Raw genomic sequence first — 57671 nt, forward strand, 5'->3', positions numbered from 1 at the left:
TTAACATACAGCCACTCCTTTTTTGTTTAGTTCGCGCTGATCGCCATCTTTTCGCCTGGAGCCAGCACGCGGCCTTTCATGTGGCGAGCTTCAAGCTCAACGCTGTTTTTCCGCGTTACAGAGGTAGAAAAACCCGCTCCGCCTCCAGCTACTGACTCTATAAGCAAAAAGGAGTGGCTTAACATACAGCCACTCCTTTTTTGTTTAGTTCGCGCTGATCGCCATCTTTTCGCCTGGAGCCAGCACGCGGCCTTTCATGTGGCGAGCTTCAAGCTCACGCACGAATGCTGCTGCATCCTGTTCAATAATAGGGAAGCTATTATAATGCACGGGAACAACAAGCTTAGCACGATACCACTCTGCAGCTTGAAGAGCATCTTCCGGTCCCATCGTATAGTTGTCTCCGATAGGGATAAAAGCAACATCGATCTTGTATCGATCGCCAATAAGCCTCATATCTCCGAATAGCCCTGTATCCCCGGCATGGAGAATCGTTAGTCCTTCTGATTGAATCACATATCCACTCGGCATTCCGCCATAAACAATACGCTGTTCTTCCGCTATAACAATACCCGAGCTATGGAAGGCTTGAACCATTTTCGCTTTGGCGAAACCAAGGTCGACCGTTCCTCCGATGTTCATTTCTAGGGTTTTGACCCCTTTCCAAGACACATAGGCAGAAAGCTCAGGATTTGCTATGACGGGTATATCATTTGCTTTGGCAATTGGTTCTGCATCCAGGATATGATCCATGTGTGCATGAGTCAGGAGAACATAATCTGTCTTTATGTCTTCCGGTTTGGTAACGGCCAGTTGATTTCCCCGCAGGAATGGGTCTATGATGAGTGATTTGTTCCCAACGATAATTTGCAAACAAGAATGTCCATGATAAATAATTTCCATCCGCTGTATGCCTCCTATTTGATCTTCCCTGACCAGGGTTATTTCTTTCCCCTTTATACTACTATGGAATCCGATAATCACCAAGAAATGCATCCAAATGAAAATAAAAGTATCGGCATGTTCATATACATCAATATGGCCTAGCTGGTTTCTGACACGGAAAGGTCATCCGTCTGTTTTGCGGCAAGCGAAAGAGGAGGTTTGAAAATGGGCATATGGATTTTATTTGTAATCGGGTGTATGGCAGGTTTTATCGTATTCAGAAAAAATAAGGTGCCGCTTAATGCGGAGACGTGTTGGGAGGAGGGGAGATTGTCCATCATCATCCCAGCCAGAAATGAACAATATAATTTACCGTATCTTCTGGAATCACTCCAAGCTCAGACGTTTCAAGCTTTTGAAATTATCGTCGTGGATGACGGATCAAGCGATCGAACGAAGCAAATCGCCGAAAGCTATGGGGTTAAAGTCATTGCCAACCCACAGCTTCCGTTAGGCTGGACAGGTAAAAATTGGGCTGTTTGGAATGGCTATTTGCAAGCTGCCGGAGAGCTTATTGCCTTTATGGATGCCGATATCAGACTGGCTCCGCACGCGCTGGAAGCATTGGTAAAGATGAGAGGGAAAAACGGAGGCGTTATTTCTGTCGTACCTTTCCATCATACAGAAAAGTGGTATGAAAGACTCGCACTTGTCTTTAATGTCCTTGGTGTTTTCGCTTTTACGTCACCATTTGAGAAAAACAACCCTATGAAGGGCCTTTATGGCTCGTGTATTTTGACTACAAGGAAGATTACGAGAAAATTATCGGTCACGAAAGCATCAAGTCGGAATTGTTGGATGATTTGAATTTGGGTGCGAAATATAGGGAGGCAGGGATTTCGATAACGAATTTTATTGGGGTTGGTCTCGTTTCTTTTCGCATGTACCCATCCGGCATCCAAAGTGCGATTCAAGGCTTCGGCAAAGGTGCTGTTTTAAGCACATCGACTTTAAGCCCTGGAACCATTACCCTTATTGCCATTTGGGTCGTGGGACTGATTGCTTCGGAAACGGCGCTATTGTTTACGAATACGTCATGGGCGATGCCGCTATTCATCGGCTATTTGTTATATATGCTGCAATTTTTTTATTTCGTAAGATATATCGGTAGATTTGGCTTCTTTATGCCTATTCTTCACTTTTTTTCTGCCTTATTTTTTATTATCGTCATGTTGTATTCGATCTATCAGGTGGTTTTCTTAAGGAAAGTGTCATGGAAAGGAAGACATATACATGTAGGGGGCAAGCGGAATCTATGATGATCTTGTGGACGGCTTGCGCATTTCTGTCTGGTTCTCTTATGTTTTCCTATTGGCTAGGTTTATTTTCCAAAAGAAATCTGAAAACCATAGGTGATGGTAATCCAGGCGCTCTCAATCTATGGCGAGCTGCAGGTTATCAATGGGGGCTGGCTGGGATCGTTCTCGACTTCATTAAAGGGTACCTTCCGGTAATGCTTTTGATGCAAAACGCAAACATTCATGGTTACAAACTTATTCCAATCGCTTTAGCTCCTGTCATTGGGCACGCCTTCTCCCCTTTTCTTCGAGGGAAAGGAGGCAAAGCAATCGCCATTACTTTCGGTGTTTGGAGTGCTTTAACAAGCTTTGAGGTTTCGCTTGTGCTGGCCGTAATTTTGGCCATTTTTTTAGTTGCAGCCAAGTGGATTACGAATAACAAACCGATCTCCTCTGAGACAGACGGATTTCAGGTTGTTGCAGCAGATCTTTTGGTCGTTATCTATATATTTGCAAGAGGGTTTCCGAGTGCTATTATATGGACATGGCTTGGGAATTTTCTTTTATTGGTTTACACTCATAAGTACGAGCTAGCTCGCTTTTATAAAAAAGTTGGAAAAGGTAGCAAAGGAGGAAATGATGCGCATTCATCTTGAGACAAAGCTTTGTCAACAATTTAACATTCGTTATCCGCTCTTTCTCGCTGGCATGGCAGGTGGGCCATCCACGGCTGAATTGACCGCAGCTGTGTCGAATGCGGGTGGTCTTGGCACACTGGGGGCTGCATACATGGAGCCTAAGGCAATTCGCGAAGCCATTCGGAGAATTCGTCAATTAACGGATAATCCCTTTGCCGTTAATCTTTTTTCAATAAAGATGGTGGATGACGATACAAGAATCGCAGAAGTTCAATGCGAGCTAGATCGATTTCGTGATTCACTGGAAATTTCACACGCCGGCGAGAGGGTCGTAACCTCTGCGAACTATTTTGAGGAGCAATTCGCGGTCTTAGTTGAAGAGAAGGTGCCTGTTATTAGTACGGCCTTCGGCGTTCTTCCTGAACGATGTATGCGGCAAGCCAAATCTATAGGATTACAAGTGATCACGATGGTGACAACTGTCCATGAAGCGGTTCAAGCTGAACAAGCAGGTTGCGATGCCATTGTTGTTCAAGGAACGGAAGCAGGAGGACATCGAGGAACGTTTGATATTTCCACGCAGCCTTTAGGCTCCAATATAGGCACCCTTGCGTTGGTGCCGCAGGTTGTTGATCGTGTTCGGATTCCTGTTATTGCTGCCGGTGGCATCATGGATGGACGGGGGCTTGTCGCTGCTCTTGCTCTTGGTGCTCAAGGGGTACAGATGGGAACGCGATTTCTGACGGCAATCGAAGCGGGAACACATGCTGCTTATAAACGGGCACTCCTTCAAAGTACAGAAGAGAGTACCGTTATTACCAAAGCATTCTCTGGTCGTCCGGCTCGAGGAATCAGCAATTTATTTATAAAAAAATGGGATGCGAGCGGTATGGAGCCTCTTCCATTTCCGACTCAGAATAACGCGACACGGGATATTCGGAATGCCGCCGCTGCGCAAAATAATGCCGAGTACATGTCCTTATGGGCAGGACAAGGCACAAGAATGCTAACCTCCGAACAAGATGCGCAAACGATCGTGACGGAGACGATCCAGCAGGCGCTTTCTCTATTAACCTAAAACTTTCCTCCGTATCTTCCATAACCTGAGCCATGTATGTAAATGGGCTCAGGTTTTTCATTTCTGTGGATAAACGGAAGTGAATATTGGCATTATAAGCAATAAATGCCTATGGAGGTATATCATGCTCTCCTTCTCTTGGTATAAAAGAAAGCGAAAAGTTTTACTGAGCGGGGGGCCTTCTAAAGAATCTGCGGTAGCTGAGCCAGAGATTGAATGTCAGTTTTCAGACCGAATTGAATGGTTTCGCGGACAATTATCCAACTGCTCAGATATGAAATTCGATGAGTTTGTTCTTCCTGGGGATATTCCTGTCGCCTGTTTGTATATTGAAGGTATGATCGATAAAAAGCAGCTGCAAGAGCAGATTTTATCTCCACTTATGTATGAGTTGAATGGCACTTCCGGAAATGAACTCATGCATAAAATTGTAGATTTGAGGCAGCTTCCTGTGCCAATGATGGAGACTAGTTTAGGCTTGCGTAAAGCATTGTTTGGTTTGTTTGAAGGAACCATTGTTATGATTATACATAACGAACCCCAGCTTCTCTTGTTTCCGATGAAATCGGTAGCCAAAAGAGATATTCAACAAACCGAGAATGAGAATGTTATTCGTGGTCCTAAAGAAGCCTTTGTTGAAGATATTTCAACGAATATTACGATGATCCGCAGAAAAATTAAGCACCCTGCTTTAAAATTAGTGAATTTTGAGTTTGGTACGTACACGAATACGAAAGTGGTTCTTTGTTATATAGAAGGAATTTGTGAAAAAAAACTGGTAGATGAAGTTAAAACACGTATATCTCGTGTCGATATGGACGGAGTATTAGGCAGCAATTATATCGAAGAATTCATTGAGGATAACCCGTTTTCCCCCTTTCCGCAGGTTCAATATACGGAGCGGCCGGATACGGTAAGCGCAGCTCTGTTGGAAGGCAGGGTTGCCATCCTTGTGGACGGGTCACCTATACCGATTATGGTCCCCGTGACGTTATACATGCTGCTTCAATCGGCGGAGGATTATTACCAAAGATTCGTTGCTGCGACTTGGATACGCTGGATTCGCTATATGTTCCTATTGATATCCTTTCTTTTGCCCTCTTTTTATATTGCTATCACCACCTTTCATCCTGAGATGCTGCCGCCAAATTTATTGGTCACCGTAGCGGCAGCCAGGGAAAATGTGCCTTTTCCTGCAATCGTGGAAGCCGTCATCATGGAAATTACGTTCGAAGCGCTCAGAGAAGCCGGTCTGCGGATTCCAAAGCCTATTGGGCAAACGGTATCCATCATTGGGGCATTAGTTATCGGGCAAGCTACTGTTCAAGCCGGCATTGTTTCCGCTCCGATGGTTATCGTGGTTTCCATTACTGGCGTAGCTTCATTTATTATTCCACATTTTGATTTGGGGCTTACGTTTCGGTTATTGCGGTTTCCGGTCATGCTGCTTTCAGCAAGCTTTGGCCTATACGGCATTATTATCAGCATTATCCTGATCTATCTTCATTTAGTAACACTTCGGTCATTCGGAACACCCTATCTATCGGCAACTGCGCCTGTGCAGTTCAGTGATTGGAAGGATGTACTGGTTCGGGCTCCCTGGTGGTTGATGAAGAAGAGACCCATTCTTTATGGGTCCAAAAGTGATGAGCGAATGAAAGTTCAAAAAAGACCACAAATACCTGATGATGACGGTGACTAGCCATGTTGTATATGTTCGTTCAGTCCATTCGGATATTTCTGCTTATTAGTATTTTACTGTCTTTAACCGGATGCTGGTCCAGGATCGAGATTAACGACCGAACCTTCGTAACAGGCGTATATGTGGACCGTCTAGACAATGGTAACGTGGAAGTTTCTTTAGGGTTTCCTTTGCCCAACCGTTATACCTCGGCAGGAGGACCGAATACGGGAGCGGAAGGCAATGGAAATCCATATACGATCATCTCGAAAAGCGCTGAAAGCATTCCGGTGGCTATTCGTAAAATTCGTTCCGACCTTACCCGCGAAATTTCATGGGGACATTGCCGGGTCATCGTGGTTGGCAGAAAGATGGCGGAATCAGGAATTGACTCGATATTAGAATTTGTGGCACGCGAACCGAATTTTCATACGAAAACCTATTTCATGGTAGCTCCCGGAAAAGGAAGTGATATCGGCAAGCTAACACCTGTGTTTGAGCGGTTGCCGTCGGAGATTTTACGTGAATTCGGTAAACGAAGAGTAACGTTGGATACGAGTATCAAAGACATCCTAGAAGCTGAGGTAACCGGAGGAGATACAATAGCAGCGATGTTAAGTCTAGGTGAAAAGGAAATGATTAGCGAAAAAGGAAATGTTGGCGCTTGGGTAGGGACAAACGGAGCAGCACTTTTTCAAGATTCGAAAATGGTTGCTACTTTTAATATGGAAGAGATGCGGGCCGGCTTGTGGATTCAGGGTAAAATGAAAAGCTCACTGAACTCTTTGAAATCACCGACGGATGGAAAAATGATAAGTTTTATCATCTTGCAATCAAAGTCGAAGATCATGCCTAGAATCCAAAACAATAAGATTAATTTTGATATTCACATTCAAGCAGAAGATGATATTCAATCATCGGAATCTAATATTGATTTAAATGATCCGAAGCAAATCATCGTTCTCCAGGATATGCTATCTGTGCAATTGAAGGAACGAATTATGAATGCAATAACAAAGACGCAAACCTTAGGGATTGATGTTTTTAACTTTGGCCGCTATGTGGACTGGTGGTACCCGAAGGTGTGGAACAAACATAAAAAAAATTGGCGAAGCACCTATAAAAACTGTGAGATTAACGTATCGACCCATGTCGTAGTGAAAAGAATGGGAAGTGAAAAAAATCCCATTATTCGTGAAGAAGGGGAATAAAGATGATTGTCATCACGCTCATGTTTTTGGGATTTTCCGTGTACGAGTGGAACTTCTTGCGTCAGCGTAATCGAAAATTAAAAACCAAATGGATTATCGCAGGTGCCTATTTGTTCGCGTATGTGTATGTCATGATCGTATTTGCCTACAAAGCTTTGCCAAGTCCTAACAAGTTGATTGAATTCGTATTTATGCACTGAGCAATCTGATATGGAGAGGAGATGAAGTTGTTTGCAGCGAGTTACTCAACTACAGCTTGTGCTTTTGCTCATATTGTTTCATTTTTCCACAGCTACAGGCTTTCTGATGTCTCCTCTTGCTTCCATTGCTTCCTTTCAAGGATGGCTAGTCATTATTGTCGCCAATGCGGGCGGGCTGCTCGTTTCTTATTTGTCTTTTGTTCTTGGCAAACAAAGAGCCTCGGAGTTTCTCGTGCATTATGGAAAGGAATTAGTAGGAAAATGGTTTCACATCATATGGATGGTTGCATTCTGTTTTTTCTTCCTGCACTTGGCCAGCATGGTCCTCCGTGAATTTACAGATTTCGTTATCCAAATTTATTTGCAAAGCACACCATCCTGGGTCATTGCGGCATTTTTTGCTTTTGTTGTCGCGATAGCTGTTCGATCGGGATTAGAAGCTATATTCCGCTGCGCGGCAGGTTTTTTTTTCATCACCATCGGAGCAGCATTGATAGCGCCAACACTATTGGGAAAAGAAATGAATTACAATCGGACGATCGCTTTCTTAACCCATTTAGATATGGGAACACTATTTAGTTCTTCGTATCCATTCATTCCGTGGTTTGGTGAAAGCTTTCTTATTCTTTTTATATTCCCTTTTCTTGCAAAATCGGAGAAAACGTTTCGCTCTTTAATCGTCTCCTCCCTCGTTAACATTTTCTTAATCGATTTATACTTTGTTTTGTGTCTGCTATTATTTGGTGCCCACTTATCCGGACAATTGACTTACCCCGTACTCGAAATGATTCGTTTTATCCGAATAGGAGATTTTTTGGAAAATTTGGATCCCATTGTTGTGGCTATTTGGATGTCCAGTATTTTTATTAAAATAAGTACTCTCCTCTATATGGCCGTTCTTATTACTTCACAACTTTTTGGGCTAAAAGACACAAGGCCGTTCTCGTTTGCATTCGCTGCTATTCTTCTCGGATTATCTATACATTTGGTGCAAAATACGGTTGAACTTAATCATTTTTTGTTCCATACTTGGCCAAGCTTCGGTTTGGTCATGGAATGCTCACCACTTATTTACTTGATCATGTCTTACATAAAAAAGCGTCAGCCTACTCTTCGATGAATCTAATATTAAAAGGATGGAAGAAATCGAAGCTAGGAATGAGCGGAAAAGCCCCAGCACCTCTCAATAGGTGACTGGGGCTCCTTGTTTAATGGTCTCAAAGCTGATATGCAGATTCGATCCGATGTACGCCTTTTGGGCGATAGCCTAATGAATGGCTGACCCCACAAACGTCAGCAAGCAAGAATAGGATACTCAGCCACATTTCTGTGCCTTGCAGTCCGGTTTCAGCTTGTTGTTTGATTTGAAAGCTAAAGCCGCGGTTATCCACCCATAAGGAAATTAATTTATCGATGTGCGTCTTAGCCCATTCTACAATTTCTTCTTTACGATAATCCGTTTGCTTCATACACAGCCAGAGAGGATGAATAACGTCGAGTACATTGCACGCATTCAATTGATCATCGCGAAAAAATTGGGGGTTTCTACTGTGAGCTAATACCGTATCAATGGTGATATCAGGGTAGGGCAGAGGCTGATCGAATTGTGCATAAGTGGCTCTCGTCAGTCGGTAAAACCCGTTAACCGGCTGCAGCCAGCCTTCTTCCTTTGTAGGCGAGCCCCATAATCCGGATGTCCGGACGATATGTGTTTGCAGCCAGCCGAATAAATCATCCGGTCGTTTCTCCGATCCGAAATGTTTCAGATTCAGATACAGACCGGTTGCGTAGCAATCGATCCAATCGCCGCATCCCCATGCGCCATTTTCCCACGGCAGAGCTTCCAATTGTTTATATAATTGTTCCGTCGTAAACTGCTCTACGGCATGTACGGGGTGAAGGAGACTTGCCCCTAGAACCTCTAAAGCATAGCCCACCGCCAGTAAATGGTAGCGGGAGAGGTGATCGGAAAGCAGATGTGGCTCATCCCGATCAGCATCCGGAGGAGACCAAGGATCAGGGAGCAGTCCTGTCTGCGCATTCTGAAAGCTTTGTAATGTCGCAATAAGTTCCTCTTTGGTCATATGGGGAGGCAGTGAATCAAACATAGCTGCAATTTCTACAGCATCGCAATAGGCTCTCACAGTTCTTTTAAAGCCTAGTCTATCTTGAAAATAGCGTTCTTCGGAAGTCGAAACTGCATAATGCCGAAGCAGCGGCTCTAGCTGCTCTTTGACTTTGCTGCCGAATGCTTGCAGCTGCTGTTCCAGCTTTGGCTTTTCTTGAGGCGTGCGCAGGTCGTTCGTCAGCCTGCTGCGGATGACTTTCGCAGGATTTCCCCCCACAATGCTATATGAAGGAACATCCTTTGTAACGATCGCGCCGGCGGCAATAATCGAATGAGACCCGATCTGGACACCGTCCAAAATTACCGCATTCGCCCCGATCCATACATCATCGCCGATCCGGATGCCTTTTGTAGTCAGCGGCTGCTTGAAAATGGGCTGCTCAGTCGATGCGTAGCCATGATTAAAGCCATAAATATTTGCATGTGTAGCTATCCTTACGCCGTCACCCATGGTTACCTTACCTGTGACAATTGCATACGCATTAATGGAGCAATCTGCTCCCATTACAAGCGAGGTGTTGCGGATAATCGCTCCGGCGGCTATATAACTGCGGTCACCCATTTGGATGTCATCCGGGAAAAATAGCGCTCTCGGAGAGACGAAGCAATCCGTGCCAAAGCTGCAAGTATAAGCTTCTGACATACGCGCCTGAAACTGCAGTTGTTCCTTCTTCTGTTCGTCTGTTTTTGCCAACCAAGGCATATAATCGATCTCATGTTGATTAGATTGCTTTTGTTCCATAGATGATCCTCCATCGTTTTGTCCAATTCACTTTCAGTGTAACACTGAATTTCCTGCTTAAACATGGAATTAAAGCAAAAGAAACTTGTCAAAAACGCTTTTATTTCTTATGCTGAAGATCGTTGATACCAGACGCATCGTGGAGGAAACATGGAAAATAAGTTTAATCATATGGCCATTCGTATTCATTGGATTAACGAGAAAATGACCTACCCTGGGTGGTCGGACATTCGGCAGAATACGAAGCTGCACAGTTTTTATTGGATACGTGCAGGTAAAGGGACCTTTCGAACAACAGAGGAGATTTCAGTTGAAACGGGCATGCTCTTTTATTTAAAGCCTGGCTTGAACATGGAGATGGCCTCAGATCCCGAGGACCCGCTGTGCATTACGATGGTCTTGTTGTCACTTTGTAAGTTATCTATGGATGAGCAAGAGGCGTATGAGACGTCCAAGCTAACGGAGCTGAATCTGCCCTTTATGCTGCATGTGAAGGATCAGATGGCAGCTGCGTATGATCGCATATTTATGGAAATATCCGAAGGCTGGGTTCCTGGACAAGCGGAAAGCGAGCTTCTGACCCAATCACTGCTCTATAAGCTTTTGTATTTGACCCATATGCAAAAAGGAGCCGGATCCACCAAAACTACAGCCATGGATATCTACATGAAAGTCAAGGACGAACTTGAGAAAAATTACAGAGAAGAGATCCGGTTGACTGAACTGGCGCGCAAATATCAAATATCCGCCTCTTATCTTCGTCATGTCTTTCAACATCACTTGGGACAGAGTCCCAAAAGCTATCTACAAACCGTTAGAAATGAACATGCCAAGAAGCAACTGCTGTACACAGAACTCAACATGAAGGACATTGCTGAAAATTGCGGGTTTGCCGATGAGTTTCATTTTAGTAAAAGCTTTAAGAAAATGAATGGTATGGCCCCCAAGCAATTTAGAAACAAAACGGAATACCCAAATCCCCGTTCGTGAAGGAAGCCTTCAAGCGATCTGGGATTTTTTGTATTCACATGCGCACTAATGTAAAAATTCTATTTCCTAAAAACATTACAAATATTCCTAAAAATCACTCTATACTTTCAATGAACCAGGTGAGATAAAATAAAAGGAAAGCGTTTACAAATAAGAGGTGATTCAGTGATTAAATAACTTGGACAGTACCGATAGGAGCAACTGGCATCATTATTAAGCATGTAGCGAATGATACAAAATGGATCATTAAAATTCTCGGTCATCCAATTACAGCGTCTAACATCTTGATTGAGGCGAAAAAACAAAAAAGGGAAGCCAAGTAGATGAACAAAGTTTGAGAATGATTGTAAGTTTGCTGTTGGTATTTGCGATCGTGTTTTCATTTGCGCCACATATTTTTGCTCTGGAAAATAGTGCGAGCGATGAGTTTGACGTACTTAGGGAGAAGTGGTTTTATCAAATCACCGGTGGAAGAGACTTTGACGTAAATGATGTCGATATTAAAACGTATATAAGAGATAATGTAGACGCCAAAGCTGATGATACGTATATCGGTTTTGTCAAAGCTGATATTCAGAATGGTATCGATAAGAGGGCTTATATTTGGCCTGATTTGCCGATGGTCGCTCAGATTGCCAATGATCGTACAGCTTCAAGCCAGATCACATTGACTTACGACCGTCTGAAAACCTTGGCACTAGCCTACAATACCAGAGGCAGCAAGTATTATCATCAAGAAGAACTTAAAACAGATATCATAAAGGCACTTGACTGGATGTATTATGAAGGCCGCAGATATAATGAAAGTCCTTATATCGGTAAACTCAGTAAACCGCAAAATGCTACTACACCTTATGGCAACTGGTATGACTGGGAAATCGGAACGCCTCTCAGGTATTTGGATACGATCATACTCATGTATGATGAATTGACACCAAAGCAAATTTTAGACTTTATGAAACCACTAGATAGATTCTCACCTAACGTAGGCAATAATACAGGTGCGAATAGAGTTTGGAAGGCAGGCATCGTAGCAGAATCAGGAATTATACAAAAAATGGCTTCAAAGTTGGTTCATGCAAAAGGTGCTATGGTTGAAGCTTTTACATTAGTAAAAAGCGGCGACGGGTTCTATAGTGACGGATCATTTATTCAGCATTCCTACTACCCCTACACTGGAGGCTATGGTAAAGCGCTGCTAGTTACTGTTGCGCCCCTGATGGCAGTTCTGCACGGTTCAACATGGGAATTGAGCTACCCAGATCATTTAGAGCAAAAATTTTATGATATGGTTTTTGAAGCGTACGAACCGTTTATTTATAACGGTGTTATGATGGATATGGTGAGAAACAGAGAAATTTCAAGAGCAGGCGGTCAGGATCATATCACTGGAAGACAAATTATCCGTGCGCTTATCACCATGTCGGGCGTACTCCCTGCGGGGCAAAAAGAACGTTCTCTAAGTATGCTTAAGTATTTTATTGAGCATGACACAGAAAAACAGATTTATAATGACCCAATAGGATGGTTCCTGGAGTATTATGTGGCGTTGCCGCATATTTTGGAAGCAAAAAAAATATTGGCTGACAACTCTATTTCATCTAGAGGCGAGCTTATCAAGCAAAAAAGATTTCCTTCCATGGATAGAGTGGTACATCTTCGTCCGGGCTTTGCGTTTGGACTTGCCATGTATTCTGATCGAGTAAGAACGTATGAGGTTGTAAACGAAGAAGGATTTAATATGTGGCATACTGCAGACGGTATGACATATCTTTATAACGCTGATGTAAAACGATACAGCGATGATTTTTGGGGGACAGTTGACCATTCAAGATTAGCAGGTACAACCATTGGACAAATAGCCAATCCGGCGAATAATTACAGGTCCGGAACAGCCAATCCCAATACATGGGTTGGAGGAACGGATATTTCAGGTCTTTACGGCGTATCGGGCATGCAGCTGAAGAACGAAGCGGATAGTAAAAAATCATGGTTTATGTTTGATGATGAAATTGTCGCTTTAGGCTCGGGAATTACATCAACAGCAGGGGTTCCAATTGAAACGATTGTTGAGAATGTTAAAATTAAAGATGATGCATCCAATCCTATAGTAATTAATGGAGTGAATATTCCTACGGACTTGGGTGCAACTAAAGTGAATGAGAATGTTAAATGGATGCACATTGCGGGAAATGTTGCCGGTTCAGATGTTGGATACTATTTCCCTACACCGACTTCACTTACAGGTAAGAAAGAAACCAGAACACAATCATGGCTGTTAATGAATACTTATGAAAAATTTAAAGATCCGAATCCAAGAACCAAGAGCTTTGCAACGTTCTGGTTTGATCATGGTAATAATCCTGTAAACGCTGCTTATGATTATGTATTGCTCCCAGGAAAAAGTGTTGAGGAAACAAAGGCTTATAGTCAACATCCTGATATTTCTATCGTTGAAAACAGCCAGAATGCCCATGCTGTGAAAAAAAGCAAGCTTGGCCTATTTGCCGCAAATTTTTGGAATGACATTGAGTATCAGGTAGGGAATGTAAAAGTGGATAAAAAAGCTTCTGTAATGGTAAAAGAAAGCGGCGGCAAGGTAGATATTTCGGTTTCTGATCCCACACAGAAGAACACAGGAAGCATTATTGTTGAAGTGGATGCCGCAACTGGGGATGTTATATCCAAGGATGATGAAATCACTGTCCTGCAAAGCGCCCCAACCCTAAAAATTCAGGTGGATGTTAAAGGCAAAGCAGGACAAACGCTGCATATTCAGCTCAGAAAAGCAGCATCGACGGATAAAATGAGTGCTTCGCTCCATGGAGATACTAACGTCATTGCCGGTAATTCGTTTTCACTGACCTACGGTTTGGAACATGTGAATGACAGCCTCTATGCGCAAGATCTGACCTTCACTTTTGATCCTGACAAGGTGAAGTTCGTATCTGCGAAATCTGCGAAGCAGGGATTCGAGATCGTGGGTACAAAGGAATCGCAAGGCCAAGTCCGGATTCTTGGAGCAAGCTTCGGAGAAGGCAAAGAAGTGAAAGCTGACGGGGATTTGGTGAAGCTGAATTTTGTAGCCAAACCGCTCCATGCCCAGACGGAGGCAGCAATCAGCTTATCCAATGCGGTTGTCTCTAATGGCAAGGGAGAAGAAACACTGCTGGACGGAGTTTCCCACAACGTATCGATCACTTATACAGTAAGCGTTGACAAAACAACATTGAACGCATTAATTGTCAATGCGCAAAGTACACACGACGGAGCGGTAGAAGGCAGTCATGTCGGCCAATATCCGGTAGGATCAAAAACATTGCTTCAGGCGGCGATTCAAAGAGCCAAAGCAGTAGCTGACAATACTGCGGCGACGCAGCAACAAGTAGATCAAGCAACAGCTGACTTGGAAAGTGCTCTGCAAACATTCAAATCTTCGATCATTACCAGCATTCCTGGAGATGTGAATAAAGATGGTAAAGTCACCATCGGAGATTTGGCGATCGTAGCGAAGTATTATGGCAAATCGAAACACGATTCGGATTGGGATCTCTGCAAGTTTGCAGATGTCAATAACGATGGTGTAATTGATATTGAAGACCTCGTATTTATAGCAAGATTGATTATTGTTGACTAATCTGAGGCAAAGCCGAGGGTACTGAAAAAAGACGACCCAAATTCATTTCTTGAATTTGGAGTCGTCTTTTTATGATCCAGTTGACATTAAAGCGAGTTGCGTTATAGTTACGAATTAGAGGGATGTATAATTACGAAACAACGAAGGGTGGTAGTTAGTTTGTCAGTATCGTTAAATCCGGAGCAGACGAAAATAGGTTTCATCGGAACAGGGGTTATGGGCAAAAGTATGGCAGGCCATCTTCTCAAAGCAGGTTATGAGGTACATGTATATACGCGAACGAAGTTGAAGGCGCAGGAGCTTCTGGAGCAAGGTGCGCACTGGCAGGATTCGCCAAGCTCATTAGCTAAGCTGTGCGACGTGCTGTTTACAATGGTTGGCTTTCCAAGTGACGTAGAAGCCATTTATCTGGGAGATGAAGGCATTCTCCGCCATGCAAAACCAGGCAGCTATGTGATAGATATGACGACTTCAAGTCCTGCGCTTGCCAAAAGGATATATGAAGAAGCGTTGGCTCGTCAGCTATACTCCCTAGACGCACCGGTCTCTGGCGGCGATGTGGGGGCGAAAGAAGCTAAGCTGTCTATTATGGTTGGCGGCAGCCGCGATGTGTATCATACCCTTTTACCGCTATTCGAGCTAATAGGATCCAATATTGTGTACCAAGGTGAAGCGGGTGCTGGTCAGCATACGAAGATGTGTAATCAAATCGCTATTGCCAGTAATATGATGGGGGTTGTTGAGGCCCTTGTGTACGCCCAAAAATCCGGACTAGATCCTATAACGGTGCTCAAAAGCATCGAAACGGGCGCAGCCGGAAGCTGGTCACTGAGCAATTTAGCGCCGCGTATCATCGCTGGCAATTTTGCTCCAGGCTTTTATGTGAAGCATTTTATTAAAGACATGGGCATCGCCCTGCAGTCGGCGGAAGAGATGAGTCTTGAGCTCCCAGGCCTTTCTTTGGCCAAAACGCTTTATGATCGTTTAGCTGCATCTGGTGAAGAAAATAGCGGAACGCAGGCTTTATTCAAGCTCATTGATCAATAAGCGTTGAATCTCAAGAGTGAATGTTTGGTTTAAATTGTATAATAATTCCAGAAAAACCATCGGAATCTATAATTTCGATGGTTTTTTCCTGTTTTTCTATTTTTTTGAAAAAAATGCATGGTACAAAAGAATGAATTTTGAAATGGTTAATCGTGTCCTATTCACTCAATTCCGATGACCAAGCTTAGGTCTATGTGTTCAAAATGCATAGACCAAATTTCCTGAAATTCGGTGATTTATCCATTTAGAGACTAAAAAATAGATTTTTCACGAAGGGTATAGGCATGTATCGCAGTTTCAATTGTAAATATTTAACTGTTTTATTTACTATGAAGTTGGGTACAGTTGAGAAGAAAATGAATGGAAGGCACATTTTGGATGTGACCAAATCGGTTAAGGGATGGGTATATGAATGAGAAGAGCGTTCTCGGGTGAGGATAAGGTCTTTTACGTGTACCGGTATATTTCACTGGCCGTAACGTCTTTAGTCTATTTAATGGAGGACAGGGCTCCTCCCTTTATGTTGAAACTATGTATTGTGCTTGCCCTCTTTATTTTTGCCAAATGGGTTACGGACATGTATGCCCAAAACGGTAAAAGTTCTCGCACCACGAAAATCACAGTAAGCCTGGAAATGGCAGGCATGATGGTTCTGCATCTCTTAAGCGGCGGTATGGAAAGTCCATTCCTCTGGTGTGTTTTTAATCCGGCTTGGATGGCTGCAAGTTATCTCTCCTCTGTCTATTGCTGGATGCTCATGCTCAGTTATTTCTTGTTCGTTACCGCTTTCTCCTACTTTTTCGTCAATCCGGGTCATGATTCCTTAGGCAGCATTTTGTTGAACGATAATCATTTTAATCTGGTTCTATTGTTCATGACGCTGTCCATCCAACTGCTGGTAGGTGTGAAAAGCAGGCTGGAGGTGGCGAATGCCCGTACGACGGAAACGATGGAGCATATGAAATCACTCTATCAAATTGTTGAAGCGGCGACACATAGTGAATCGGAGAATTTGAAAATTATTTTCGCTGAATTTGCGCTAAAGCTGACGAAGCTGAAAATGTCTTTCTTTTGGGATGTGAATGGGAGTGAGCGAGAGGATCGCCTCCTGACGCAAGGCGTAACGCCGTTCGATTTGGAAGTGCCGTTATGTGAGGCCATAGAAAAACATATCGCAGAGCTGAGACAGCTGGATAGCTGTATGGTGATGAATATTCCTGAGCATGGTGAATTTCTTGTCATACCGATCAAATCGTCAACGCGGTTCTGGGGTGTAATGGGTGTCAAGATTGAGCGAATAAGTTATGAAGAGGGGAGACATTGGTTCGTTAAGCAGTTGTATTTCCTGTCAGAACTATGTGCTGTTATCTTGGAGCGGCATCAACTTGAGCGAATTGAGAACCAGTTATTAATTATTGAAGAACAGAACAGGATTGCCGACGAAATGCACGACAGTGTCTCGCAGTACATTTTTGGAATCGTGTATGCGGTGCATTCCTTGAACCGCAAGTGGAGGGATATTTCCCCCGAACAGATCATGGAGCAATTAGAATTAATTCAAGAATCTTCTGTTGCAGCGTCCCAAGAGCTTCGTTCAACCATCTATAGCCTAAGTTCAAGAAAAAATGGCGGCGATTTTTGGATTACTACGGTCAAATCGCATCTGGATAGCTTATCGAAGTTACATGCCGTGAAAGTATGCTTAAATGTGACAGGCGATGATCATGGCTTGCCGGTGAATTATCAGAAGGCGCTGTTTCGGATTATTTCTGAAGCAACGGGCAATGCCATTCGTCACGGAAGCAGCAGTCATATTGGCGTTGAGTTAAGTATGAAGTTGGATGCAGTTAAACTGTCTGTATTGGATAATGGGCGTGGATTTTGTGTCAAGGATCGTTTATCCGATCCGTCAGGCACCGGACTAGGGGTTACGAACATGAGAATGCTTGTGCATGCTTTAGGGGGAACCATTCAAATCCACAGCAACGAAGGAGCAGGCACACAGATTCAGGTAAGTTTACCGATTCAACATCAGGATAGAAAATTACGGAATGAGCTTCACACAACGAGTTAACAAGGCAAGATCCATTTTAACGAAAGCAGGTGCTACTGTGAAAGTTATTATCGTAGATGATCATCCCTTGGTGCGTAAAGGACTGTCGGCTGTATTAAAGCTTGAAGACAATATCGAAGTATCTGGTGAATCAGAAACGGTGGAGCAAGCGGTAGAGATGATTCATAAAACCAAACCTGATTTGGCCATTGTGGACCTTAAACTGGGTAATCGCTCGGGATTTGAAGTTGTTGAAATGATTAAGGATTCAGCATGCCGCAGCATCATACTGACTTCTTCAACGATGGAACAAGATGTTAGAAGGGCAGAGGCAGCCGGTGTGGACGGTTATGTACTCAAAGAGGCGCTGCCTGAAGAGCTGCTGCTTGCCATTAAATTAATATTCAAAGGAAAGAAGTATTACGATCCAGGGTTAATGGAGATGTTGTTTAAGAAAGAGGATGAGGACAGCTTCAGCAAGCTTACACCCAAGGAACGCGAGGTATTAATTGGGTTGGGAGAAGGTCTCTCCAACCAAGGGATGGCTAGGAAGTTAATGGTGACGGAATTTACAGTTAAAAAGCATGTGAGTCAAATACTAAACAAATTAAGTGTAAATGACCGTACACAAGCGGCTTTATTAGCACAGTCCAAGGGACTGGTCAGTAGTTTTCAGTAAGCATGTTTCGTGTTTATGGTACGAAAGTATACCGTGTCTTCGTTACATATAGCCAGAAGGTTATATACAAAATAGACCCTAAAAATCATAACATTGGGTAATATCATAATTCTGGTAATTCATATAAAATTTTATGTATAAACAAATGTTTGACATAAATCAGCATGCTATCCATTTTGACGCGAAGTGCTTCAAGGGATTGCGGACTAGCTGCATATTGTCAAAAGAATAGACGTGTGCAACAGGAAAAAGGAGTGATGCAGCGTCCATATAATTCGTAGTGTACAGAAAAATAAAACACTTTCATAAAAGTGTACCAGCTTAGAAGCAACTAATTATTTCGGGAGGGTACCGTGGAGAAATCAATACTGGATTATTTTGTACTTATTCGCAAAAAGCTGTGGATGATTGCTCTGTTCGTTCTTCTCTCTTGTCTGACTACGTTTTATGTAAGCAAGACATTCGTTGTTCCCGTATATAAAGCCAATACGCAAATATTAGTTAACAGTATGGTCAAGAGTGAAGAAGCGATCGATCTGAATGAAGTATCGAAAAATATTAACCTTATCGAAAGCTACAAGGAGATTATCAAGTCGGATCATATGATTAATCTGCTGTTGCAGAGTCATCCGGAATTCAAATTAATCCCTAAAGAGCTGTTGAAAAATTTGAAGGTAAGCTCGACGGACAAAACGCAACTGATTAAGATCGAGTTCGAAGATAAGAGTTATGAGAAAGCAATCATGGTCACCAAGGCATTAGCGGATACGTTTATCGGTGAGGTGCCTGGTTTGATGAATTTGAACAACGTCAAAATTTTGTCGGTATCAGATGCGACTGTCAAACCTCTACCTGTGAATTCAAGCATCATTATCAATTTGGCAGTCAGTTTCGTGCTATCAGCCATGGCGGCAATCGGCGTTTTCTTTTTCTTAGAAAATATCAATGATACGATCCGATCGGAAAAAGAAGCCGCACATGTGGTGGGATTGCCTGTCCTCGTTTCGATTGGAGCGATCCAAAAGAACAGCAATGAGAAACTTGCGAAGGCTAAGCGCAGAGAGGTAGGTGAACAACCCTATGTCACGGTTAAGTAAGATACTCGTTACCGAATTAGAGCCAGTCTCCTCAGTAGCGGAGTCGTATCGGTCTTTGCGAACGGCAATCCGGTACAAAAAAATTGTAACGACTGAGGACAAAGGGATTGTACTTATGGTTGCCTCTGCTAAGGGACAAGAAGGCAAAACAACGACAGCAGCCAATCTGGGGATAACGTATGCTCAAGAGAACAAGTCCGTTGTCCTTATAGATGCAAATTTGCGTCATCCTGATCTGCAAGAAATATTTGCAGCAAAGAACGGCAAAGGACTTGTCCACTATTTGAACCGAGGCGCTGCGCTCACAGACATTGTTTCACCTACGGAGGTTAAAGGTCTTGATCTCATTAGAGCCGGAGGTCAACCGCCAAATCCTTCGGAGTTGCTAGGCTCATCTGAGATGGAGGAATTATTGAATCAACTTAAGCAGCAGTATGATGTGATACTCATGGATTCCCCGCCAGCCTTGGATTACACGGATGCAAGCTTGCTTACCGAGTATAGCGATGGTGTGCTGCTTATTGTTAAGAACGGCCGCACGAAGCGAGAATGGGCGAAGCAAGCGAGAACCCAACTTGAACAGTCGGGGGCCAGAATGCTTGGCATTGTGTTCACATCTTAGATAAAAGCACGAATTTCCATAATCGATAGGAGGATCATAGAGATGAAAACGGTGAAAAAAGCAATTATTCCGGCTGCGGGACTAGGAACGAGGTTCCTGCCTGCCACGAAAGCCATGCCCAAAGAGATGCTGCCCATCATCAACAAACCAACTATCCAATACATCGTGGAAGAAGCTATTGAATCCGGTATCGAAGATATTATTATCGTAACGGGCAAAGGGAAAAGAGCGATTGAAGATCATTTCGATAACGCTTTTGAGTTGGAAAATAAACTGCTGGAAACCGGTAAGCTGGAGCTTCTGAAGGAAGTACAGCGTTCGGCGAAAGTAGAAATTCATTATATCCGTCAGAAAGAACCCAAAGGTCTGGGACATGCCGTATGGTGTGCCAGAAGGTTCATCGGCAACGAGCCGTTTGCCGTCCTGCTGGGGGATGATATTGTGACAGCTAAGGTGCCATGCCTTAAACAGCTCATTCAACAATATGAATTATCAGAAAATTCAGTAATTGGTGTTCAGACGGTTCCTCCTGAATTGACCAATCGTTACGGTGTTATTGATCCCGGCGAGCAAAATAACCGCCTATATCAAGTGAATAACTTTGTTGAGAAACCCAGGTTAGGGACAGCTCCCTCGAATCTTGCGATTATGGGTAGATACGTATTTACACCCAAAATCTTTGATTTTCTTGAGCTTCACGAGAAAGGCTCCGGCGGAGAAATTCAACTGACGGATGCCATCCAAAAGCTGAATCAGATTGAAAACGTACTTGCCTATCATTTTGACGGTATCCGTTATGATGTAGGTGAACGTCTAGGCTACATTTTAACTACCATGGCTTTTGCTCTTGAAAGCAAAGATCTTCGCTTCGATTTGCTGGACGCTATGGCTACCATCCTGATCAAAGAACAATATGAGCCTATATTGGAGCATTTAGGAGGTGGCGAGAATGGGTTTGCGCGAACTGCAGGAGGAATTTGAGTATGTAAGACCGCAAAAAGGTTTTTATGCCACATCATCTGCTTCAAAGCAAGCGGCACGAAGCGGCAAAAGCCTAACTTCCTATTTGTTCATCAAGCGCATGCTCGATATTGTGTTATCGCTTATTGGAATTTTGTTCTTAATGCCTTTATTTATGATCGTTGCGCTCTGGATCAAAATAGAGGACTCCAAAGGCTCCGTGTTTTTCAAGCAAGATCGTGTCGGCAAAGACGAAACGCTGTTCGCGATGTACAAGTTTCGCTCGATGGTATCGAACGCGGAAGAGTTGAAGCAGCAATTAATGCATCAGAATGAGGTCGAGGGCGCGATGTTCAAGATGAAAAACGATCCTCGTGTCACGCGTGTAGGCCGATTTCTTCGCAAAACCAGCATAGATGAGCTGCCACAGTTGTGGAATGTGCTTATTGGAAACATGAGTTTAGTCGGACCAAGACCTGCATTACCAAGTGAAGTCAAAGAATATACAGCTTATGATAAAAAACGCTTAGCGGTTACGCCTGGCTGTACAGGCTTATGGCAAGTCAGCGGAAGAAGTAATGTTAGCTTTCAAGAAATGGTGGAGCTCGATTTAACGTATATCAAAAATCGTCGTCTCTTCTTGGATTTCCAAATTATCGCCAAAACATTTGCTGTACTTCTTGGTTCTAAAGACGCCTTCTAAAGCGAGAGGAGTGCTTACCTGGTGTTGATTCCGTCAAAACCAAGAATATCGATCGTCATTTGCACCTATAATCGTGCAGAGCTGCTGCGGACAACCCTTGACTCCATACCCGCACTTAAGGCTATAGAATACGCGGAGGTTTTAATTGTCGATAACAATTCCACGGATCTAACACGAAGGGTTTCGCAATCGTTTATCGGAAGCCAACCTAGTCCCATTTCGGCCCGCTATCTTTTTGAACAAACACAAGGATTGTCAGCTGCCCGAAATCGGGGAATTACGGAAGCTCAAGGTGATATAATCGCTTTTCTCGATGACGATGCGATTCCATGCAGCGAATGGATAACGACCATTTTGACAACGCTCGATAGCCGACAAGATGTAGATGCCATCGGTGGAAAGATTCATCCGAGGTTCCAAAGTTCACGCCCGGATTGGTTAATCACAGCGTTCGAGCTGCCATATACCATCGTTGATATGGGAGACCTCGTCAAGGAATATCCAGGGAACAGACATCCTTTTGGCGCTAACATGGCGATTCGCAAATCCTTTCTTGAAAACCATTTGTTTCCTACCAATCTGGGGCGTATCGGAGATCTCCTGTTATCGGGGGAGGAATCTTGGTTATTTCAACAGATGAAAAAACAGCAAAAAACGATTCTCTACCATCCTGCCATGGCTGTTGTTCATTTCATTCCGGATAGCCGATTGACACAGGATTGGATTAAGAAACGTTATTATTTTCAAGGTGTGACGAACGGCTATATGTCAAAGGGCTTGAAAAGCAGATTTGTTCTCCTTGGCCTAGTTGCAGCGAAGCTGCTCTATATCGGAGTGGCTTCCCTATTTGCTCGAACAAAGGGAAGAAAGCTGTTGGTCACGTGCCGAAAGGAAAGTATAAGAGGAACGGTTCACACGCTGCATAGACGTAGAAATAGGCGATTAACCAGATGAGGGCTTATATGGCGGATCATACAGGTCAACAGGGTAAAAGACAGACATATTACGGTATCATTTTTGCGGGAATGGCAATGATGATGGGCGTTGCAGCCGTTTATCAACCTCTGGTGAGTGTTATGGGGGTAGCTGTTTTTCTCTTATTGCTTCTATCCATTCATCATCCGGAAAGGGTAAGCTATGTGGTCCTGGGATCAACGGCCATCTCCATTAACTACATTATTAATCAAAGTGTAGGCGGAATGGAGATCCTTTCTCTTTATAAGCTGGGTATCCTGATTCTGCTTATACCCTGTATGCTGCAAAACGGATTGCGTGTCAAGCTGATTTACCCGATAGCAGCGTTTGCGGTCATGTTGTTCCTTACCTTTTCTTGGCGGAATGGCACCCTAGGCTGACGACATCGATCACTTTAAAAGCATTCATTGGACTGACGCTGCCGTTCTTCTTTTTGATGATTAAATGGAAAAGGGAAACGGCTCAGCGGCATATTCGCATCATTTGTTTACTACCGTTAATCAGCGTCGGGACAGGCATCATTTTGCAATTGGTTCATGTGTACGCATTCCTTAATGTTGAATTTACAGGAGCCGTTCGAGTACAAGGTGCGAATATAGCACCGCATTTGGCCATGTTGGCATTCCTTGGCATCACGATCGCTTTAATCGAAACCAAACGCAATCCTGCTTCTGTCAAATTTTATTATGCCACACTAGCAGCAAATTTTGCCGTCCTGATAGCCACAGGCACGAGAGGGCCGATTTTGGCTATGCTCGCGATGGCTGCTTATTATTTCTACGATATGGTCAAACAGTATATGCAGGGGAAATTAATGCTCATAATTCCCTTGGTCTGTTCCTTGACCTTAATCGGCGCAGCGGTATATGTGCAGTGGGACAATATGACGAAACGTTCCTTTGAACGAGAAACGGGTACGGGAATTGATTTGTCTGGAAGAACGGAGGCCTGGAGCTATTTTCTGAACGATGTGAAGGATTCTCCTTTAGCCGGCAGAGGACTGGGAGCCGTTACGGTAGCCAATGACGGCAGCTTATATGCTGGGTTTGTAGTTCCTCATAATGAATATATTCGCTTCTATTACGATGCTGGATATATCGGCTGCATGCTGTTGTTTCTATCCTTACTTATTGTGTTTGTCTCCATCTATAAGGTTGTTCCAAGGCGAATTAAAGTGTATTATGCGGCGTTTATCTTGGCTTTTTTTATGTATTCCTTTTCGGATAACACTTTATCTACGGTACAATTCATCATTCCTTTCTGCTGGTATTTGAACTGTTTGTATGTCCTATCAACGACAAATTCGAAAAAAGAAGAAGTGATCTGATGAATAGAGTAAATATGTTCGATGTTAATTTCGATAATTATGATTTTCAGGATCTTTTGGCATTCATGGAGGATGTCATTAGCCAGAAAAGTCATTCTTACATCTTGACTTGCAATGTCGACCATTTGATTAAGCTCAGAAAGGATGTTGAGTTTCAGCAGGTATATGCCGATGCAGGGGCGATTGTCGCAGATGGTATGCCGATCATATGGGCTTCCAAGATGCTGAGAAAACCTCTGAAGCAAAAAGTATCCGGTTCCGACCTGTTTGCAAAGTTAGGCGAGGCTTTCGCCAATCGGCAGTATAAGCTGTTTTTTCTAGGCTCTGCCTCGGGCATACCTGAGCAAGCCATAAAAAACTTAAAGGTACGTTTTCCAAATCTTAATATCGTGGGTTGCTATTCGCCTTCTTATGGATTTGAAAACAAGGAAGAAGAGAATGCCCAGATAATACAAATGCTGATTGATACTCAGCCAGATATTGTCTTTGTGGGTGTAGGTGCGCCCAAGCAAGAGAAGTGGATTTATAACCATTACATGCATTATAAAGTGCCTATCTCCATTGGGGTTGGTGCTACATTTGATTTTCTTTCAGGCTCTGTGAAGAGAGCGCCTCATCTGATGCAAAAAACAGGCTTTGAATGGTTTTGGCGTTTAGCACAAGAACCTAGAAGACTGTGGAAGCGATATTTGGTTCATGATTCCATGTTTTTTGTCATGCTGGGATTGGAGGTCGTGAAACAATTCAAAAATGAAGCGGGAAGGAGCGGGAATCAATAATGGTTTTTCTAAGCAGAATGACTAAGCGGAAAACGGGCAGCCCGGAATGGCTATGAAATCCCTAATAGGACGTTATACGAACGTATTCACTTATGCAGGCAAAACAACAACCTTGCTGCTAGGCTCAACATTGTTCATTTCGATCGTCATCGGTTATTGCAGTGCGACCATGAGTCCTGACGTAAGTGCCCAAATTGCAATTCTCTCTGTTCTGCTCTTTCCAGCCTTTATTTTGGCTATGTTGGATTCACGTCGCCTGATCCCTTATATTCTTCTGGTTTGGGTGATATGTCCTGAGGTCAGAAGATTCGAGGATTGGATGGAAGGCACCTACCACTCGGTTTCCTTGCTAAGTATTGCACCTCTTCTTACAAGTGCTGTTATCATTATTCCGGTTTTATCCAAATTGCATCAATTAGAGTCGCCGATTTATAGATTGCTGCTTTACCTTTCTATGGCATTAATGTACGGAAGCTTGATCGGTCTTGCTAAGAATGGTACAGGAACATTTTATGATTTGGCTAACTACCTGATTCCGATGCTGATTATCCCTTATGCTGCGCTATCGAAGTTCGATCATAAAGCTTTAGATCGATTAATTGTTGCTTTTTCGAATACGGCTATCTTAGTCGCGCTTTACGGTATTATGCAGTATATCGTTGTTCCGCCTTGGGATGCCTTTTGGATGAACCATGTGGAAATGAGCTCCATTGGCAAGCCCTATCCACTGGAGATAAGAGTGTTCTCGACACTGAACTCACCCGGACCTGCCGGGATGTATATGGGAACCGCGCTGGCACCGATGATTTTGGAGAAAAAGTGGCGCGGGCCATTAGGGTGGATAGGTATTCTAATCGTTACGGTAGGACTGCTTATCACACTCGTTCGTTCAGCTTGGGTCATGTTGTTTATCGATATCGTCATCTATACCGCTGTTTCAGCGGGAAAACAAAAGTGGAAATTGCTAGCCCAGTTATCCGCTGTCATCGCAGCCATGTATGTGATTATTCCTAAGCTTCCGGGAGCACAAGGGCTCCTAGCTCGTTTGGATACGATGACCGCTATTCAAGATGATCATTCGTATAACGAAAGATTGGACTTTTTTCATACGGTTTTTCCTATGTTATTTAGTAAACCGCAAGGATTAGGATTAGGCAGCATTGGTGTGGGCACGAAGCTAAGTAATGATGGGGCGCTTGGCGAATACGGCATTTTTGACAATGGATTCGTTGCGATCTTTCTTACGTTCGGTATTATCGGCGGCATCCTGTTTTTCTGGGCACTTTGGCTGGTCATTAAATATCTCATTTCCCGAAGGAAAGAAACTGGTGGACTGACTTCTTATACCAGACTGGCGCTATCAGCCTTGGAAGGCAGCATCGTTTGTCTCGTTTTTGAAAATGGCTACACAGGTTTAAAAGGCTTTCTCCTATGGATGGTTGTAGGAATTGGGATTATGGCTCACAAAACGATCGCTCAAGGGAGGAGGCAAAGGATAGATGGAACAGCCGGTAGACTTGAAGACTATCCGAATTAAACCGTTATTGAGCTTCATTAAATCTTTTTTCTCCAGCAAGAGCCATATGGCGGATTCAGTTAAAACGATGTTTTTCAGTGTATTGATCTTAATGATTAACATGCTTACTGGTATTTTGACTGCGCGTTTTCTGGGCCCTTTGGGCAGGGGGGAACAAACGGCGATGGTATTATGGTCGCAGTTTCTTGCTTTTAGCTTCACATTCGGAATTCCCTCCGCCATCATTTACAACGTAAAAAAGAATATGAAGGATTCCGCCAAGCTTTATACGACAGCCGTTGGGATGGGTTTGACAGCAGGCGTGCTAGCCATGGCCATTGGGATATTCATTTTACCCTATTGGCTGGCAACGTATTCCAGCAGTGTGGTGCTATTCTCGCAATGGTCCATGCTGCTTGTTCCCTTGATTGTGTTGTCTCAAATTAATAATGCGATGATGCAGGTCAGAGGCGAATATAAGCGGTTCAACCGTCTGCGCTTTCTGGTTCCACTAAGTACGCTCGTCTGTTTGGGAATTCTCATTGTCACGAAAACGATGAGCCCATACACTTCGGCAGTTGCCTATTTAGCTCCGGCGATTCCATTTTATATATGGACAACCGTACGATTGCTCAAGCAATACAAATTCGTATTTCAGGATGTCTTTTCATCCTTTAAGACCTTGATCAAATATGGGATTGGCTCCTACGGCAATGATTTGATGGGTAATATTTCGTACTATATTGACCAAATTGTCATTGTTGGATTGCTTAATCCTACAGAGTTAGGGCTTTATGCCGTAGCCGTAAGTCTTTCTCGAGTGGTCAATATTTTCTCCACCTCAATTATTGTGGTCTTATTTCCGAAAGCATCGGGACTGCCTAAGGATCAGGTGGTGGATATGACCTTTCGGGTGTACAGGATCAGCACTTGCATCGCTTTCTTTTGTTCCCTTGTCATCATGCTGGTAGCACCTTTCGTGATGCCACTTCTGTATGGTCCTGATTTTAAAGAAGCCATTAGCGTATTTCGCATGCTGCTCTTCGAAGTCTCTTTATCCGGAGGAACCATGGTTCTGGCACAAGCATTTATGGCGCTTGGTAAACCCAAGATTGTCACGATTTTGCAAGGAACAGGGCTATTGATTGTGATTCCACTCCTAATCGTATTCATTCCGAAGTTCGGATTAGTAGGGGCAGGAATAGCCATCTTGTTATCGGGTGTGCTGCGGTTCATTTTTATTCTGATCAATGTGAAGTTCACTCTGAAGACGAAGCTTCCTAAATTGTTCATTAATAAAGAGGACGTTCGTTGGTTAATGTCGGCTGTATCTGCCTATAGATCCAAATAATCGATGAAAAGTTAGGAGAGAGGGGCGAGTTCGATGAGTCACCGTAGTGAAACAGTAAGGGATAATCGGATTTCTGTTGTCATCATTGCACAGGACGATGAAACAAGAATCGGAAATGCGATCATCTCTTGCAAGTCTTTTGCAGACGAAATCATTGTCATAGATGGGGGAAGCAAAGACGCAACTGTAAGTGTATCTGAGCAATTGGGCTGTCGTGTATACAGCAATCCTTGGCCGGGTTATGCCAAACAGCGTATTTATGGAAGTGATCGCGCAGCCTATGATTGGATTTTCGTCATCGATACCGATGAAGTTGTGAATGCATCCTTGGCAGTAGCTATTCAGGAGCTGAAAGGGCACTTATCGGATAAGAGCAAAGCTTATGCAGTTCTACGTATCGGTGACTTTTTGGGAAGCTGGATGGGAAAAGGGGAACGGCTTGTTCGTCTCTATAATCGTACAGAGATTCAGTATAGAGATAGTCTTGTGCACGAAACACCGGATGTTGCGAATGACCAGGTGCTAGAGCTGCCAGGTGTGCTGTGGCATTACGGTTTTCGGAGTATTCACGATCATATTCAGCGATTTAACAAATACACCGACTTGGAAGCGCAAGGCGCAGCAGCTATGGGCAAACGATTCAACATGCTGCGTATGATTGTACGCCCTCCCTTGCGATTTGTGCAAAAGTATATGTTTCATGGCTTGTATAAAAAGGGGATTCCGGGTCTTGCCGTCTCTGTATTTTGGGCGATTTATGAGTTTCTTGTCTGTTTAAAACAGTATGAACTGCTGCTTGTAAAGAAAAAGCTTATTCACTCAAAAGAAGAGTCCATCAAGGAGGGAAATGCCTATGCGATTCAACAATAGTTTGCGCATCCTGTCTACGGGAATGGGATGGCCTTCGGCGCAGCCCGGCGGATTAAACACATATTTCAAACACATTTGCGAACAATTGTCAGAAATCCATGATGTGCAGGCTTTGGTCTGTAGCGCAGACGATCCAGTCATTCGGGATGGGATGAGCGTTACGAATGTAGCCAAGACTCAGTTGAAGCTGAGCAAAAGACGAGAGGCCTTCAGGCACCATGCAGCGTGGTTGATGGATAACAAGGAAATGGATATTGTTTACTCGCACTTTGCTCCTTACAGCTTAGGTGTAGCTATGGAAGCTAAAAAGCGTAATATCCCGGTTGTCATGACATTTCATGGTCCTTGGAGCGAAGAGATGAAAGTCGAAGCAAGGGATTAAAGGGGCGCATCAAAGCACTCATCGCAAAAAATATGGAAATGAAAGCTTATCGGCTGGCGGATGCTTTCATTGTATTAAGTGAAACCTTTCGTGATATTTTGCACCACGATTACGGAGTGCCGCTTTCAAAGATTCACATCGTATCAGGCGGGGCAGATATTTGGCGCTTCAAGCCTGCGACGAATCGCATAGGGATCAAGGATAAATTAGGTCTATCTGAAGGAACTAACGTGATATTGACGTTAAGAAGACTTGTGAATCGAATGGGCCTTCTTCAACTCCTTGATGCTTGGAAGGAAGCAGCGCCGCTTATTCCAGATACTGTGCTGCTCATTGGCGGCAAGGGGCCGCTCAAAGATGAGTTAGAACGCCGAATTGCTGAATATGGTCTGCAGTCTCGTGTTCAACTGCTTGGCTATATACCAGACAGTGAGCTTACAGACTATTATCAGGCAGCCGACCTATTCGTTGTTCCATCCCAAGCGTTAGAGGGATTTGGACTCATTACAGTGGAAGCCATGGCGGCAGGAATTCCGGTTATGGCGACACCGGTTGGCGGCAATCGAGAAATTTTGCAGAAATTCCGTCCCGAGATGCTGTTCGCCAGCAAAAACAGCCGTGATATGGCAGCAGGTCTTCTGCGGATGTTTAATCAGCGCGAGCATTGGCCGACGTCGGAACAATGCAGAGATCATGTGATGGCCCATTACACGTGGGAGCATGTTTCCGAGCAGGTGGAACTAATTTTTAAATCTGTCATTGATCATCATTCGATCGTTTATGGTCGCAATGGCCATACTCGGCTTCAAACCAATCGGAAAGGAGGAAACGAGAAGGATGTTGAGAGTAGCGTATTTGGATCATACCGCTAGATGGAGCGGGGGGGAAGTCGCGCTTTATAACTTGATTACACATTTGGGAAGCGAAGTGGACCCGCTGGTCATTGTAGCTGAGGAAGGTTCTTTGGTCGACCGCTTAAGGGCTAAAGGCATTGATGTCCGTGTTGTACCCTTAAGCGATAAAGTGCGCAACCGCAATCGCAATGCGGTGAATCTGCAGGCTGTAACCGCAGGCGCTGAGCTTTTCACCTATGGCAAAAGGCTCTCGAAATTGTTGAAGAAAGAAGGAGTAGCTTGCGTTCATACGAATTCGTTAAAATCGGCATTTTATGGCGCTGTTGCCGCCAAAATGGCTGGAATTCCACTTATCTGGCATATCAGGGACCATATTGGCGTGCCTTACTTGAAACCGATCGTTGCTCAAGCTATACGCTGGTTGTCGCGTTTACTGCCTAATGGCGTAATCGCAAATTCCAAATCTACCCTGAACGCCCTTCAACTGCCTAAATCGAAGAAAACATTAGTGCTCTACTCGGCTTTCGCTGAAGCCTTTAATCCGATTCTTCCTGTAAGAAGAACCAATAAACCATATATTGTGCTTTTAGTCGGGCGATTAGCGGAATGGAAAGGACAACATGTCTTGCTTGAAGCGGCAAAGTCATTTCCACGTGATCAACAGGTCGAGTTCTGGTTAGCCGGCGATGCCCTATTCGGTGAAGATGCTTATAAACAGAGGCTGCTGAAGCAAATGGAAGCTGATCAATTGCACCATGTTAAAGTATTGGGCCATGTCGATCATATACAGACGCTGATGCAGCAAGCTGATCTTCTGGTTCATACCTCCATAACGCCTGAGCCATTCGGTCAGGTAATCGTAGAGGGTATGGCGGCAGGTTTGCCTGTCATCGCTTCTAATGAAGGAGGTCCGACAGAAACCGTGGTACATGGTGAAACAGGGCTCCTCATTCCGCCGGGTGACCCAGGTCTCCTTGCTGAATCGATACGGTTTTTACTGGACCGGCCCGAAGAGAGACGCAGAATGAGTGAGAATGGCATCAAACGCGTTGAGCAGCATTTTGTTATTGAACGAACAGTTACCCAAATCACTCATTACTATGCAGGTCTCATTGCGAGCTCGTGATAAGATCTCAAGTAAACAAAAGGATGGATCAAATGAAAATAGCTATAGCGCATGATTATTTGGTTCAAATGGGCGGGGCGGAAAGAGTCGTCGAGGTGTTTCACCAAATGTTTCCGAACGCCCCCATCTACACGACGATGTTTAAAAGTAATGGGCTGCTTGACGAACTGCGAGATGCGGATATTCGTGCCTCTTGGATGCAAAAAATGCCCGGAGGGCAAAATCACTTTAAAGAGATGCTTCCTCTGTATCCTTTTGCTATTAAGGATTTTGATTTCAGCGAATTCGATATCGTTCTCAGCTCCAGCAGTGCTTTTATGAAAAGTATTCAAGTGCCGAAAGAAACGTTTCATCTCTGTTACTGCCATACGCCAATGCGCTTCGCTTGGGATTACGATACGTACATGGAGCGGCAATCCAAATCCAGCGTCATGAAGCGGCTTTTGAAAATATATATCGACAGACTGAAGCATTGGGATCAAAAAACATCCGTCAATGTGAATCAATTTATTGCCAATTCCTCTGTCGTCAAGAAAAGGATACGGAATTATTACCAACGTGACGCCGATATTATTTTTCCACCCATAAATACTTCTCGTTTTCATAGCACAACGTCGATCGAAAATTATTATTTAGTTGTATCCCGACTCGTCTCCTATAAACGGATCGATCTGGCCGTTGAAGCCTTTAATCGCAATGGTCTTCCGCTGTATATCGTCGGCGAGGGACCTGATATGGTGCGACTGAAGCAGATGGCTAAAGGGAATGTTCGATTTCTGGGGAGACTGGATGATAAAGCGGTAACGAAAATGATGGCGGAGTGCAGAGCGTTGATTTTCCCCGGCGAGGAAGACTTCGGCATTACGCCGTTGGAGGCGAATGCTGCTGGCAGACCTGTTGTCGCTTATCAGGCAGGAGGAGCATTGGATACCATTGTGCCCCTTGTGAATGGCGTGTTCTTCAAACGGCAGGAAGTTGACGATCTTCTGGGGGCGATTGATGAAGTGGAGAGCCATGCATGGGATGTTGGGAAAATTATGAATCACGCGAATAAATTCGATGAGAAAGCTTTTATGGATACCTTCAAAGTTTATATGGGTACAGCATATCAACAATTCAGAGAGGGGCAGTGATCTTATGAAAATTGCAGTAATCGGGACGGGCTATGTAGGGTTAGTTTCCGGTGTTTGTTTTGCTGAAGTTGGCAATCAGGTTATCTGTGTCGATCATGATAAACAAAAGATAGAAAAGCTGCAAAACCACATGTCACCGATCTATGAACCTGGTATTGAGGCGTTAATGGAACGAAACCTGAAAGAGGGACGGTTGGCATTTACCTCAGACCTGTCTCAGGCAATCAAGCAATCGGACCTTGTCATTATTGCCGTTGGTACCCCTTCCTTACCGAGTGGTGAAGCTGATCTGCAATACATCGAGCAGGCGGCTATCGAAATTGGGAAAGCTATGAATGGCCATAAAATTATAGCTACTAAAAGTACGGTGCCTGTAGGCACCAATGAGCATATTCACATGATTCTATCGATGAATACCATGGAGCCTTTCGATGTGGTCTCGATTCCTGAATTTCTGCGGGAAGGCTCGGCCATTGATGACACCCTTCATCCAGACCGAATTGTCATCGGATTGGATAATCCGCATTTAGCGGAGCGGCTTATCGCACTCCATCGGTCATTTACCGATCAAATTTTCATTACAAGCATTCGCAGCGCGGAGATGATCAAATACGCATCAAACGCATTTTTGGCTACAAAAATATCGTTCATTAATGAAATTTCCAATATATGCGAAAAGGTTGGCGCTGATGTGATGGAGGTAGCAAAAGGAATGGGCAAGGATCCAAGAATCGGCGCTTCCTTCCTAAATGCCGGAATCGGCTATGGCGGCTCCTGCTTTCCCAAGGATACAGATGCGCTCATTCAAATTGCCGGCAATGTCGATTATGAATTTCAATTGCTGAAATCCGTCGTCGAAGTCAATAAAGCGCAGCGTTATAAAATAATTACAAAGCTGGAGGCAACCTTGAAAAAGCTCAAGGGAAAGGTCATTGGCATTTGGGGGTTATCCTTCAAGCCGAATACGGATGATATTCGTTACGCGCCCTCCATTGAAATTGTTGAAACGCTGCTGCATGCGGGAGCAAGATTGAAATTGTATGATCCTATCGCGATGGATCGATTTAGGGAACGCATTGACCACCCTGCCATCCAGTGGTGTGAGAATGCTTTGGAAGCAGCATCAGGGGCTGACGCGATTTGTTTGTTGACCGATTGGAATGAATTCAAGGAAGTTCCGTTATCTCAGCTCATTTTCATTATGGAACAACCTAATTTGATAGATGGTCGCAATGTTTACACGCAAGAACAGATTGAAGGTACGGGTCTTAGTTACTATTCTGTGGGCAGACCCGATATGAAGCATTCCACCCGTAACAAGGCACTTGCTTAACTAAAAAGAAGTATTCACAATAAATGGAATGGAGCGTGTTCATGATGAAAATAGTTCTTCTTTCCGGCGGTTCGGGTAAACGGTTGTGGCCTTTGTCCAATGATTCAAGATCCAAGCAATTTCTCAAAGTTCTTGAAGATTCAGAGGGAAAAAGTGAATCCATGGTACAGCGCGTGTGGAGGCAGCTCCAACAAGCAGGGCTCGGTGATTCCGCGTATCTGGCGACGAATCGCTCTCAGGTTGAGATGATTATGAGTCAATTAGGCAGCGAATCCCCTTTGATTGTAGAACCAGAAAGAAGAGACACATTTCCAGCCATCGCGCTTGCTGCAACGTACATGTATGATGTCGAAAGCCTGCCCTTGGATACGGTCATCACGGTGATGCCTGTAGACCCTTTTGTAGACGCAGCTTTTTTCCGTAAAATAAAAGAATTAGAGAATGTATTGGCTGAAACGGATGCAAACCTAGCCTTAATGGGCGTAGTGCCTAGTGTTCCTTCTGAAAAATACGGCTATATCGTTCCTTCAGACAAACGCCTCGCAGGGACTGAAGCGCTAAGGGTGAATCACTTTGTTGAAAAGCCTGATCGTGCACAGGCTGCTGCTTTAATCGAGCAAAAAGCACTTTGGAATTGTGGTGTTTTTGCTTTCCGTTTGGGTTACCTCATAGAGGTGATGGTTCAAAAAGGGATTCCTATTCAGTATGAGGCGATGCTCAAACATTATAACAAGTTATCTAAGATCAGCTTTGACTATGAAGTTGTGGAAAAAGAAGCTAGCGTTGTTGTCGTCCCTTATGACGGGTATTGGAAAGATCTCGGGACTTGGAATACATTGACGGAAGAAATGAGCCGCTCTCAGATTGGTACGGGGATTGTTACTAGTGATTCAGTGAATACACATTTGATTAATGAACTTGATATCCCGGTTACCGTGATTGGAGTGTCAGATGCGGTTATTGCTGTCAGTCCGGACGGGATTTTGGTGACTGCCAAATCGGAGAGTCCAAGAATCAAGGAAGTCATGAATAAAATTGAAAAACGTCCGATGTATGAAGAGCGCAGGTGGGGACGCTATCGTGTCATCGACTATGTGAAATATACGGAGGAAAATGAAGTTTTGACCAAGCGCATTCTCGTGCGCAGCGGCAAAAACATAAGCTACCAGCTCCATTACAAGCGAAGTGAGGTATGGACGATAATTAGCGGCGTGGCAGATATCGTCATCAATGACAAGCTGTATCAAGTAAAGCCAGGGGATGTTGTTCGTATTCCGGAAGGGACAAGGCATAGCATTCGTGCGATTACGGATGTAGAGTTTATTGAAGTCCAAAGCGGAACGGAATTAATTGAAGAAGATACAGTCCGTATCTGTATGGAATGGAAGGATATTCCACTTCATTAGTTTATTTAAATGTCGCTATTAGAACATAAGCAATGCCTTCTATTCGAATTTAAGAATGGAAGGCTATCTTTCATTTGAAAACGAAATAGAAATGGAAAAAATTGAAAAATGCCTGGTGTGATTGATCTAACAGTAGGATACGTGTTCTGATCAGCCATCATTGGGTAAGCCTATTGTTAACACGATCAAACTGGAGGTTAGATGATGTTGAATATCGGAAAGGCGGGTGTGTTCAGAAAGGTGGTTTCCTTATTATTTCTATTAAGTCTCCTATCACCGAGTTTGCTCACACACCCAACAATTTCACAAGCGTCAGGTTTACCCATCAATTCGAAAGCAACGGTTGAAGCCAGATCAGTGCTGCAGTATTTGTACAATATATCGGGTGTGATGACCATTAGCGGACAGCATGATTACTTGGAAAGTCCAGATGAATGGAGCAAGAAAGTGAAGGGGGTGACTGGCAAATATCCGGCTCTCCACGGATATGAGTTTGGAGCGATTATGAACCAAACGGCTAGTCAATTGGATTCGCAAAGACAAAATGTGGTGAACAGTGCCATTGAATGGAGTCAAGCAGGCGGTCTGGTGAGCATTACGTACCACGAAAGCATTCCGGGAACCTGTCTGTGCTGGTCGAATGTCAAAAAAGGAATGAGCCAAGCTGATTTTGATCTGTATGTAACCCCGGGCACCTCGCAATATAAGCAATTGATCGCGGATCTGGATAAAGCGGCATTGTATTTAGGCCAATTACGGGATGCAGGTGTGCCGGTTCTATGGCGTCCCTATCATGAAATGAATGGCGATTGGTTCTGGTGGGGGAAGAAGTCGAACTTCACCGCGTTGTGGAATATTATGTATGATCGCTTCGTCCGCGTTCATCAATTGAACAACTTATTGTGGGTATGGAGCCCCAATGCGCCTAACGCCTCATCGGACGCTTACAATGCCACTTATCCGGGTGATGGCAAGGTTGATGTACTTGCTGTTGATATTTATGACAATGACTATAAATCGGACTACTACGATAAAATTGTTGAATTAGCCAAAGGTAAGCCTGTCGCTATCGGCGAAAATGGCGAATTGCCAAGTAGCACGATTCTGAGTAAACAACCCAAATGGGCCTATGTTATGACTTGGGGAAAGATGCTAGCTGATAATAATGCCGCGGAAGAGATCAAATCGTTCTATTCGCATCCAAAATTGTTGACAAGAGAATCGTTTTTGCTTCCTTTAAAAATGTCTTCCATAGCCATTCGCAATGGGCTTCATGCAGAATATTACGATAATATGGATTTCACAGCATTAAAAGAAGTGAAAGAAGACGCCAAGATTGATTTTAATTGGTTCAACACAGCGCCCTATCCATCGATGCAGGCCGATACCTTTTCTGTGAGATGGACAGGTAAACTAAAGCCTCTATATACAGAAACGTACAAAATATCGACATTGAGCGATGATGGCATTCGCGTTTGGGTGAACGGTTTGCTTGTGATTGACAGTTGGTTTAATCAGAGCTGGGTAGAACGGACTGGGACGATTGCGTTGACGGCTGGAACACCTGTCGATTTTAAAGTGGAATATTATAATAATACGAATGGAGCTGCAGCTAAAGTGATGTGGGCAAGTCCCTCCCAAACGAAAGAAATAATTCCAGAGCATGCCTTTTTTCTTCCCTAGCGAAGGAACGGTATCCCTATGGAAAGGAAAAGAGCAGGATGAAAACTACTTCCATGAGATATATCGTTTTACCGGCTGTTTGGATGCTGTTTCTTATCATGATCTCAGCCTCTCGTAATGATGGCGCTGCAGCCAAAGAAGCTCTTGTAAGTAAAGATGTGATTCCATTGTCATACACCGCGGGTGATACATTATGGATGCTGGGCAAGCAGGATGATTCCTTTGAGGAGTTTGCCAAAGCAAGTACGCGGCTTCAAAGCATTACAATCTCTCAGGATGACAATCCAGAGACGGATTGGTTAGCCGTGCCCCAGGGGCTTAATAAATCGATTAATAGCACGTTTACGATTCGTTACGCTCTTGACAAACTGCCGGAACATGGGGTCCTCTTTCAGGTTAAGATTCTGGATGCTCATAAGGCTACTCCACAGATGGCAGTATTTTCTAACCGGATGCTGGCTGGTTTGATACAGATTGCAGGCGTCGGAGGGACTTCGAGTACCTATCCTTATAAGAAGACTTATGAGCTGTATATCCCCAAAGAGCAGTTGCAAGTAGGAACTAACGAATTGAAGCTTTCGGTTGAAGGATGCTTATACTGCTCGACAGCTGAGGATAAATTTTTGTGGTGGAAATGGGATTATTTATCCCTCGAGTCTTTGGAGTCGCCTGCGCAGGAGCCGATACACGGTAAATATGTCGAATCGGGCACGAAAGTTAGCAATCTCTCATTTTATTACGATGAAGGAGCTGTTCGACATCTTCCTTACGTGCTGAAATGGCTGGGCATCGCTTACAGCGGCAACGTCATGAGGGTGGATTGCGCTACCGATGTGGCGCAGGGCTGTTCATCGATCCAATCGTATTATGAGACTTTACGCGATTATCATACCCAAGCAGTAGCGCTCCATTTGCATACGGGGAACATTAAGCTGCAAGCGGACGGCACTTTGCCAGCGGATGCAGAGAACAAGCTGCGTGATTATCTTACGCAGTATGGGAACTATTTTCAATATTATGAGATCGATAATGAACCTGGTTTATTTAATCGTTCCAAAGCTGTTAATTTAGCAATAGCGACTTGGTTAAAAGCGCATATTCCAGCCTTAGCTCCACATTTGAAAACAGTAGCGCCGGGTTGGGCTTATGCGCCGAAGTATGCAGTTAGAGCCTGTCGCAATCAAACGGGTTCCGGGAGCCCTGCCTGTGGAAATCCTGATGGATGGGAAGGAGACCCTGAGCAAAGACTTGAGCTGGAAAAAGTGACTGATCTGAGCAATGGGCATGCTTATGGTACTTCCTATGCAGATAATAAAGGTGGGAGCTTCTTAGAAAATTTACAAATGTTTAAGGGGTCCGAAGATGGGCTGCCCAAATGGATGCTGAACACCGAGTACGGAACGTCGGACTCCCATGTAGATCCGCAAGTTTACGGAGCTTCACAGCCCAAATCTGCCGTCTTTGATCGCATCATGAGGGCTCATATTGGGTACGCGGATATATTCATGCAGCACGCGGCTTTCTATCCTAACTATGCATTGTTCGATTCAGGCATTGATTTGAATACTCATAATCCTGCATTAACACGTATTCATACAAACTTGCCGGATCAAGACTCAAGGGTTGGCATCACACGTCGGCTGAACGTGGCATATGCCACGCATGGCAGTCCTCTGACTTATGAAGTGATGAATAAGGATGCTTTGCAAGACAAGCTTGTCTACTTCCGCGGCGTGGATACCTCTGCCTTGCCGCCACTGCCAGGTTCGGAGGAAACGTCCAACAAAGTGTTAGTCAATTTCGTCAATTTTGGAACCACCAGGCTGACCATGGAAGTAAAAGTGACAATGCCAGAGGCTGCGGTGTATGAAGGGGAAAGATTCGGCGCTGGGGACACCTATGAGTCGGCGCGCTCAGTGGTTGGGGGACTGCAAGCATCTCCTACCCTCATATTTAAGGAGACACTAGGTCCGGGTGAAGCGGTCCAATACATATTAACAAGAACGAAGGATGTCATAATCAAAGCGCCCAGCTGGGTCGAAGCGAAGCCGATACAAGATCACGCCATTGAACTGAGTTGGATGGAGCCGGAGGGCGCGAAAAGCTATGAGATATGGCGCAAAATGAATGCGAGCGATAACTATCAACTCATTGCGCAGCAAGTGAATCAAAACCATTATGTCGATAAGGAGACGAAAGCAGGCAGCGCTTATTCTTATCGAATCAGAGTATCCGGCACCTCGCTGCTTTCCGAAGAAACAACGGCAACAGCAACGGATTATGTCTCATTAAGTCGAACGCAATGGGAGGTAAGCAGTAGTACCGGTAAGCCCCAAAATGCGATAGACGACAACCCCTACACAAGATGGGATACAGGAAAGGCACAACTCCCTGGGCAATATTTCACCATTGATATGCATGATTTCTATTCAATAAACCGAATTGTGCTCAAGAGCAATGGGTCACCGAACGACTATCCAAGAAAATATGAGGTATACGTATCGAATGACGGCGTGAATTGGGCAGCGTCAGTGGCTGCAGGTACAGGCGCTTTATTAACTGATATTCGATTTAATGAACAGAGAGTTAGATACGTGAAGATTGTTCAAACCGCCAAAGCAGGTAACTTTTGGTCGATCTACGATTTGCAGATTTATGGCATAAAATAAAAAACAGATTCTGTCCCTTTAGGGCGGGCAGAATTTGTTTTTTTGTTCTGAAATGAAGCTGTATACTAAGCAGGGGCCTCAGTTCCCTCTGTTTGTTCCGTTGACGGCTCAAGCGCCTCGTCCAGCTTCTGAACGCCAAGAATGTCACTAGTCAAACTTTATTTTTATTTTGGGCTTCTTTATATCGAAGTTTCGGAGTAAAATAAAGGACAAGGAGGAGGATTGATAATCATGAGTGCATTGAAAAGTTTCACTGATGCTGATCAACATATTTCTTTGGAATTAAGAGATGATCATTTAACTGTGCTGCGTTTCTATGGTGAAACCACGATTTACCCTTTTAAAAGTATTTCACTTGCCTCTGCTCCAATCCCTGAGTATCCTTTGAATCATGTGGCTATTTCTGTAATCGATTACAATACGGGTGTAACCGATTTCAAATTTTCATCCGACAAAAAAGATTTTGAAGAATTTGTTCATACCGCCATTCAACAACATAGTCGGTTCGTTCCAAACCACTAGCCATCGGCTAGTGGTTTTTCTAACATGCGCCGAATGAAGCGCTTTTCAGCAAAAGAAAAGCCTTGTCCTTAAGCTTTTGGCTTCAGAGGACAAGGCTATTTCTAATGTTTCATAGAATTAAACGGTTTTGATTTCAAGCAATTCGTAGGAGATGACGCCCATAGGGGCATTTACACTAATTTTATCGCCTACGGATTTATTCATAAGGGAATTTCCCAATGGACTTTCGTATGAAATTTTATTTAAGGAAACATCCGCTTCAGAGGAACCTACGATTTTATACGTGATGGTTTCCTTGAATTCGATATCGTTCAGGATCACCGTGGAACCAACTTGAACTTTTGAATTGTCCAGGGTTTTAACGACCTTTGCTTTTTTCAACATGCGTTCAATCGTCAAGATTCTTGTTTCCATGAAGGATTGATCATTTTTGGCAGAATGGTACTCACTATTTTCTTTTAAATCGCCGTAGCTAATGGCCAATTTGATCCGTTCGGATAATTCTTTACGCTTTACAGTTTTCAGATCCTCCAGCTCGGACTCTAACTTCGCTAATCCCTCTGGGGTCAAAATGATTTCATCATTGGACATTTGTGCATCTCCTAATTCAAAAACGGTTTATTTATAGTTCTTTATAGCATTCTACACTAAAATCGTTCATCATGCGAAATTGAATTAGAAATAGTTCTTCAGAAGGAAAATTAAGGGATTTACACGAATATCTTTTAGCGGAGTTTCAGCTAATACGTTAATGGAGGCCATTCGATGAGCGTACCTTTCAAGCAAATATTGAAATCGGAAGAAGAGATTAGAGACATAGTCGGATTTTCAAGCGAAGTTGTTAAGCAAAAAGCCATCCATCACTTAGATAAACATTGTCGAGATTTCATTGCCATGTCACCCTTATTATTCCTCTCAACTTCAGATGAATACGGGCATTGTGATGTTTCGCCCAGAGGTGATGCTTCAGGATCGGTCCTTATTCTGAATGATCATTATTTGGTTATTCCAGAAAGGCCTGGGAATCGCAGGATAGATTCTATTCGAAATTTGCTAACGAATCCTCATGTAGGTCTTCTTTTTATTATTCCCGGGCTTAAAGAAACGCTGAGGGTGAATGGGCGTGCCTATGTGATCAAAGATGATGAAATTTTGGAGCAGATGACTGCGCATGATAAAAAACCTTTACTTTGCATTGCCGTAGAGGTGGAAGAATGCTTCATTCATTGTGCCAAAGCTTTTATGCGATCAGGCGTATGGGATAGCACAACCTGGCAAGCTGAGGAACATCTGCCGTCCGTTCCAACTATTTTAGCAGCTCATGTCAACTCTAATGAGTTTACCGCGGAAGTCATCGCTGAGGGGCTCCAGATAAGCTATGAGAAGAGACTGTATTAATGATGGGAGCCGCGCCGCTGGATAGCTTTGATAAGTTTGTTCAGGATTGGAAAAAGTAAGGTTTGGACAGCCCCTTTCTATAATGGGAAATTATTCGGTTTGCGTCAAACGGGCTGTCTTTCCTTTATTTTTTACATATTTTTCAATCAATTCATGGATAGATTTGCTCTTAACGGGCTTACTCATATAATCGTCCATTCCAGCAGCCAGACAGTTTTCACGATCTTCTTTCAAGGCATTCGCGGTCACTGCGACTATCAATGGGCATTTGTCAGGCGGAAGCGATTGCTTAATGATTCTGCTTGCTTCAATTCCGTTCATCATGGGCATATGGAGATCCATAAAAATGATATCGAAAGGGGTATTCAGTGCGCTGCGAACGACTTCATCACCATTAGCAACTATGGTGGTGAAATGCCCCAGTTTCTCCAGCATCTTGTTCAATACAATTTGGTTAATGACATTATCTTCGGCGATAAGGATTTGAAGCGGGCTTGAGTTCACAGCTTCATGATCGTTGATTTGCGAATGAATGGAAGACAGATCTTCTTGGAGACAAATCGTGAAGATGATGGTTGTCCCAGGTTCGTCGGTAGGCTCTACCCAGATATCTCCCCCCATTAATCGAACAAGCTTCTTGCTGATCGCGAGACCTAATCCGGTTCCTTCATACTTGCGGGTCATTAAATGATCGACTTGGGAGAAGGGCTCGAATACAAAGTTTCTTTTATCCGTCGTAATCCCAATACCACTATCTTTGACAATAAATTCAAGCTGCACAAGTTGGTCTTCTTGTACACGTTTATTGACATGAATGGAGATACCGCCTGAAGTTGTAAACTTAATTGAATTACTCACCAGATTTAGAAGTACTTGTTTCAAACGCTCCGAATCTCCAATTAAGGTAAGAGGCACATTCCGATCCAAGGAGTAACTTGTTGTTAACTGTTTCTCTTCAGCTTTCGTTGATAATATGCTAAAGGTCTCTAAAATGGTGTCTCGGACGCTAAATGGGAAGTCGTTCAATTCTGTTTTGCCGGATTCAATTTTGGAAAAATCTAAAATATCATTAATGATCGTTAGCAGCGTTTCTCCGCTTTTATGAATAATTTCCACAAATTCTTTTTGTTCATCATCCAAGGTTGTTGATTCCAAAAGTAAATCGGTCATACCGATCACACCATTCATCGGTGTCCTAATTTCATGGCTCATCATGGCCAGAAACTCACTCTTTGCTCGGTTTGTTTTTTCTGCGATTTCCTTCTCAAGGATGAGTTGTTTCTGTTCGGTCATATCTTTGGCGATAACATAGAAGCCTACATTAATACCTTGAATAATGATGGGAGCAATCGTCGTCAAAACTTCCACGGTATGCCCATCTGTATGGCGGATACGATCAATCTTCTTATCAAACGATGGATCGTACTGAGGGCTGGAAAGAATATGGTTGAGATTATCTTTTCCGATGAAGTTGGAAAAAGTTTTTCCCGACAATTTCGCTCATGCAGCAGCCAAAGAGTTCTTGCGCTTTCATGTTGCCGTTAATAATGGTGCCATCCAAATCAAGTGAAATAATAGCATCATGATTATATTTTTTCAGAGAAGTATGTCGTTCAATAGACTCCTGGAGTTTTTTTTCAGCTGTTTTGTGTTGGGAGATATCGGTAATATGCGCAAGGTAATAAAGAGGTGTTCCATCCGTATCGTCTTTTATTAAAATGACATGTACCGATGCCCATATGATCGTTCCATCTTTGTGCAAAAAACGTTTCTCCATAGAAAAGGAGGTCGATAAACCATTTGTTATATGTTGGATTTGGAAGGCACACTTGGGCCAATCGTCTTGATGGGAGAATGTTTGAATGCTCAGCCTTAATAGTTCATCTTCTCTGTATCCGAGAATGGAACATAAAGCCGGATTTATTTTAACCAAAAGCCCATCTAAAGAAATGAAAGCAACCCCAAAAGGAGAATAGCGATGGACATGTTCAAAAAAAGAGTGTTCATCCACTTGTGCGCTGCTCATTATTAGCCCCCATTCAATTATTTGATATGTATCCATCATAAGCGTTTATTGTAAATAAAACCATTAGAAATCAGTATCCCTTTCCATAGGAAATGAAACATATGTCAACGCTTACTTGAATAAGTGTGCATGATTTTTTTGATTATATTGATTTCTAAACATTTCTGGCGTCAAGCCTTCAGATTTGCGAAAGGTGGAAATGAAATGGGAGGCATCGAGAAATCCGGTCGCCTCAGCCACATGCTTCACCGTTTGATCAGGCATAGCGATCAGCATTTCTTTGGACTTTTGCAGACGAAGCTGCAATACATATTGATAGGGAGAAATGCCAAAAGCTTTGCGAAACAAGGTGTTGACGTGTTGAGGACTAAGTCCAAGCCGATGTGACATCCAACCGAGTCCAACCTCTGAAGATCCATAGACCTCCTCCAGTTGAAGCAAGAGAGGCAGCAAACGCTCATGGCTTTGAGAGAAAGAAGCGCTCCGATTCACATTACCGTGTTTTTTTAAAAGCGTGAGGAATTGATAAATTTCCAGTGAACCATTCGTACCGGTAAAGTCATGGCTGTATTGATACTTGTCGTAAAAATAAGTGTGAATGTCCGCAAGTGGTGTATCTTCTCCCCAACTCACTACCGTTAGCACGGGCAGCTCTAGTGCATGAACAATGGAAGCGGCCAATGAGCCATCAAAGGTTAAATACCAAGTAGACCACTTGTTTCCAGATGCTTTGTAGGCGTGAGGAATACTTGCCGGTAAGAGCAAACCTTGATGCTCGTTTAGTTTTAGGTTTCCGTTTTCCAATTGAATGTCTCCGCTGCCTTCGATAGTTTGCAGCCAATGGAAGCAGGGGTATCCCTGCTCTCTTTTTAAGTAGTCCTGTTCCTGCTCATACCCAACAGTTTCCAGAATGAGAGGAAGCTTCCGATCTGATTCTGTAATGACGAAAAATTTCCTGTAATCAGTAAGCATGCTTAATCGTACACTTCTCTTTCATTTTTTAATATGCTAGGCGAGTTATCTTATATTTTAAAACAATTTAGACTCATGTACAATAAACATATTGTTGCTAATCATAATACGAAGATGAAGTGAGGTACATCACATGTCTGCTAAATTTATATATACACCACCGACGAATGGCTACCCGGAATGGAACAATAATCCGGAGATATTTCAGCTGAACCGACAGGAAGCTTACGCTACTCTAATGCCTTATCGGACAGAAGCAGAAGCATTGGCAGGTGTCCGTGAAAGTTCTGATTTCTATCAATCCTTGAATGGAACTTGGAAATTTCATTTTGCCGAAAATGCTCAGGGAAGACCGCAAAACTTCCATCATGTCGATTATGATACAAGTAACTGGTCTGACATTACGGTTCCTGCCCATTGGCAGCTGCAGGGCTTCGACTTTCCACAATATACGAATTTGATTTATCCATGGGTAGGGCACGAGGATTTAATGCCTCCCTTTGCTCCGGTGAAGTATAACCCGGTTGGTTCCTATTCGCGCAGCTTTACGGTTCCTCCCGCGTGGACAGGTCAGCCTGTTTATCTAAACTTCCAAGGTGTGGAATCCGCGTTTTATGTCTGGGTGAACGGCGACTTGGTTGGTTTCAGTCAAGATTCGTTTACACCTGCGGAATTTGATATTACCCCTTACCTCGTAGAAGGGGATAATAAGCTTGACGTTGAGGTGTACCGCTGGAGCGATGCAAGCTGGTTGGAGGATCAAGATTTCTGGCGCCTCAGTGGTATTTTCCGCGATGTATATATCTACAGCACACCTACAACTCATATCGCGGATTTCAAGGTCCTGACGGAATTAGACGATGCGTTTGAGAATGCCGAACTGCGTATTCAAGTCAAAGTGAATAACTATGATGGACTTGACCAAGGGGTACGCCGCATTGAGGCTGTTCTCTATGATCATGAACAAAGGCCGGTTTGGAATGGGCCTTTAAGCGCTCAATTGAACGAAAGCGGCATGGAGAAGCAGGATGTGGAGCTCTCTGTTCAAGTTGAACGTCCGAGGTTATGGAGTGCAGAGAAGCCTCATCTCTACACGCTCGTTTTGAGCTTGAAAAATGAGCATGATGAACTTCTCGAAACGGAAAGCTGTAAAGTCGGTTTCCGTAAGTTCGAAATTAAAGATGGTTTAATGCAAATTAACGGTCAGAGAATTGTTTTAAAAGGTGTTAACCGTCATGAATTTGATACGGATCGCGGTCGTGTTGTTGACGCGGCAAGCATGTTGGCTGATATTTTGCTCATGAAAACACACAACATTAATGCGGTCAGAACCTCACACTACCCGAACAATCCGCTTTGGTACGAGCTTTGCGACGAATACGGCTTGTACGTTATCGATGAGACGAACTTGGAGACGCATGGGTCTTGGACGAATAAAAAAGAAGAAGATCAAGGCGTCGTGCCGGGCAGCAAGCCGGAATGGACGGGGGCAGTGCTGGACCGCGCAAATTCGATGCTACAAAGAGATAAGAATCATCCTTCGATTATTATCTGGTCGCTGGGGAATGAGGCTTTTGGCGGCGACAATTTCATTAAAATGCATGATTTTCTAGTTGAAGCAGACCCATCACGCGTGATTCATTACGAAGGTGTTTTCAATTATAGAGCATCGGACGCGGCATCGGATATCGAAAGCCAGATGTACACGTATATCAACAAAATTGAAGAATATGCGAAAAGCAAACCGAAAAAGCCTTTTATTTTATGTGAGTACAGTCACGCCATGGGCAATTCCTGCGGTAATTTATTCAAGTATTGGGAGCTGTTCGACAAGTATCCCGTTCTGCAAGGCGGCTTTATATGGGATTGGATCGATCAATCGATTCGCACGACAACATCTGAAGGCATCACTTATCAAGCTTACGGCGGTGACTTCGGAGATACTCCGAATGATGGCAACTTCTGCGGGAATGGTCTTATCTTTGCTGATCGGAAACCTTCACCCAAAATTTATGAAGTCAAGAAGTGCTATCAGAATGTTAGGATAGAAGCTGTCGATCTTGCGCAAGGGCAGATTTGTGTGAAAAATCAATTCTTATTCACAAATCTGAATGAATTTGATTGGATTTGGTCGATTGAACGCCAGGGCGTTCAGGTAGGCGAAGTGAATCGTGGACAGTTCGCCGTGCAACCAGGCGAAACCGAGATCATTCAATTGGCGCTTCCTCGTGAAGCGGCTGGGTTCTCTTCGGATGAACTCGTGCTGACGATTAGTCTACAGCTGCAAGCTGATGAAAGTTGGGCGAGCAAAGGTCATGAAATTGCTTGGGAGCAGTTCTTGCTGCCTGTGAGCACCGATTTGGTCATCCAAACGGATGCTGCGGTCGAGCTGACCTCGATCAGTGCCGTTCAAATTATTGCGAACAAGGATGCCATTCAGTTGAAGGGCAGCCACTTCTCGCTTCAGTTCGATACGGCAACAGGAGATCTGATTTCCTACTTATATGATGGTATCGAGCTGTTCCAGTCGGGTCCCGTACCCAATTTCTGGAGAGCCTATACGGATAATGACCGCGGCAATCAGCACCATATTCGCTGTGCGACTTGGCGTGAGGCAGGCAGCGGAAGAACGCTTTGTTCTTTGCAAGCGAAACCGGCAGCCGATGGCGGAGCTGAGGTTCGCATAGGTTATAAAGTGCCAACACAGTCCGTATCCGATGTGCAGGTTGTCTACACCGTGCTGACGACTGGGGAAGTAGAAGTACGTATGGAGCTTGCGCCAGGATTAAACTTGCCGGAAATTCCGGAGATCGGTGTGCTGTTTCAATTAGATGGTTCTTTTCAGCAGTTGACTTGGTATGGCCGTGGACCTCATGAGAATCATTGGGATCGAGCGGTTGGAGCCAAGCTAGGCTTATACCAAGGGACTGTTGCGGAGCAATTCGTACCTTATCTTCGTCCGCAAGAATGCGGTAATAAGACAGATGTTCGCTGGGCAACGTTAACGAATGAGAATGGCAGAGGTTTGCGTATTACCGGTCTTCCAACCGTTGAACTTAACGCTTTGCCTTACTCGCCTTCTGAGCTGGAGACTCATGATCATCCTTACAAGCTGCCTGTTAGCGATAAAGTGGTTGTTCGCGTCAATTACAAGCAAATGGGTGTCGGTGGTGACGATAGTTGGGGTGCAAGAACACATCCCGAATTTACGTTATATGCTAATCGTACCTACGCATACAGCTTTACGTTTAAAGGTATTTAAGTTTAAAAAGAATGCCAATCTATGTGCCCTTGGGTCAAAGATTGGCGTTCTTTTTTTTTGTAGGTAAGTATATGTCTATACATTTGCTTCGCATCTACCTTGACAAATTCGCTCGTCCCTGAAGGACAGTGATTTATCCTTGGTTTGGGATCATACAATGGTACACATGTGGTATGATGAAGTATGCCGCTTATTTTGTTAGTAAAGGAGCATAAACCTTCATGTTAAAACGTTCCCCGTATGTTCTGCTGGTCATTGCCACTTGTATTTGGGGAGGCAACTTTGTTGCAGGCAAAGCGCTCGTTCTTCATATATCACCTATAACACTGGCTGCTATGCGTTGGAGTATTGCCTTTCTCTGCCTGCTCCCATTTGTGGGTAAGGAGGCTTGGAGGCGAAGGTTAGATTTCCTTCAAGGCTGGAAAATGATTCTGTTCCTATCCGTCACAGGCGTTGCCGGATTTAATACGCTAACGTATGCAGCCGTCCAATATACAGGCTCGATAAACGCCTCACTAATGAATTCAGCAACACCAATCATGGTTGTGATTTTAACCTGGTTGGTAATGAAAGAGCGCTTCGCATGGTCAGCCTTGCCCGGTATCCTCGTCTCTATGGTCGGCGTGAGTTGGATTATTAGCCGGGGCAGTCTCGGGGCTCTGTTTAATCTCTCTTTTAATAAGGGGGACCTCCTCATGCTGCTGGCCGTTTTTTTCTGGGCTTTATATTCGGTGGGTATGAAAAAGGCAGCAGGTCGATTTCCGGCAAGTCCGCTGCTGCTTGTTCAGGTTGCCGTCGCTTTAGTGCTATTGATTCCGTTATCTGCCATCGAATGGGCAATCAAGTCGCCACAGATAGTGTGGAGTCCTACTCTGGTCACCGGTGTTATCTATATTGGATTGTTTGCCTCTTTGCTCGCTTTTCTATCATGGAATCGGGCCATTGAGCTCGCAGGTCCGCAACGATGTGCGGGATTTCTCAATCTAATTCCGCTCTTCAGCGCTATATTTGCGACGACTTTCACCGGCGAGTCCTTGCGTTTATATCATTTTCTGGGGGCATTGTGGATTGTAGTCGGTGTTTATATCACGAATTATGCCATAAAGAAGCGGCAAGCCATCAGCAAAACTGCTCATTGATTCAGAAATTCGCGCTTAAACAGCCAACTGGAAGTTGAATTCCAGTTGGCTGTTTATTTTAATTAAAGCAAAATTAGCGTCTTGTGAGTTTTTTGAGAGTAGGAAATGGTAATATCAAATAGTATGGAAATTTGGGAGGAAGGAGGCTTGAGTGTGAATCGTTTTTACAGACCCATAGGCATCATATTCATCCTATCCCTCCTTATTATGTTGTTTACAGACATCTATTCGTCGGTGGCGCCGAGTAGGGGCATACAGCTTGCTAAACAGGGAGTACTGGATTTAACGAGCCGGGATTTTCGGAAACAAGGATTGGTCACATTGGATGGAGAGTGGGAGTTCTACGAAGGAAAGTTGTTGGAACCCACCGATTTTCGTGCAGGTTGGCGGACAGATGTTTCTTATTTATCTGTGCCTGGTACGTGGAATGGCAAAAATGAGGAACAAGGCATGAGCAGGAAAGGCTTTGGCACTTATCGGCTCAAAGTGCTTGTGAACGCTGGAGATGACATTTATGGCGTGAAATTAAGAAGTATTCGTATGTCTAATAAGTTGTATATTAATGGAAAGCTAGAGGGCGAGAGCGGGCGTCCGGGCGTTAACCAGAAGGTGCATATTCCCGGAAATACACCGTACAGCACTTTTTTTTACCGGATGGCAAAGAGATTGAGATCATTATACAAGTGTCAAACTTTGTATATCCGAGTGGTGGAATTGTGAATTCAATCGAGTTTGGCTCGCACGGGGACATCACAAAGCTAAACGGCCTACTGATAGGCAGTGATCTGGCTGGCATCTTGATTCTCGTCATGTTTGGCGCCTATCATTTGAACCTCTATCTTCTGAGAAGGCGTGAGAAAACCTACCTACTCAGTGGCCTTTATTTCATTTCTCTCGCAGTTATTCAATTCCTCTATGGCGAAAAGCTCTTTCAAAGGCTGTTCCCGGGCATCTCTTTTGATTTGGCTTACAAGGCGTTGGATCTAAGCGAATTTCTGAGTTCTGTATTAAGTGTCATGTTTTTCTGCTCTATTAACAATCGCCTCATGTCGCAGAGAAAAATGGTATGGTTAATATCCCCAATTTTAATTTATATGGTGGCTATTATTGTTCTGCCGTATTCGCTTTATAATGAGATAAGGTCACTGTTCTTTTTATACGTCGGAATAGCTCCCCTATTTATTCTCGGCAGAATGATATATTTATTTCGTACAAGCCCGAGGGGAACGTCCGAACGCAAAGAATTACTGCTGTTCATCGCTGCGATTGTTTCATTGCTGGGTTTCTTGGTGGATGGATCTTTATATTCAGAGAATCTGGTCACTTCGGATCTGCTGGGCAAAGTTGCCATTATATCTTTCATTACGTTAATGAATATTTTGCTTGCGGTACGATTTACTATTGCATATGAGAAGACCGAAACTTTAACCAATCAGCTAACCATTTCCAATCAATTGAAGGATGAATTCTTGATGCATACGTCACATGAGATCAAGACTCCCCTGCACGGGATTATGAACATAACCTCTTATTTGCTGGATGACGATGAACACAATTTGTCTGCTAAGCAGAAGCAAAATCTTTGGCTGATCAAGGATACATCCAACAAGCTTTCTATGCTTATGTACGATTTGATCGATGTTACACACTTGAAGCACGGTGAGTTGCGCTTACACATAACGGTTGTAGATATCAGGGCTGTGACGCAAATCATCTTTGATGTACTGCATTTTGAGCTCGCAGGCAAAGTAGTAAGATTGAATAATCAAGTCCTCCCCAATGTTTGGGTTCAAGCGGATGAGAACCGATTGCGGCAAATTCTTTATAATTTGGTGCATAATGCGATAAAACATACAGAAAAAGGGGAAATAAGCGTAACGTCGCGTGTTTCTTCGGGAATGGTGTATGTCACAGTAACAGACACAGGAATTGGGATACCGATAGATAAGCATACGAGTATTTTTGAGTATTTCGAGCAGCTTGACCAAGTTATGCCTGGTGATGGGTATACGGGAATGGGCGTTGGTTTGTATATAAGCCGCAAGCTTGTAGAACGAATGGGCGGAGAGATTCACGTTGTTTGGTCAGAAATCGGACAAGGGACGAGCATGGCTTTTACACTTCCGAGCGCTGCAGAGCCCTTACCTGTTCGTGATCATATTTATAGTATCGACATGTATCGGCAAAGAGCAGTTGAGGAGCTCGATTCATTTGACATTTTGGAACAGCACACCTATACAATACTCATCGTGGATGATGAAGCCTCCAATATCCATACCCTGCTAAACATTTTGAAAAGACATCCATATAATGTGATTACCGCATTCTCGGCCAAAGAAGCCATGATCAAAATAAAAGAGTATCCTCAAGTTGATCTCGTTATTTTGGACGTTATGATGCCGGGCATTTCTGGTTTTGAGCTTTGCCGACTGCTTCGCACGCAGTATTCCATACTCGACTTGCCCATTTTATTCGCAACAGCTAAGGATAATTCCCAAGACATCGCAATGGGATTTGGAGCAGGAGCCAATGATTATTTGACGAAGCCGTTTGAAGCGGAAACGTTAATAGCTAGGATTCATACGTTGATTGCGATGAAAACGTCCATTCAAGAGGCTATTCGTAATGAGCTTGCCTTTCATCAAGCTCAGATCAAGCCTCACTTTTTGTATAATGCGCTTAGCAGTGTGATTTCGTTTTGTTACACGGATGGCGAAAAAGCGGCTTATTTATTATCGAAGCTAAGCCAATATTTGCGCTACATCCTAGACATGGACCGTAATGAATTATTTGTTCCCCTGAACCGAGAGTTGGAATTAATTGAAGCCTATGTGGAGATCGAGAAGGCTCGCTTTGGGGAGCGATTTGATTTTGCGAGTTACGTTGATGAAGGACTTAAGCATGTTGCCATCCCATCATTATGTATTCAACCGTTTGTGGAGAATGCGATACGTCATGGTTTATTTGAAAAGGAAGGACACGGCACGGTCACGTTAACGATTCAGGAGGGAGATCGTTATCTGCAAGTTACCGTGCAAGATGATGGTGTTGGGATGCCCGACGATCTTCTGTACCAAATTGCCAATGGCAGTCGGGATAGCGGTGGTATAGGCATCTCCAATATTCGCAGCCGTCTGGATTCGATTCCGGGTGCAACCCTGATCGTAAGTTCGGAAATGGGACGCGGAACAAAGATAACTATGTATTTGCCTTTGAACGGCAGTAAACAGGATTTTTTAGAAGAAAGGAGGGGAAAGGTTGTTTAATGTTGTCATTGTGGAAGACGAGAAACCGATTCTTGAATTAATGAAAGTGCTTATCGGCCGGAATCCCCATTATACGATTACCGGCGCTTTCAGCAATCCGCTTGAGGCGCTCGATAGGTTGCCATCACTGCGACCGGATGTTGTCTTCCTGGATGTGGAAATGCCCAAGATCAATGGCCTGGAGCTCGCACACAGATTGAATGAAATTTCTGATCAGACGCGCATTGTTTTCACGACAGCATATAAGGAATATGCGCTGGATGCTTTTCAAGTTTATGCCTTCGATTATATATTAAAGCCTGTTACACCGACAGCGATTGAGCGGGTAACGAACCGCCTGATTAAGCAGAATCGCACTTCTGTCCAGCCAGGGGAGCAGGCAAGGGTCATGCATGCTTCAAATCGGTGTTTTGGAGGATTCGAGGTCAGGAATCCGCAAGGCACGCTTGTTCGCTGGCCGACACGCAAGACGGAGGAACTGTATGCTTTCTTTCTCTGTCATCCAGGTCAGGATATAAGCAAGTGGCACTTGGCTGATATTTTATGGCCGGATATGCTGGAAGAAAGGGCTTCGCACAATTTACATAACACCATCTATCGATTAAAGAAAATTTTGAAAGAGCAAGAACTGGGCATGGATATTCAGAAAACGAATGAAGGTTACATGTTGGATACATTACATGCTACCTATGATTTATTGGAGTTTCAAAATAGTGGCTTGGCGCCCACGGAGGGTGTGCAGGATGAGGCACAGGCTGAGCGATTGTGTACCCTTTACCAAGGTCCTCTTTTGGATCGGAAGGATTACTTATGGAAGGTACAGCTTGAGGTTGGCTATGGGAAACAGTATACAGGGCTTGTACGGAGTTTGATTGGCAAAGATATGAAGCGACAAGATTGGGGCAGGGCTGAACAAAGGTTGGACACCTACTTGTCCCTATACCCCTTGAATGAGGATATGCAGCAATTGTTGATGGATGTATACGTAATCAGTGGGAAGAGGGAACAAATCGCCAAGCACTACGTTAGCTTTGAAGCTCATTATCGGAGGGAGCTGGGAATCGAGCCGCCAAAGGAAATGAGAAAGAAGATTGAGAATTACTTGAAATAAGAGCCTGTTTACAGTCAAAAAGGATTAAGGGATGAATCGCAGAGACAGCAGAGATGCTGTCTTTTTTTGAACACAAAAGGACCGTCAGGATGTTTTTCCCTGACGGTTTTTCTTACTTCAATTAATGTGAGACGGACGTTTGATCAACTTTCGTTGGATCCTATGACTTTGAATAATCCCGAACGTAGTAATACCAAGTGTCATTCCTAGAGAACGGAGGAAGTTCAGCGTCGAGGAGGCAGAGCCGTGCTGCCGTGCTTCGAACAGATGAATAGCCGCGTTGCCCAGAACGGAGAAGGATGCTCCGATACCGAGTTATAATCCTTCTAGTATTCCGCGGCTTTCAATATGTAGTCGATCTCCCTTACATTCACTTCCCGTGTGATTTCAACTTTAATGTTTTTTTCTAAATGATTGTAACATGAGTCAAGTTGGCCTTATATGCTTTTAGAATGGCATAAGTGACTTTATCCATTTTGGCTCCGTCAAAGATAGTCTTCTTGACTTCTGTCTTGAACGATACGGCATGAAAAATTGCATTTCGGAATGTTGTACCTTTCAAACCCGCATGATTAAAGCTTGTTCCCGTGAAGGTTAGGTTATCAAAACAAATGCCTGATAACTCGGATGAGCTGAAGTCGGTTTGGTCTAAGATGCAATTTTTGAAGCTTGCGCCTTTGAGATTCGATTTTGAAATTTTGGCTCTGGTTAGATTCGTGCCATTGAAATTCACACCATCCAAGTTGCTGCATTTAAAGGAGGCATTCGTTAAGTCAGAATTGCTGAAATCGGATTCCTGCAGATTACTGTAATTAAATTTGCCGTCATGAACTTGAATTTCTCGGAGATCGGACTTCTGCAGGTTTTGCATCGAGAAATCTATTCCAATGATTTGTTGAAGCTTCGTGGTATTGGCATGAATACTTTCGATTAATTCCGTAATTTCGCCAATGGAGTCAATCGTCCGATGAAAGGCGGCTTCTTCGTTAAAACCATCCTTTTGCAAATCCTGAAGTCTTTCTTGCAAATCCTTGGACAGTTCTTCTTTTAATTCCTGAATTGGCTTTAAATCCTCATAGCGTGAAAAAATATCGTCTAAATAGGTTGTAAGTCTTGCATTCATGTTGTATACCGCCTTTCTCAGATTAGTAAATTGAGAATTGTTTTCGCATGCTCCCAATTAAGTTTGTTCTTCGTATAATTTTCTTTCCCGATATCCGTAATATGATAATATTTTCTCCTACCGCCCTGCGTTTCATCACCCCAGTAAGAGACAATGCTCTCATCTTGTTCTAATCGTTTAAGACTGGAGTACATGGTTGCTTCTTTCAGCTCATACTCTCCACCTGAGCTAGCCTGCACTAGCTTGGAAATTTCATATCCATATTTATCTCCGGAAAGCAGAAGCTTGAGAATAATAGTATCGGTGTGACCCCGAATGAGATCCGCTGTAATTTTCAAATCAACAATCGTCCTCACCTCCTCTTTTACAATATAAAACAAAGTACTATGTCTGTCAAAGTAATTTTATTTTAGTAATACTATGATGCTATATGATGACCTCATTTGTTAATGGAATGAACAAGTCTATTGAAGAATACATTGAAATAAGGAATAACGAAGATGAAGAGGTGAATCGACGATGAGTGAGAATAAAAGTAAGCTTACGACTAGTTGGGGGGCTCCTGTTGGGGATAACCAAAACTCGATTACGGCGGGTTCACGAGGTCCGATATTAATACAAGATGTTCACCTCTTAGAGAAGTTGGCGCATTTCAACAGAGAACGAGTACCTGAACGCGTTGTTCACGCCAAAGGGGCAGGAGCCCATGGCTATTTTGAAGTTACGCAAGATTTGACCGCGTATACAAAAGCCAGCTTTTTAGCTGAAGTGGGCAAACGCACGCCATTGTTCGTTCGTTTCTCCACCGTTGCCGGGGAAAATGGCTCATCCGATACGGTGCGCGATCCACGTGGATTCGCTGTGAAGTTTTATACGGATGAAGGAAACTATGATTTGGTAGGCAACAATACGCCGGTATTTTTCATTCGAGATGCAATTAAATTCCCTGACTTTATACATACGCAAAAGCGTCATCCGCAAACGCATTTGAAAAATCCGAATGCTGTTTGGGATTTCTGGTCGCTATCCCCTGAATCTTTGCATCAAGTGACAATTCTGATGTCGGACCGCGGAATTCCGGCAACGCTGCGGCATATGCATGGCTTTGGCAGTCATACGTTCAAATGGGTAAATGCGGAAGGCCAAGGCGTGTGGGTGAAGTATCACTTCAAAACCGAACAAGGCGTCCAAAACTTAGCGACGGATGTTGCGGCTCAGCTCGCGGCGGAAAATCCGGATTATCATACGGAAGATCTTTTCCATGCCATTGAGCAAGGCGATTTCCCTTCCTGGAAGCTTTGTGTCCAGATCATGCCGCTGGAAGATGCGAATACATATCGGTTCGATCCCTTTGATGTAACCAAGGTATGGTCACAAAAGGATTATCCGCTGATTGAAGTGGGACGCATGGTGCTGGATCGTAATCCGGCTAATTATTTCGCCGAGGTTGAACAAGCAACGTTCTCCCCGGGGACACTTGTGCCTGGTATTGATGTCTCTCCGGATAAAATGCTGCAAGGCCGCTTGTTTGCATATGGCGATGCGCATCGCTACCGGGTAGGGGCTAACCACCATACGCTGCCGATTAATCGGCCCCAGAGTGAAGTAAACCATTATCAGCGTGACGGTCAGATGATTTCCACGGAGAACGGGGGAGGTTCCGCCTATTACGAGCCCAACAGTCTAGGGGGGCCCACAGAAACATCCGCGCATAAACAGGCGCCTTTTGAAGTAACGGGTGAAGCGAACAGTACGGCCTATGATCACCATGATCACTATACGCAAGCAGGCGATTTGTATCGCTTGTTGAGTGAAGGAGAACGTGAACGTCTCGTTCAAACGATTGTAGGTGCAATGAAGCCTGTTGAACAAGATGAAATCAAACTTCGACAAATTGGTCATTTTTACAAGGCAGATCCTGAATATGGGGTTCGTGTTGCGGAGGGGCTCGGTTTATCTGTCCCTGAATGAAACATATAGAAAAAGGCAGCTACCTTTTGGTCAAAAAAGGATGGCTGTCTTTTTTTGTATAGGATTAGCTTTCAAATAGCAAATTCAATTCTTACGAAGAGGTGGATGCAATGGGTACACGTTTATTATCCGAGCAAATGATTAAAAAGCGGTTTCCGCACTTAAGGTATCTGAGAATCCATACCCAAGAAAAGAATACGGCGACGATTTATGCCTGGGATGACGATTTGCAATTAGCGGACCAAGAAATTCGCAGCTTAAAACAATTTGCTTCCGATTATTTGAATCCCTATGTCTGTTTTAAAGTGAAAGCGTATCCTTATGTGCAAGAAGAGAAAGTTCCGCAAATGAATGAATTGCCGGAAATCGTCATACAAGCAGCAACAAGTAGAAAGCTTAATCAAGATGGCATCAAAGCCGTGATAAACCGTTTATTTCCATTTGGACGTTTAAACTACGACAGATATGAAGCTGCTGAGGGAATGATTCATTTTCAATTTCATGCCATTCGTTTGATTAGCGATAAAGAGAAAGAAGCCATGAAGAGTTATCTGAATGAATTAATTCCCTTAGGTTCTTATTGTGAAGTGACTTTTTACTAATTGGCATAGCTGGGCAAGTTCCGAGAAGGACAATTACTGTTGTCTATTCCGAACTTGTCCTTCTAAAACATGAAAGATGGAGCAGTGTACCCCTATGCTTTTGGACAAGCTGGAGGGAACGATCCGGATGTGCTTTCCACATGTTCCAATCTTCTTGTTTAAAATTTGAAAATTGTCGGGAATCCGACATTATAACATGGTATGCTATGTTAATATATAATTAACACATTGGAATAGTCGGTATTAAAAAGAAAAGGAGATTTATCCAATGGACCAATTGAATGAACTGGCTGATCTTCAGGAAAAAGATCCTTCAAAGGAAGTTATGCTAGACGCATTTCATAGACATGGTGTTCTACGTGTCTACAAGAAAAATGAGTTTGTATTTCAAGAAAATGACATGCCTAACGGGGCTTTTTATGTAGAGTCTGGTTTGATCAAAATTTCGCAATCCTCCGAGGAGGGGCAGGGGATTACCTTGTTTCTTCGCTATGAGGGGGAAATTTTCGGGAATGCGGAAATTTTAACGAATTTACCGCGGAAACGATATGCCAGATGTTTGGTGGATAGTCAAATCATGATGTTGGATGGGCGTAAATTTAATGAGTTAGCCAGAGAAAATGCTGATTTTTCATATGCTCTAGCGGTTCTCGGGGCACGCAGACTGCTGCAAACCCAGAAAATGGTGGAAACCTTAATTTGCCGACCAGTCGCTTGGAGGCTTGCTTGGTTCCTCATGCAGCTCGGTAAACTTACGGATGTACAGCTGGAGGTTCAAGTCCCGCTTAGCCATGAAGAGATCTCCTATGTGATTGGCTGCAGCCGCCAAACGGTCACAGAGACGCTCAATAAATGGCGGGATAAAGGGTTGATCGATTATGCCAAAAAGAAAATCGTGATTTATCGTCCAACTCATTTCTTCGCAGATATTTAAATGGACACCGGCCTGGAGGGCGACCAAGTGATTATTATTGATCAAGTAAGCAAAACCTTTTCACAGCGCAAAGGCAGCTCGTATACCGCGTTAGATCAAGTTTCGTTGACGATAGGGAAAGGGGAATTCGTTTCTGTTGTAGGACCTTCCGGCTGTGGAAAATCAACGCTGCTCAACCTGATTGCAGGATTTGAACAAGCGGATAGCGGAACCATTACGGTCAATGGGCAAAAGATTACCAAGCCTGGGGCTGATCGCATCGTTGTGTTCCAGGAACATGGCTTGTTTCCAT

Annotated in this window: 52 protein-coding genes and 1 pseudogene (1 of these 53 running past the window's edge); 43 read left to right on the top strand and 10 right to left on the bottom strand. The window is 43.8% G+C overall.

The window, feature by feature from the left end; translation table 11 throughout:
• Positions 1 to 26: 26 nt before the first annotated feature.
• Entirely contained in the window at positions 27 to 185 is a 159-nt protein-coding gene (locus tag FU659_RS35425; RefSeq protein WP_187274111.1) for a hypothetical protein, read from the bottom strand.
• A gap of 19 nt (positions 186 to 204) precedes the next feature.
• Complete coding sequence (locus FU659_RS12190; protein WP_147947837.1) at positions 205 to 903, bottom strand: metal-dependent hydrolase; 699 nt, start codon at positions 901 to 903, stop codon at positions 205 to 207.
• A gap of 207 nt (positions 904 to 1110) precedes the next feature.
• Here FU659_RS12190 and FU659_RS38270 point away from each other — a divergent pair, with 207 nt between their 5' ends.
• The 8 genes from FU659_RS38270 (at position 1111) to FU659_RS12225 (ending at position 8111) form a co-directional block, all read left to right on the top strand.
• Positions 1111 to 1752, top strand: coding sequence for a glycosyltransferase family 2 protein (locus FU659_RS38270; RefSeq protein ID WP_315971308.1), 642 nt, complete (start codon positions 1111 to 1113; stop codon positions 1750 to 1752).
• Positions 1740 to 2204, top strand: coding sequence for a hypothetical protein (locus FU659_RS38275; RefSeq protein WP_315971309.1), 465 nt, complete (start codon positions 1740 to 1742; stop codon positions 2202 to 2204). Before FU659_RS38270 ends, FU659_RS38275 begins: the two co-directional genes overlap by 13 nt.
• Positions 2201 to 2839 (top strand): glycerol-3-phosphate acyltransferase, encoded by a 639-nt coding sequence (locus FU659_RS12200; protein ID WP_147947838.1) that lies wholly within the window; start codon positions 2201 to 2203, stop codon positions 2837 to 2839. The genes FU659_RS38275 and FU659_RS12200 overlap by 4 nt, the downstream gene beginning before the upstream one ends.
• Positions 2823 to 3899 (top strand): NAD(P)H-dependent flavin oxidoreductase, encoded by a 1077-nt coding sequence (locus FU659_RS12205; protein ID WP_147947913.1) that lies wholly within the window; start codon positions 2823 to 2825, stop codon positions 3897 to 3899. The genes FU659_RS12200 and FU659_RS12205 overlap by 17 nt, the downstream gene beginning before the upstream one ends.
• A 124-nt stretch (positions 3900 to 4023) precedes the next feature.
• The gene (locus tag FU659_RS12210; protein ID WP_147947839.1) at positions 4024 to 5601 is read left to right on the top strand and encodes a spore germination protein; all 1578 of its coding nucleotides are present in this window, start codon (positions 4024 to 4026) and stop codon (positions 5599 to 5601) included.
• A 2-nt stretch (positions 5602 to 5603) separates the two neighbouring features.
• Positions 5604 to 6791: a Ger(x)C family spore germination protein gene (locus FU659_RS12215; RefSeq protein WP_147947840.1), complete on the top strand. Its 1188-nt coding sequence runs from the start codon at positions 5604 to 5606 to the stop codon at positions 6789 to 6791.
• Positions 6792 to 6793: 2 nt separating this feature from the next.
• Positions 6794 to 6991: a hypothetical protein gene (locus tag FU659_RS12220; protein WP_147947841.1), complete on the top strand. Its 198-nt coding sequence runs from the start codon at positions 6794 to 6796 to the stop codon at positions 6989 to 6991.
• A gap of 31 nt (positions 6992 to 7022) precedes the next feature.
• Positions 7023 to 8111: a GerAB/ArcD/ProY family transporter gene (locus FU659_RS12225; protein WP_147947842.1), complete on the top strand. Its 1089-nt coding sequence runs from the start codon at positions 7023 to 7025 to the stop codon at positions 8109 to 8111.
• A 97-nt stretch (positions 8112 to 8208) separates the two neighbouring features.
• On the opposite strand, the gene FU659_RS12230 is transcribed toward FU659_RS12225, so the two are convergent.
• Positions 8209 to 9861: an acyltransferase gene (locus FU659_RS12230; protein ID WP_147947843.1), complete on the bottom strand. Its 1653-nt coding sequence runs from the start codon at positions 9859 to 9861 to the stop codon at positions 8209 to 8211.
• A gap of 150 nt (positions 9862 to 10011) precedes the next feature.
• Between FU659_RS12230 and FU659_RS12235 the strand changes: the two genes are divergently transcribed.
• The 25 genes from FU659_RS12235 to FU659_RS12345 all read left to right on the top strand — a co-directional run bounded on the left by FU659_RS12235 (position 10012) and on the right by FU659_RS12345 (position 39575).
• Complete coding sequence (locus tag FU659_RS12235; protein ID WP_147947844.1) at positions 10012 to 10851, top strand: helix-turn-helix transcriptional regulator; 840 nt, start codon at positions 10012 to 10014, stop codon at positions 10849 to 10851.
• Positions 10852 to 11191: 340 nt separating this feature from the next.
• The gene (locus FU659_RS12240; protein ID WP_187274112.1) at positions 11192 to 14488 is read left to right on the top strand and encodes a polysaccharide lyase family 8 super-sandwich domain-containing protein; all 3297 of its coding nucleotides are present in this window, start codon (positions 11192 to 11194) and stop codon (positions 14486 to 14488) included.
• A gap of 159 nt (positions 14489 to 14647) precedes the next feature.
• Positions 14648 to 15535, top strand: coding sequence for an NAD(P)-dependent oxidoreductase (locus FU659_RS12245; protein WP_261807787.1), 888 nt, complete (start codon positions 14648 to 14650; stop codon positions 15533 to 15535).
• Positions 15536 to 15947: 412 nt separating this feature from the next.
• Positions 15948 to 17609, top strand: a complete 1662-nt coding sequence (locus tag FU659_RS12250; RefSeq protein ID WP_147947846.1) for an ATP-binding protein — start codon at positions 15948 to 15950, stop codon at positions 17607 to 17609.
• The gene (locus FU659_RS12255) at positions 17587 to 18267 is read left to right on the top strand and encodes a response regulator transcription factor (protein ID WP_315971310.1); all 681 of its coding nucleotides are present in this window, start codon (positions 17587 to 17589) and stop codon (positions 18265 to 18267) included. Before FU659_RS12250 ends, FU659_RS12255 begins: the two co-directional genes overlap by 23 nt.
• A gap of 353 nt (positions 18268 to 18620) precedes the next feature.
• On the top strand, positions 18621 to 19364 hold the full coding sequence (locus FU659_RS12260; RefSeq protein ID WP_147947847.1) for a YveK family protein: 744 nt from the start codon (positions 18621 to 18623) through the stop codon (positions 19362 to 19364).
• On the top strand, positions 19348 to 19986 hold the full coding sequence (locus tag FU659_RS12265; RefSeq protein WP_147947848.1) for a CpsD/CapB family tyrosine-protein kinase: 639 nt from the start codon (positions 19348 to 19350) through the stop codon (positions 19984 to 19986). The genes FU659_RS12260 and FU659_RS12265 overlap by 17 nt, the downstream gene beginning before the upstream one ends.
• 42 nt (positions 19987 to 20028) lie before the next feature.
• Positions 20029 to 20967, top strand: a complete 939-nt coding sequence (gene galU, locus FU659_RS12270; RefSeq protein ID WP_147947849.1) for a UTP--glucose-1-phosphate uridylyltransferase GalU — start codon at positions 20029 to 20031, stop codon at positions 20965 to 20967.
• Positions 20936 to 21649: a sugar transferase gene (locus FU659_RS12275; protein ID WP_147947850.1), complete on the top strand. Its 714-nt coding sequence runs from the start codon at positions 20936 to 20938 to the stop codon at positions 21647 to 21649. The genes galU and FU659_RS12275 overlap by 32 nt, the downstream gene beginning before the upstream one ends.
• Positions 21650 to 21670: 21 nt before the next feature.
• Positions 21671 to 22603: a glycosyltransferase gene (locus tag FU659_RS12280; protein ID WP_261807788.1), complete on the top strand. Its 933-nt coding sequence runs from the start codon at positions 21671 to 21673 to the stop codon at positions 22601 to 22603.
• Between the two features lie 8 nt (positions 22604 to 22611).
• Positions 22612 to 23004 carry a hypothetical protein gene (locus FU659_RS37105; protein WP_261807789.1) on the top strand — a complete coding sequence of 131 codons (393 nt, stop codon included), beginning with the start codon at positions 22612 to 22614 and terminating at the stop codon, positions 23002 to 23004.
• 56 nt (positions 23005 to 23060) lie between these two features.
• The gene (locus tag FU659_RS12285) at positions 23061 to 23951 is read left to right on the top strand and encodes an O-antigen ligase family protein (protein WP_261807790.1); all 891 of its coding nucleotides are present in this window, start codon (positions 23061 to 23063) and stop codon (positions 23949 to 23951) included.
• Positions 23951 to 24730 carry a WecB/TagA/CpsF family glycosyltransferase gene (locus tag FU659_RS12290; RefSeq protein ID WP_147947852.1) on the top strand — a complete coding sequence of 260 codons (780 nt, stop codon included), beginning with the start codon at positions 23951 to 23953 and terminating at the stop codon, positions 24728 to 24730. The genes FU659_RS12285 and FU659_RS12290 overlap by 1 nt, the downstream gene beginning before the upstream one ends.
• Positions 24731 to 24776: 46 nt before the next feature.
• Positions 24777 to 26267, top strand: a complete 1491-nt coding sequence (locus FU659_RS12295; protein ID WP_261807791.1) for an O-antigen ligase family protein — start codon at positions 24777 to 24779, stop codon at positions 26265 to 26267.
• Positions 26230 to 27597 (top strand): lipopolysaccharide biosynthesis protein, encoded by a 1368-nt coding sequence (locus FU659_RS12300; protein ID WP_147947853.1) that lies wholly within the window; start codon positions 26230 to 26232, stop codon positions 27595 to 27597. The genes FU659_RS12295 and FU659_RS12300 overlap by 38 nt, the downstream gene beginning before the upstream one ends.
• A 33-nt stretch (positions 27598 to 27630) precedes the next feature.
• Complete coding sequence (locus FU659_RS12305; protein WP_147947854.1) at positions 27631 to 28467, top strand: glycosyltransferase family 2 protein; 837 nt, start codon at positions 27631 to 27633, stop codon at positions 28465 to 28467.
• Positions 28451 to 28849 carry a glycosyltransferase family 4 protein gene (locus FU659_RS37110; RefSeq protein WP_261807792.1) on the top strand — a complete coding sequence of 133 codons (399 nt, stop codon included), beginning with the start codon at positions 28451 to 28453 and terminating at the stop codon, positions 28847 to 28849. Before FU659_RS12305 ends, FU659_RS37110 begins: the two co-directional genes overlap by 17 nt.
• Positions 28850 to 28881: 32 nt before the next feature.
• On the top strand, positions 28882 to 29721 hold the full coding sequence (locus tag FU659_RS12310) for a glycosyltransferase family 4 protein (protein WP_261807793.1): 840 nt from the start codon (positions 28882 to 28884) through the stop codon (positions 29719 to 29721).
• Positions 29687 to 30829 (top strand): glycosyltransferase family 4 protein, encoded by a 1143-nt coding sequence (locus tag FU659_RS12315; protein ID WP_147947855.1) that lies wholly within the window; start codon positions 29687 to 29689, stop codon positions 30827 to 30829. Before FU659_RS12310 ends, FU659_RS12315 begins: the two co-directional genes overlap by 35 nt.
• A 32-nt stretch (positions 30830 to 30861) precedes the next feature.
• Positions 30862 to 31962 (top strand): glycosyltransferase, encoded by a 1101-nt coding sequence (locus tag FU659_RS12320; RefSeq protein WP_147947856.1) that lies wholly within the window; start codon positions 30862 to 30864, stop codon positions 31960 to 31962.
• 4 nt (positions 31963 to 31966) lie between these two features.
• Positions 31967 to 33295 (top strand): UDP-glucose dehydrogenase family protein, encoded by a 1329-nt coding sequence (locus FU659_RS12325; protein WP_147947857.1) that lies wholly within the window; start codon positions 31967 to 31969, stop codon positions 33293 to 33295.
• A 44-nt stretch (positions 33296 to 33339) separates the two neighbouring features.
• Positions 33340 to 34701 (top strand): sugar phosphate nucleotidyltransferase, encoded by a 1362-nt coding sequence (locus FU659_RS12330; RefSeq protein WP_147947917.1) that lies wholly within the window; start codon positions 33340 to 33342, stop codon positions 34699 to 34701.
• A 201-nt stretch (positions 34702 to 34902) separates the two neighbouring features.
• Entirely contained in the window at positions 34903 to 36384 is a 1482-nt protein-coding gene (locus FU659_RS12335) for a glycosyl hydrolase (protein ID WP_187274113.1), read from the top strand.
• A gap of 38 nt (positions 36385 to 36422) precedes the next feature.
• Entirely contained in the window at positions 36423 to 39053 is a 2631-nt protein-coding gene (locus FU659_RS12340) for a discoidin domain-containing protein (protein WP_147947858.1), read from the top strand.
• 231 nt (positions 39054 to 39284) lie between these two features.
• Positions 39285 to 39575 carry a hypothetical protein gene (locus FU659_RS12345; protein WP_147947859.1) on the top strand — a complete coding sequence of 97 codons (291 nt, stop codon included), beginning with the start codon at positions 39285 to 39287 and terminating at the stop codon, positions 39573 to 39575.
• Between the two features lie 117 nt (positions 39576 to 39692).
• On the opposite strand, the gene greA is transcribed toward FU659_RS12345, so the two are convergent.
• The gene (gene greA / locus FU659_RS12350) at positions 39693 to 40166 is read right to left on the bottom strand and encodes a transcription elongation factor GreA (RefSeq protein ID WP_147947860.1); all 474 of its coding nucleotides are present in this window, start codon (positions 40164 to 40166) and stop codon (positions 39693 to 39695) included.
• A gap of 174 nt (positions 40167 to 40340) precedes the next feature.
• Between greA and FU659_RS12355 the strand changes: the two genes are divergently transcribed.
• Positions 40341 to 40973 carry a pyridoxamine 5'-phosphate oxidase family protein gene (locus FU659_RS12355; RefSeq protein WP_147947861.1) on the top strand — a complete coding sequence of 211 codons (633 nt, stop codon included), beginning with the start codon at positions 40341 to 40343 and terminating at the stop codon, positions 40971 to 40973.
• A gap of 90 nt (positions 40974 to 41063) precedes the next feature.
• Here the strand turns inward: FU659_RS12355 and FU659_RS12360 are convergent, their stop codons facing one another.
• The 3 genes from FU659_RS12360 to FU659_RS12365 all read right to left on the bottom strand — a co-directional run bounded on the left by FU659_RS12360 (position 41064) and on the right by FU659_RS12365 (position 43971).
• Positions 41064 to 42467, bottom strand: coding sequence for an ATP-binding protein (locus FU659_RS12360; protein ID WP_261807794.1), 1404 nt, complete (start codon positions 42465 to 42467; stop codon positions 41064 to 41066).
• Positions 42427 to 42999 (bottom strand): PAS domain-containing protein, encoded by a 573-nt coding sequence (locus FU659_RS37115; protein ID WP_261807795.1) that lies wholly within the window; start codon positions 42997 to 42999, stop codon positions 42427 to 42429. Before FU659_RS37115 ends, FU659_RS12360 begins: the two co-directional genes overlap by 41 nt.
• 111 nt (positions 43000 to 43110) lie before the next feature.
• Entirely contained in the window at positions 43111 to 43971 is an 861-nt protein-coding gene (locus tag FU659_RS12365) for an AraC family transcriptional regulator (RefSeq protein WP_147947862.1), read from the bottom strand.
• A 133-nt stretch (positions 43972 to 44104) separates the two neighbouring features.
• Here FU659_RS12365 and lacZ point away from each other — a divergent pair, with 133 nt between their 5' ends.
• The 5 genes from lacZ to FU659_RS12385 all read left to right on the top strand — a co-directional run bounded on the left by lacZ (position 44105) and on the right by FU659_RS12385 (position 52749).
• Positions 44105 to 47233 (top strand): beta-galactosidase, LacZ type, encoded by a 3129-nt coding sequence (gene lacZ, locus FU659_RS12370; protein WP_147947863.1) that lies wholly within the window; start codon positions 44105 to 44107, stop codon positions 47231 to 47233.
• A 221-nt stretch (positions 47234 to 47454) separates the two neighbouring features.
• Positions 47455 to 48372 (top strand): DMT family transporter, encoded by a 918-nt coding sequence (locus FU659_RS12375; RefSeq protein ID WP_147947864.1) that lies wholly within the window; start codon positions 47455 to 47457, stop codon positions 48370 to 48372.
• 153 nt (positions 48373 to 48525) lie between these two features.
• A complete protein-coding gene (locus tag FU659_RS37120; RefSeq protein WP_261807796.1) occupies positions 48526 to 49092 on the top strand; it encodes a hypothetical protein in 567 nt (188 codons plus the stop codon).
• Positions 49089 to 51638, top strand: coding sequence for a hybrid sensor histidine kinase/response regulator (locus FU659_RS12380; RefSeq protein ID WP_261807797.1), 2550 nt, complete (start codon positions 49089 to 49091; stop codon positions 51636 to 51638). The genes FU659_RS37120 and FU659_RS12380 overlap by 4 nt, the downstream gene beginning before the upstream one ends.
• On the top strand, positions 51631 to 52749 hold the full coding sequence (locus FU659_RS12385) for a response regulator (RefSeq protein ID WP_147947865.1): 1119 nt from the start codon (positions 51631 to 51633) through the stop codon (positions 52747 to 52749). The genes FU659_RS12380 and FU659_RS12385 overlap by 8 nt, the downstream gene beginning before the upstream one ends.
• 144 nt (positions 52750 to 52893) lie before the next feature.
• Here FU659_RS12385 and FU659_RS37125 read toward each other — a convergent pair.
• From FU659_RS37125 to FU659_RS12400, 3 genes and pseudogenes are all read right to left on the bottom strand, one after another.
• Positions 52894 to 53064, bottom strand: a pseudogene (locus tag FU659_RS37125) (MFS transporter); the annotation flags it as partial.
• A 91-nt stretch (positions 53065 to 53155) separates the two neighbouring features.
• Positions 53156 to 53872, bottom strand: coding sequence for a pentapeptide repeat-containing protein (locus tag FU659_RS12395; protein ID WP_147947866.1), 717 nt, complete (start codon positions 53870 to 53872; stop codon positions 53156 to 53158).
• A gap of 17 nt (positions 53873 to 53889) precedes the next feature.
• Entirely contained in the window at positions 53890 to 54219 is a 330-nt protein-coding gene (locus tag FU659_RS12400; protein WP_147947918.1) for a PadR family transcriptional regulator, read from the bottom strand.
• Between the two features lie 172 nt (positions 54220 to 54391).
• Between FU659_RS12400 and katA the strand changes: the two genes are divergently transcribed.
• From katA to FU659_RS12420, 4 genes are all read left to right on the top strand, one after another.
• Complete coding sequence (gene katA, locus FU659_RS12405) at positions 54392 to 55843, top strand: catalase KatA (protein WP_147947867.1); 1452 nt, start codon at positions 54392 to 54394, stop codon at positions 55841 to 55843.
• Positions 55844 to 55953: 110 nt separating this feature from the next.
• Positions 55954 to 56445, top strand: coding sequence for a hypothetical protein (locus FU659_RS12410; RefSeq protein ID WP_147947868.1), 492 nt, complete (start codon positions 55954 to 55956; stop codon positions 56443 to 56445).
• 268 nt (positions 56446 to 56713) lie between these two features.
• Positions 56714 to 57379, top strand: a complete 666-nt coding sequence (locus FU659_RS12415; protein WP_147947869.1) for a Crp/Fnr family transcriptional regulator — start codon at positions 56714 to 56716, stop codon at positions 57377 to 57379.
• Between the two features lie 27 nt (positions 57380 to 57406).
• Positions 57407 to 57671 carry the beginning of an ABC transporter ATP-binding protein gene (locus tag FU659_RS12420; RefSeq protein WP_147947870.1) on the top strand. The gene runs 575 nt beyond the window's last position, so 265 of the gene's 840 nt are visible here — the first part of the coding sequence; it begins with the start codon at positions 57407 to 57409; the stop codon falls past the right edge of the window.

Origin of the sequence: Paenibacillus sp. N3.4 (assembly GCF_008017805.1) — a bacterium.
Classification (GTDB): domain Bacteria; phylum Bacillota; class Bacilli; order Paenibacillales; family NBRC-103111; genus Paenibacillus_E.

Bases quoted from the DNA above. Each gene is read 5' to 3' on its own strand.
- FU659_RS35425 (WP_187274111.1), bottom strand. From the start codon at position 185: ATGTTAAGCCACTCCTTTTTGCTTATAGAGTCAGTAGCTGGAGGCGGA.
- FU659_RS12190 (WP_147947837.1), bottom strand. From the start codon at position 903: ATGGAAATTATTTATCATGGACATTCTTGTTTGCAAATTATCGTTGGG.
- FU659_RS38270 (WP_315971308.1), top strand. From the start codon at position 1,111: ATGGGCATATGGATTTTATTTGTAATCGGGTGTATGGCAGGTTTTATC.
- FU659_RS12200 (WP_147947838.1), top strand. From the start codon at position 2,201: ATGATGATCTTGTGGACGGCTTGCGCATTTCTGTCTGGTTCTCTTATG.
- FU659_RS12205 (WP_147947913.1), top strand. From the start codon at position 2,823: ATGCGCATTCATCTTGAGACAAAGCTTTGTCAACAATTTAACATTCGT.
- FU659_RS12210 (WP_147947839.1), top strand. From the start codon at position 4,024: ATGCTCTCCTTCTCTTGGTATAAAAGAAAGCGAAAAGTTTTACTGAGC.
- FU659_RS12215 (WP_147947840.1), top strand. From the start codon at position 5,604: ATGTTGTATATGTTCGTTCAGTCCATTCGGATATTTCTGCTTATTAGT.
- FU659_RS12220 (WP_147947841.1), top strand. From the start codon at position 6,794: ATGATTGTCATCACGCTCATGTTTTTGGGATTTTCCGTGTACGAGTGG.
- FU659_RS12230 (WP_147947843.1), bottom strand. From the start codon at position 9,861: ATGGAACAAAAGCAATCTAATCAACATGAGATCGATTATATGCCTTGG.
- FU659_RS12235 (WP_147947844.1), top strand. From the start codon at position 10,012: ATGGAAAATAAGTTTAATCATATGGCCATTCGTATTCATTGGATTAAC.
- FU659_RS12240 (WP_187274112.1), top strand. From the start codon at position 11,192: ATGATTGTAAGTTTGCTGTTGGTATTTGCGATCGTGTTTTCATTTGCG.
- FU659_RS12250 (WP_147947846.1), top strand. From the start codon at position 15,948: ATGAGAAGAGCGTTCTCGGGTGAGGATAAGGTCTTTTACGTGTACCGG.
- FU659_RS12255 (WP_315971310.1), top strand. From the start codon at position 17,587: ATGAGCTTCACACAACGAGTTAACAAGGCAAGATCCATTTTAACGAAA.
- FU659_RS12265 (WP_147947848.1), top strand. From the start codon at position 19,348: ATGTCACGGTTAAGTAAGATACTCGTTACCGAATTAGAGCCAGTCTCC.
- galU (WP_147947849.1), top strand. From the start codon at position 20,029: ATGAAAACGGTGAAAAAAGCAATTATTCCGGCTGCGGGACTAGGAACG.
- FU659_RS12275 (WP_147947850.1), top strand. From the start codon at position 20,936: ATGGGTTTGCGCGAACTGCAGGAGGAATTTGAGTATGTAAGACCGCAA.
- FU659_RS37105 (WP_261807789.1), top strand. From the start codon at position 22,612: ATGGCGGATCATACAGGTCAACAGGGTAAAAGACAGACATATTACGGT.
- FU659_RS12285 (WP_261807790.1), top strand. From the start codon at position 23,061: ATGATTAAATGGAAAAGGGAAACGGCTCAGCGGCATATTCGCATCATT.
- FU659_RS12290 (WP_147947852.1), top strand. From the start codon at position 23,951: ATGAATAGAGTAAATATGTTCGATGTTAATTTCGATAATTATGATTTT.
- FU659_RS12295 (WP_261807791.1), top strand. From the start codon at position 24,777: ATGGCTATGAAATCCCTAATAGGACGTTATACGAACGTATTCACTTAT.
- FU659_RS12300 (WP_147947853.1), top strand. From the start codon at position 26,230: ATGGAACAGCCGGTAGACTTGAAGACTATCCGAATTAAACCGTTATTG.
- FU659_RS12305 (WP_147947854.1), top strand. From the start codon at position 27,631: ATGAGTCACCGTAGTGAAACAGTAAGGGATAATCGGATTTCTGTTGTC.
- FU659_RS37110 (WP_261807792.1), top strand. From the start codon at position 28,451: ATGCGATTCAACAATAGTTTGCGCATCCTGTCTACGGGAATGGGATGG.
- FU659_RS12310 (WP_261807793.1), top strand. From the start codon at position 28,882: ATGGAAATGAAAGCTTATCGGCTGGCGGATGCTTTCATTGTATTAAGT.
- FU659_RS12315 (WP_147947855.1), top strand. From the start codon at position 29,687: ATGTTGAGAGTAGCGTATTTGGATCATACCGCTAGATGGAGCGGGGGG.
- FU659_RS12320 (WP_147947856.1), top strand. From the start codon at position 30,862: ATGAAAATAGCTATAGCGCATGATTATTTGGTTCAAATGGGCGGGGCG.
- FU659_RS12325 (WP_147947857.1), top strand. From the start codon at position 31,967: ATGAAAATTGCAGTAATCGGGACGGGCTATGTAGGGTTAGTTTCCGGT.
- FU659_RS12330 (WP_147947917.1), top strand. From the start codon at position 33,340: ATGAAAATAGTTCTTCTTTCCGGCGGTTCGGGTAAACGGTTGTGGCCT.
- FU659_RS12335 (WP_187274113.1), top strand. From the start codon at position 34,903: ATGATGTTGAATATCGGAAAGGCGGGTGTGTTCAGAAAGGTGGTTTCC.
- FU659_RS12340 (WP_147947858.1), top strand. From the start codon at position 36,423: ATGAAAACTACTTCCATGAGATATATCGTTTTACCGGCTGTTTGGATG.
- FU659_RS12345 (WP_147947859.1), top strand. From the start codon at position 39,285: ATGAGTGCATTGAAAAGTTTCACTGATGCTGATCAACATATTTCTTTG.
- greA (WP_147947860.1), bottom strand. From the start codon at position 40,166: ATGTCCAATGATGAAATCATTTTGACCCCAGAGGGATTAGCGAAGTTA.
- FU659_RS12355 (WP_147947861.1), top strand. From the start codon at position 40,341: ATGAGCGTACCTTTCAAGCAAATATTGAAATCGGAAGAAGAGATTAGA.
- FU659_RS37115 (WP_261807795.1), bottom strand. From the start codon at position 42,999: ATGAGCAGCGCACAAGTGGATGAACACTCTTTTTTTGAACATGTCCAT.
- FU659_RS12365 (WP_147947862.1), bottom strand. From the start codon at position 43,971: ATGCTTACTGATTACAGGAAATTTTTCGTCATTACAGAATCAGATCGG.
- lacZ (WP_147947863.1), top strand. From the start codon at position 44,105: ATGTCTGCTAAATTTATATATACACCACCGACGAATGGCTACCCGGAA.
- FU659_RS12375 (WP_147947864.1), top strand. From the start codon at position 47,455: ATGTTAAAACGTTCCCCGTATGTTCTGCTGGTCATTGCCACTTGTATT.
- FU659_RS12395 (WP_147947866.1), bottom strand. From the start codon at position 53,872: ATGAATGCAAGACTTACAACCTATTTAGACGATATTTTTTCACGCTAT.
- katA (WP_147947867.1), top strand. From the start codon at position 54,392: ATGAGTGAGAATAAAAGTAAGCTTACGACTAGTTGGGGGGCTCCTGTT.
- FU659_RS12410 (WP_147947868.1), top strand. From the start codon at position 55,954: ATGGGTACACGTTTATTATCCGAGCAAATGATTAAAAAGCGGTTTCCG.
- FU659_RS12415 (WP_147947869.1), top strand. From the start codon at position 56,714: ATGGACCAATTGAATGAACTGGCTGATCTTCAGGAAAAAGATCCTTCA.